Origin of the sequence: Paracidovorax oryzae ATCC 19882 (assembly GCF_000687165.1) — a bacterium.
GTDB classification, from domain to species: domain Bacteria; phylum Pseudomonadota; class Gammaproteobacteria; order Burkholderiales; family Burkholderiaceae_C; genus Paracidovorax; species Paracidovorax oryzae.
The window spans coordinates 55817-111011 of the sequence record NZ_JMKU01000005.1; the positions used below are offsets into that span (position 1 = coordinate 55817).

55 protein-coding genes (2 of these 55 cut by a window edge) are annotated in these 55195 nt (G+C 69.8%); 29 read left to right on the forward strand and 26 right to left on the reverse strand.

Annotation, left to right across the window (positions count from 1 at the left end; genetic code table 11):
• Together T336_RS0103765 and T336_RS0103770 are read right to left on the reverse strand one after the other, a co-directional pair.
• Positions 1-538, reverse strand: partial view of an adenosylhomocysteinase gene (locus tag T336_RS0103765; protein ID WP_026431551.1) — the 5' end (the start) only. 605 nt of this gene lie to the left of the window's left edge; 538 of the gene's 1143 nt are visible here — the first part of the coding sequence; the start codon lies at positions 536-538; the stop codon falls past the left edge of the window.
• 6 nt (positions 539-544) lie between these two features.
• Positions 545-1129, reverse strand: a complete 585-nt coding sequence (locus tag T336_RS0103770; RefSeq protein WP_026431552.1) for an NUDIX hydrolase — start codon at positions 1127-1129, stop codon at positions 545-547.
• Between the two features lie 305 nt (positions 1130-1434).
• On the opposite strand from T336_RS0103770, the gene T336_RS0103775 reads away from it, so the two are divergent.
• The gene (locus tag T336_RS0103775) at positions 1435-1776 is read left to right on the forward strand and encodes a hypothetical protein (protein ID WP_026431553.1); all 342 of its coding nucleotides are present in this window, start codon (positions 1435-1437) and stop codon (positions 1774-1776) included.
• Between the two features lie 64 nt (positions 1777-1840).
• Here T336_RS0103775 and T336_RS0103780 read toward each other — a convergent pair whose 3' ends face one another.
• The 4 genes from T336_RS0103780 to T336_RS0103790 all read right to left on the reverse strand — a co-directional run bounded on the left by T336_RS0103780 (position 1841) and on the right by T336_RS0103790 (position 7426).
• Positions 1841-2815, reverse strand: coding sequence for an alpha-E domain-containing protein (locus T336_RS0103780; RefSeq protein WP_019700779.1), 975 nt, complete (start codon positions 2813-2815; stop codon positions 1841-1843).
• Positions 2809-3036, reverse strand: coding sequence for an alpha-E domain-containing protein (locus tag T336_RS27580; protein WP_404821577.1), 228 nt, complete (start codon positions 3034-3036; stop codon positions 2809-2811). Before T336_RS27580 ends, T336_RS0103780 begins: the two co-directional genes overlap by 7 nt.
• The gene (locus T336_RS0103785) at positions 2957-4483 is read right to left on the reverse strand and encodes a circularly permuted type 2 ATP-grasp protein (protein WP_026431554.1); all 1527 of its coding nucleotides are present in this window, start codon (positions 4481-4483) and stop codon (positions 2957-2959) included. Before T336_RS0103785 ends, T336_RS27580 begins: the two co-directional genes overlap by 80 nt.
• 93 nt (positions 4484-4576) lie before the next feature.
• Positions 4577-7426: a DNA internalization-related competence protein ComEC/Rec2 gene (locus T336_RS0103790; RefSeq protein WP_026431555.1), complete on the reverse strand. Its 2850-nt coding sequence runs from the start codon at positions 7424-7426 to the stop codon at positions 4577-4579.
• A gap of 412 nt (positions 7427-7838) precedes the next feature.
• On the opposite strand from T336_RS0103790, the gene T336_RS0103800 reads away from it, so the two are divergent.
• From T336_RS0103800 to pdxY, 3 genes are all read left to right on the forward strand, one after another.
• Positions 7839-8246 carry a GFA family protein gene (locus T336_RS0103800; RefSeq protein ID WP_019700775.1) on the forward strand — a complete coding sequence of 136 codons (408 nt, stop codon included), beginning with the start codon at positions 7839-7841 and terminating at the stop codon, positions 8244-8246.
• 116 nt (positions 8247-8362) lie between these two features.
• A complete protein-coding gene (locus tag T336_RS0103805; RefSeq protein ID WP_019700774.1) occupies positions 8363-8821 on the forward strand; it encodes a RidA family protein in 459 nt (152 codons plus the stop codon).
• Positions 8822-8826: 5 nt separating this feature from the next.
• The gene (gene pdxY / locus T336_RS0103810) at positions 8827-9765 is read left to right on the forward strand and encodes a pyridoxal kinase PdxY (RefSeq protein ID WP_026431556.1); all 939 of its coding nucleotides are present in this window, start codon (positions 8827-8829) and stop codon (positions 9763-9765) included.
• A 24-nt stretch (positions 9766-9789) separates the two neighbouring features.
• Here pdxY and T336_RS0103815 read toward each other — a convergent pair whose 3' ends face one another.
• From T336_RS0103815 to T336_RS0103835, 5 genes are all read right to left on the reverse strand, one after another.
• Positions 9790-11400 carry a methyl-accepting chemotaxis protein gene (locus tag T336_RS0103815; RefSeq protein ID WP_026431557.1) on the reverse strand — a complete coding sequence of 537 codons (1611 nt, stop codon included), beginning with the start codon at positions 11398-11400 and terminating at the stop codon, positions 9790-9792.
• 124 nt (positions 11401-11524) lie between these two features.
• Positions 11525-13357 (reverse strand): methyl-accepting chemotaxis protein, encoded by a 1833-nt coding sequence (locus T336_RS0103820; protein ID WP_026431558.1) that lies wholly within the window; start codon positions 13355-13357, stop codon positions 11525-11527.
• 199 nt (positions 13358-13556) lie between these two features.
• Positions 13557-15914, reverse strand: coding sequence for a DNA topoisomerase IV subunit A (gene parC / locus T336_RS0103825; RefSeq protein ID WP_026431559.1), 2358 nt, complete (start codon positions 15912-15914; stop codon positions 13557-13559).
• A gap of 61 nt (positions 15915-15975) precedes the next feature.
• A complete protein-coding gene (locus T336_RS0103830) occupies positions 15976-16821 on the reverse strand; it encodes a lytic transglycosylase domain-containing protein (RefSeq protein WP_026431560.1) in 846 nt (281 codons plus the stop codon).
• Between the two features lie 3 nt (positions 16822-16824).
• Positions 16825-18807, reverse strand: a complete 1983-nt coding sequence (locus T336_RS0103835; protein WP_026431561.1) for a DNA topoisomerase IV subunit B — start codon at positions 18805-18807, stop codon at positions 16825-16827.
• 125 nt (positions 18808-18932) lie between these two features.
• On the opposite strand from T336_RS0103835, the gene T336_RS0103840 reads away from it, so the two are divergent.
• The 6 genes from T336_RS0103840 to T336_RS0103865 all read left to right on the forward strand — a co-directional run bounded on the left by T336_RS0103840 (position 18933) and on the right by T336_RS0103865 (position 23875).
• The gene (locus T336_RS0103840) at positions 18933-20171 is read left to right on the forward strand and encodes an MFS transporter (RefSeq protein WP_026431562.1); all 1239 of its coding nucleotides are present in this window, start codon (positions 18933-18935) and stop codon (positions 20169-20171) included.
• A 13-nt stretch (positions 20172-20184) separates the two neighbouring features.
• On the forward strand, positions 20185-20349 hold the full coding sequence (locus tag T336_RS27100; protein ID WP_019700766.1) for a hypothetical protein: 165 nt from the start codon (positions 20185-20187) through the stop codon (positions 20347-20349).
• 50 nt (positions 20350-20399) lie between these two features.
• Positions 20400-20987 (forward strand): class I SAM-dependent methyltransferase, encoded by a 588-nt coding sequence (locus T336_RS0103850; protein ID WP_026431563.1) that lies wholly within the window; start codon positions 20400-20402, stop codon positions 20985-20987.
• Between the two features lie 62 nt (positions 20988-21049).
• Positions 21050-21946, forward strand: coding sequence for a 4-hydroxy-tetrahydrodipicolinate synthase (dapA, locus tag T336_RS0103855; RefSeq protein ID WP_019700764.1), 897 nt, complete (start codon positions 21050-21052; stop codon positions 21944-21946).
• 22 nt (positions 21947-21968) lie between these two features.
• The gene (gene bamC, locus T336_RS0103860; protein WP_019700763.1) at positions 21969-23063 is read left to right on the forward strand and encodes an NlpB/DapX family lipoprotein; all 1095 of its coding nucleotides are present in this window, start codon (positions 21969-21971) and stop codon (positions 23061-23063) included.
• Between the two features lie 35 nt (positions 23064-23098).
• Complete coding sequence (locus T336_RS0103865; RefSeq protein ID WP_019700762.1) at positions 23099-23875, forward strand: MBL fold metallo-hydrolase; 777 nt, start codon at positions 23099-23101, stop codon at positions 23873-23875.
• Between the two features lie 147 nt (positions 23876-24022).
• On the opposite strand, the gene T336_RS25920 is transcribed toward T336_RS0103865, so the two are convergent.
• The 3 genes from T336_RS25920 to T336_RS0103875 form a co-directional block, all read right to left on the reverse strand.
• A complete protein-coding gene (locus tag T336_RS25920; RefSeq protein WP_035225266.1) occupies positions 24023-24301 on the reverse strand; it encodes a hypothetical protein in 279 nt (92 codons plus the stop codon).
• A 193-nt stretch (positions 24302-24494) separates the two neighbouring features.
• Positions 24495-25007 (reverse strand): hypothetical protein, encoded by a 513-nt coding sequence (locus tag T336_RS0103870; protein WP_026431564.1) that lies wholly within the window; start codon positions 25005-25007, stop codon positions 24495-24497.
• 74 nt (positions 25008-25081) lie between these two features.
• Complete coding sequence (locus T336_RS0103875) at positions 25082-26218, reverse strand: JmjC domain-containing protein (protein WP_026431565.1); 1137 nt, start codon at positions 26216-26218, stop codon at positions 25082-25084.
• Positions 26219-26283: 65 nt separating this feature from the next.
• Here T336_RS0103875 and T336_RS0103880 point away from each other — a divergent pair, with 65 nt between their 5' ends.
• Positions 26284-26811 carry an FKBP-type peptidyl-prolyl cis-trans isomerase gene (locus tag T336_RS0103880; protein ID WP_019700759.1) on the forward strand — a complete coding sequence of 176 codons (528 nt, stop codon included), beginning with the start codon at positions 26284-26286 and terminating at the stop codon, positions 26809-26811.
• Positions 26812-26880: 69 nt separating this feature from the next.
• On the opposite strand, the gene T336_RS0103885 is transcribed toward T336_RS0103880, so the two are convergent.
• The 3 genes from T336_RS0103885 to coaBC all read right to left on the reverse strand — a co-directional run bounded on the left by T336_RS0103885 (position 26881) and on the right by coaBC (position 29255).
• On the reverse strand, positions 26881-27375 hold the full coding sequence (locus tag T336_RS0103885; protein WP_019700758.1) for an outer membrane lipoprotein: 495 nt from the start codon (positions 27373-27375) through the stop codon (positions 26881-26883).
• A gap of 140 nt (positions 27376-27515) precedes the next feature.
• Positions 27516-27962, reverse strand: a complete 447-nt coding sequence (gene dut, locus T336_RS0103890; protein WP_026431566.1) for a dUTP diphosphatase — start codon at positions 27960-27962, stop codon at positions 27516-27518.
• Positions 27963-28037: 75 nt separating this feature from the next.
• Positions 28038-29255, reverse strand: coding sequence for a bifunctional phosphopantothenoylcysteine decarboxylase/phosphopantothenate--cysteine ligase CoaBC (coaBC, locus tag T336_RS0103895; RefSeq protein WP_019700756.1), 1218 nt, complete (start codon positions 29253-29255; stop codon positions 28038-28040).
• 111 nt (positions 29256-29366) lie between these two features.
• On the opposite strand from coaBC, the gene pyrG reads away from it, so the two are divergent.
• The 6 genes from pyrG (at position 29367) to T336_RS0103925 (ending at position 34530) form a co-directional block, all read left to right on the forward strand.
• Complete coding sequence (pyrG, locus tag T336_RS0103900) at positions 29367-31046, forward strand: CTP synthase (protein WP_026431567.1); 1680 nt, start codon at positions 29367-29369, stop codon at positions 31044-31046.
• Positions 31047-31078: 32 nt separating this feature from the next.
• Positions 31079-31936, forward strand: coding sequence for a 3-deoxy-8-phosphooctulonate synthase (kdsA, locus tag T336_RS0103905; RefSeq protein WP_026431568.1), 858 nt, complete (start codon positions 31079-31081; stop codon positions 31934-31936).
• Between the two features lie 8 nt (positions 31937-31944).
• Entirely contained in the window at positions 31945-32235 is a 291-nt protein-coding gene (locus T336_RS0103910; protein WP_026431569.1) for a DUF1330 domain-containing protein, read from the forward strand.
• Between the two features lie 129 nt (positions 32236-32364).
• Positions 32365-33651 (forward strand): phosphopyruvate hydratase, encoded by a 1287-nt coding sequence (gene eno / locus T336_RS0103915; RefSeq protein WP_026431570.1) that lies wholly within the window; start codon positions 32365-32367, stop codon positions 33649-33651.
• 70 nt (positions 33652-33721) lie between these two features.
• Positions 33722-34000: a septum formation initiator family protein gene (locus T336_RS0103920; protein WP_013593789.1), complete on the forward strand. Its 279-nt coding sequence runs from the start codon at positions 33722-33724 to the stop codon at positions 33998-34000.
• A 35-nt stretch (positions 34001-34035) separates the two neighbouring features.
• Positions 34036-34530, forward strand: a complete 495-nt coding sequence (locus tag T336_RS0103925; protein ID WP_026431571.1) for a hypothetical protein — start codon at positions 34036-34038, stop codon at positions 34528-34530.
• A gap of 18 nt (positions 34531-34548) precedes the next feature.
• Here T336_RS0103925 and hslO read toward each other — a convergent pair whose 3' ends face one another.
• Positions 34549-35559: an Hsp33 family molecular chaperone HslO gene (gene hslO / locus T336_RS0103930; RefSeq protein WP_011794462.1), complete on the reverse strand. Its 1011-nt coding sequence runs from the start codon at positions 35557-35559 to the stop codon at positions 34549-34551.
• A 31-nt stretch (positions 35560-35590) separates the two neighbouring features.
• Positions 35591-36115: a gamma carbonic anhydrase family protein gene (locus T336_RS0103935; RefSeq protein ID WP_020424784.1), complete on the reverse strand. Its 525-nt coding sequence runs from the start codon at positions 36113-36115 to the stop codon at positions 35591-35593.
• Between the two features lie 74 nt (positions 36116-36189).
• On the opposite strand from T336_RS0103935, the gene T336_RS0103940 reads away from it, so the two are divergent.
• The 3 genes from T336_RS0103940 (at position 36190) to T336_RS0103950 (ending at position 39777) form a co-directional block, all read left to right on the forward strand.
• Positions 36190-36990, forward strand: a complete 801-nt coding sequence (locus tag T336_RS0103940) for a ferritin-like domain-containing protein (protein WP_026431573.1) — start codon at positions 36190-36192, stop codon at positions 36988-36990.
• A gap of 109 nt (positions 36991-37099) precedes the next feature.
• Positions 37100-38338, forward strand: coding sequence for an EAL and HDOD domain-containing protein (locus T336_RS0103945; protein WP_026431574.1), 1239 nt, complete (start codon positions 37100-37102; stop codon positions 38336-38338).
• A gap of 149 nt (positions 38339-38487) precedes the next feature.
• Positions 38488-39777 carry an EAL and HDOD domain-containing protein gene (locus T336_RS0103950; protein WP_026431575.1) on the forward strand — a complete coding sequence of 430 codons (1290 nt, stop codon included), beginning with the start codon at positions 38488-38490 and terminating at the stop codon, positions 39775-39777.
• Positions 39778-39904: 127 nt separating this feature from the next.
• On the opposite strand, the gene T336_RS0103955 is transcribed toward T336_RS0103950, so the two are convergent.
• From T336_RS0103955 to pyrB, 5 genes are all read right to left on the reverse strand, one after another.
• Positions 39905-40915, reverse strand: coding sequence for a Bug family tripartite tricarboxylate transporter substrate binding protein (locus T336_RS0103955; protein ID WP_026431576.1), 1011 nt, complete (start codon positions 40913-40915; stop codon positions 39905-39907).
• A 90-nt stretch (positions 40916-41005) separates the two neighbouring features.
• Positions 41006-41917, reverse strand: a complete 912-nt coding sequence (gene xerD / locus T336_RS0103960; RefSeq protein WP_035225269.1) for a site-specific tyrosine recombinase XerD — start codon at positions 41915-41917, stop codon at positions 41006-41008.
• 63 nt (positions 41918-41980) lie between these two features.
• Entirely contained in the window at positions 41981-42943 is a 963-nt protein-coding gene (locus T336_RS0103965; RefSeq protein WP_019700743.1) for a tripartite tricarboxylate transporter substrate binding protein BugE, read from the reverse strand.
• 186 nt (positions 42944-43129) lie between these two features.
• The gene (locus tag T336_RS0103970) at positions 43130-43894 is read right to left on the reverse strand and encodes a sulfite exporter TauE/SafE family protein (RefSeq protein ID WP_019700742.1); all 765 of its coding nucleotides are present in this window, start codon (positions 43892-43894) and stop codon (positions 43130-43132) included.
• Positions 43888-44877 (reverse strand): aspartate carbamoyltransferase, encoded by a 990-nt coding sequence (gene pyrB, locus T336_RS24750; protein ID WP_244883866.1) that lies wholly within the window; start codon positions 44875-44877, stop codon positions 43888-43890. The genes T336_RS0103970 and pyrB overlap by 7 nt, the downstream gene beginning before the upstream one ends.
• Positions 44878-45058: 181 nt before the next feature.
• Between pyrB and T336_RS0103980 the strand changes: the two genes are divergently transcribed.
• On the forward strand, positions 45059-45970 hold the full coding sequence (locus tag T336_RS0103980; protein WP_019700740.1) for a LysR family transcriptional regulator: 912 nt from the start codon (positions 45059-45061) through the stop codon (positions 45968-45970).
• 46 nt (positions 45971-46016) lie between these two features.
• Positions 46017-46970 (forward strand): AEC family transporter, encoded by a 954-nt coding sequence (locus tag T336_RS0103985; protein ID WP_051647046.1) that lies wholly within the window; start codon positions 46017-46019, stop codon positions 46968-46970.
• A gap of 18 nt (positions 46971-46988) precedes the next feature.
• Here T336_RS0103985 and queG read toward each other — a convergent pair whose 3' ends face one another.
• A complete protein-coding gene (gene queG / locus T336_RS0103990; RefSeq protein WP_026431580.1) occupies positions 46989-48086 on the reverse strand; it encodes a tRNA epoxyqueuosine(34) reductase QueG in 1098 nt (365 codons plus the stop codon).
• A 12-nt stretch (positions 48087-48098) separates the two neighbouring features.
• On the opposite strand from queG, the gene tsaE reads away from it, so the two are divergent.
• The 5 genes from tsaE to T336_RS0104015 all read left to right on the forward strand — a co-directional run bounded on the left by tsaE (position 48099) and on the right by T336_RS0104015 (position 52224).
• Positions 48099-48644: a tRNA (adenosine(37)-N6)-threonylcarbamoyltransferase complex ATPase subunit type 1 TsaE gene (gene tsaE, locus T336_RS0103995; RefSeq protein WP_019700737.1), complete on the forward strand. Its 546-nt coding sequence runs from the start codon at positions 48099-48101 to the stop codon at positions 48642-48644.
• A complete protein-coding gene (locus T336_RS0104000; protein WP_026431581.1) occupies positions 48641-50191 on the forward strand; it encodes an N-acetylmuramoyl-L-alanine amidase in 1551 nt (516 codons plus the stop codon). The genes tsaE and T336_RS0104000 overlap by 4 nt, the downstream gene beginning before the upstream one ends.
• 132 nt (positions 50192-50323) lie before the next feature.
• Complete coding sequence (locus T336_RS0104005; RefSeq protein WP_026431582.1) at positions 50324-50665, forward strand: cupin domain-containing protein; 342 nt, start codon at positions 50324-50326, stop codon at positions 50663-50665.
• A 116-nt stretch (positions 50666-50781) separates the two neighbouring features.
• A complete protein-coding gene (locus tag T336_RS0104010; protein WP_013593771.1) occupies positions 50782-51009 on the forward strand; it encodes a YMGG-like glycine zipper-containing protein in 228 nt (75 codons plus the stop codon).
• A gap of 357 nt (positions 51010-51366) precedes the next feature.
• Positions 51367-52224, forward strand: coding sequence for an alpha/beta fold hydrolase (locus T336_RS0104015; protein ID WP_035225270.1), 858 nt, complete (start codon positions 51367-51369; stop codon positions 52222-52224).
• 39 nt (positions 52225-52263) lie between these two features.
• Here T336_RS0104015 and T336_RS0104020 read toward each other — a convergent pair whose 3' ends face one another.
• The gene (locus tag T336_RS0104020) at positions 52264-52908 is read right to left on the reverse strand and encodes a DedA family protein (protein ID WP_019700733.1); all 645 of its coding nucleotides are present in this window, start codon (positions 52906-52908) and stop codon (positions 52264-52266) included.
• A gap of 133 nt (positions 52909-53041) precedes the next feature.
• Here T336_RS0104020 and mutL point away from each other — a divergent pair, with 133 nt between their 5' ends.
• Together mutL and T336_RS0104030 are read left to right on the forward strand one after the other, a co-directional pair.
• Entirely contained in the window at positions 53042-55129 is a 2088-nt protein-coding gene (gene mutL, locus T336_RS0104025; RefSeq protein ID WP_026431584.1) for a DNA mismatch repair endonuclease MutL, read from the forward strand.
• A gap of 23 nt (positions 55130-55152) precedes the next feature.
• On the forward strand, positions 55153-55195 hold the 5' portion of the coding sequence (locus T336_RS0104030; RefSeq protein WP_026431585.1) for a PA4824 family protein. It continues 647 nt past the right edge of the window; only the first 43 of its 690 coding nucleotides appear in the window; it begins with the start codon at positions 55153-55155; the stop codon falls past the right edge of the window.

Here is a 55195-nt window from a genome sequence, read left to right on the forward strand (position 1 = left end):
CCTCGGCGGAGAACGTGATGGCCTGGCCCACCAGGAAATCCTCCGGCTCCTTGAGCTTGCTCCTGGCCACGGACATGACGGGACAGGGGAACATGGCGCCCCCTCCCGCCCGGATGCTGCGCAGTGCGGCGTCGTACTTCTGGTGTCCGTTCTCGGTGTCCTCCACGATGCCGACCAGCTGCGAAGGAAACGCCTTTTTCAGGGCGGCCAGGATGTTCGAGAAATAGCCCCCGGTATCGATGGCCGCGAAGGGCTCTTCCCCGATCAGGCTGCGCAGGTGCGCAATGAAGCCGGGCGCGTTCTGCTGGATCCTGTCCCGCGTGTAGTGGATCACCGGCACGTGCTCCTCGATCACGCGGCAAGTGGGCCCATGCAGCGAACTGGGCTTGGGAATGACCGCCGCCAGGGGCAGGCGCTCGTGGATGCCGAGGACGAAGTTCTCGCTCCCGGGAACAATGTGGGTCACGAGGACCAGCCTGCCCGCACTGCGGGGGATGCTGCTGTCCAGGACCGCCTGGAAGAATGCCTTGGAATCCATGGCGGCTCAGGCGGCCAGGCCGTGGCGGGAAATCTTCTGCCCGATACGGGACAGGCCCCCGACGGACACCGCGGAAATGTCCGTCCACTGGCATTGGTGATTTTCCGCGCTGCGGAGAATCGGTTTCGATTCATCCCTCACCAGCAGGTACCGAAAATCGAAATGCATGTGCGCCGGTTCTCCCTTGGCAGGATTTTCTGGAATGGCATGGATGTCGATATCCAGCGGAATTCCCGCCTTGAAATGCCATGGATGGGCCAGGGTGGCGATGCCCGTTTCTTCCCGGACTTCCCGGATGGCGGCGTCGAGGGGTACCTCGGAGGATTCGACATGGCCACCGGGCTGCAGCCACCGCTTCAGGTAGGGGTGGAACACGAGCAGCACGGCGCCGCGCGATAGGACGATGCCACTGGCGGTCACGTGGCCGGGCGATGCGCTGCGCCGGGTGATGTCCCCGCCCCTGCCCAATTGCTCCGTCAGCGGGATGAGCGCGCCGGATTCCGATGGATATTCGCAAAGATATTCATCGACGATATATCCCAGATCCGAACACGCGCCTTGGCGACCATCGTTTTGCAGCCTCTCGTTCATTGGCAGACCATTTCCACTTCAAGAATAACAATTTGAGCAGCCACGCAATCTAACAGGCTGCAGCGCCAATGCAGCCGGCCGCCATTCATATTGCCGGTAAACAAAATTTATGAAAATGGCCCTTCGCGGCGGCAGCGCCTGCAGTGAGGGCCGAAGACATGCAGCGCCATCACCTCCGGCTCCGCCATCCGGGCCCTTCACGCCGCGGCAACGGCGTTCCGTCGCGTTCTCCTGGCCCGGGCGAAGGGGGTCGCGCACAGTGAAGGCATGGAGAGCATGTCGCATTCTCCGCAGGAGCCCGAACCATGGCCTACACCCCTCATCTTCCCGCGCGCACGCTGCTGCGCACCACCACCTTCTGCGCCGGCGCACTGCTGGCCGCCACGTTCGCCATCGCACAGCCCGCAGCCCCCAGGCCAGAGGGTGCAGGTGCCGCCAGCCAGGCCGGCGCGGCTACACCGGCCGGGCAGCAGGGCCGCACGCGTGCCGAAGTGGTCGCGGAACTGGCCTGCGCCCGGGCCTCCGGCGAACTGGAGTCCATGGCGCTGCAGGGCTATGGCGTCGAGGCCCGCCCCATCGACCGCAGCGTTCCCGAATGCGTGCAGCAGCGCGTGCTCGCCTCGGGGGAAACGGCGCAGCCCCGCTGACCCGGCCCCGCCTGCCGCCCCGCATGACAGGAGCGTCGCGCGCAGGCCGGGCCGGCGGGCCGCTTCAGGCCGGCACCGGCACCAGGAAATCCCGGCTGATGCCCGCTCCCAGGTCGTTCACGCGGTCCAGGAACTGCGTGAGGTAGGCATGCAGTCCGGTGGCCAGGATCTCGTCGATGCGGCCGTAGCGCAGGTCGGCCAGCAGGCGCCCGGCCTTGCGCTGCGTTTCCGCCGACTGGTCGTTGGCGACCACGGCGAGGTTGTCCGCCACCTCGCGCAGGCTGGCGTGCAGCGAGCGCGGCATGTCGGCCCGCAGCATGAGCAGGTCGGCCACGCGCTCGGGCGTGATCACGTCGCGGTACACCTTGCGGTACACCTCGAACGCCGACACGCTGCGCAGGATCGCGCTCCAGTGGTAGAAGTCGAACTCCTGCGGCGACGCCCGGCCGCGCTCGCGCATCGCCGATCCGTGGAAGTCGCTCTGCACGGCATGGAACTTCACGTCCAGCAGCCGCGCCGTGTTGTCGGACCGTTCCAGGAAGGTGCCCAGGCGCAGGAAATGGAAGGCCTCGTCCTGCAGCATGGTGCCCAGCGTCACGCCCCGCGAGAGGTGCGAGCGGTACTTCACCCATTCGAAGAACGCCCCCGGGTCACGCTCGAAATCCCGGCCCTGGAGCTGCCGGTGCAGCTCCAGCCAGGTCTGGTTCTGCGTCTCCCAGATCTCGGTGGTCAGCGCGCCGCGCACGGCACGCGCATTCTCGCGGGCCGCGCGCAGGCACGAGAGGATGGACGATGGATTGTTCCCATCGCGCACCATGAACTCCAGCACCCCTTCGCGCGTGACCTCGCCATGGCGCGCGGTATAGGCCGGGATCAGCTCGCTGATCGACAGCAGGCCCAGCCAGCTTTCCTGCGCCACGTCGGCCGATTGCGGCAGCAGCGAGGTCTCGTAGCTGACGTTCAGCATGCGGGCGGTGTTTTCTGCCCGCTCGGTGTAGCGGGACATCCAGAACAGATGATCGGCAGTGCGGCTCAGCATGCGTCCTCCCCGGGCAGAAAACCCCGCACGCGCTGCGCGCGCAGGCAGTATTTTTGCGAATGCGCGCCTGCGGCACGCGTTTCTGCCCGCTCGGTGTAGCGGGACATCCAGAACAGATGATCGGCAGTACGGCTCAGCATCTCATTTCCCTCCCATCGACTGCGACATGGCCATGGCGCCCATGGACTGCGACAGGCCCGTGGCGGGTGTGCCGTTGGCATCGCCGTCGCCCAGCACCCAGGTGTCCTTGGTGCCGCCGCCCTGCGATGAATTGACGACCAGCGAGCCCTCCTTCAGCGCCACGCGCGTGAGGCCGCCGGCCACCATCTGCACCTTCTGGCCCGAGAGCACGAAAGGCCGCAGGTCGATGTGGCGCGGGGCGATGCCCGATTCCACGTAGGTGGGGCAACTCGAGAGCGACAGCGTGGGCTGGGCGATGTAGCCCGCCGGGTTGGCCAGCAGCGCGCCGCGGAACTCCTCGATTTCCGCCTTGGTCGCGGCGGGGCCGATCAGCATGCCGTAGCCGCCTGCGCCGTGCACTTCCTTCACGACCAGCTCGTGCAGGTGGTCCAACACGTACCGCAGGTCGTCCTGCTTGCGGCACATCCAGGTGGGCACGTTCGCGAGGATGGGCTCTTCGCCCAGGTAGAAGCGGATCATCTCCGGCACGTACGGATAGACGGACTTGTCGTCCGCGATGCCCGTGCCCACGGCGTTGCAGATCGCCACGTTGCCCGCGCGGTACGCGGCCATGAGGCCGGCGCAGCCCAGCGTGGACGTGGGGCGGAACACCTGCGGATCGAGGAAGTCGTCGTCCACGCGGCGGTAGATCACATCCACGCGCTGCAGCCCGCGGGTGGTGCGCATGTAGACGAAGTTGTCCTTGACCACCAGGTCCTGGCCCTCGACCAGCTCCACGCCCATCTGCTGCGCGAGGAAGGCGTGCTCGAAGTACGCACTGTTGTACATGCCGGGCGTGAGCACCACCACCGTGGGCTCGGCCGCGCCGGCCGGGGCGCTGGCACGCAGCGTGTCCAGCAGCAGGTCGGGGTAGTGGGCCACGGGCGCCACGCGGTGGTTGCGGAACAGCTCGGGGAAGAGCCGCATCATCATCTTGCGGTTCTCCAGCATGTACGACACGCCCGAGGGCACGCGCAGGTTGTCCTCCAGCACGTAGTAGATGCCGTTGCCCTGCCCGTCCGGCGCGCGCACGATGTCGATGCCGGCGATGTGGGCGTACACGTCGCGCGGCACGTCCACACCGGTCATCTCGGGGCGGAACTGCGCATTGCCCACGATCAGGTCCGACGGCACGATGCCCGCGCGCAGGATGTCCTGGCCATGGTAGATGTCGTGGATGAAGCGGTTGAGCGCCGTCACCCGCTGCACGAGCCCCTGCTGCATGCGCGCCCACTCGTGGGCGGGAATGATGCGGGGGATCAGGTCGAAGGGAATGAGCCGCTCGGTGCCGGCCCCGTCCTCGTCCTTGGCGCCATAGACCGCGAAGGTGATGCCCACGCGGCGGAAGATCATCTCGGCCTCGGCGCGGCGCGCCTGCATCGCCTCGGCCGGCTGGCGCGACAGCCACTGGCCGTAGCGCTGGTAGTGGGGGCGCACATCGCTGCCGTCGAAGGGCAGCATCTCGTACATCTCGTCGAACTTCTGCATCAGTGGTGCCTCCTGCAGCCAGCATAGCAAGTTGCAAGCCTGCTCGGCCGCTGGAGGCGCCCGCAGGGGGCGGGGCGTGGCCGGATTCCGCGGTCAGAAGGGATCCGCCACCTCCACGGCGGCTGCGGCCGAGGCCGCGGAAGGCGGCGCATGGTGCCAGTAGCGCCGCGTGGCATCGCGCTCGCAGCGCCAGCGCAGCGGCCGCGCGGATTGCCAGGACCACGCGCCGCAGGAGGGCGAATCCACCAGCCGCGCCCCGCGCTCCGCATAGCGCCCCAGCACGTCGGGCGCCGGGTGCCCGTAGCGGTTGCGGTGGCCCGCCTGCACCACGGCGGTGCGCGGCCGCACGGCGTCCAGCAGCGCCGGGCTGGAGGAGGTGCGGCTGCCGTGGTGGGGCACCAGCAGCACGTCGGCCGGCAGCAGTGCGCCCCGCGCGGCCAGGGCGGCCTCTTGCGCCCGGCCGATGTCGCCGGCCAGCAGTGCCGACGCGCCGGGCGCCGAGATGCGCAGCACGCAACTCACCGCATTGCTCCGGTCCTCGGGGCCGGCCGATGTGCCCGATGCGCCCGCCCCCGCTCCGCTGCCCTCCAGTGCGCCCGGCGATGGATGCAGCACCTCGAAGCGCACCCCGTCCCATGTCCACTGCCGGCCCGCCTCGCAGCGGGTGATGGTGCGCGCGCCCTGCGCCTCCAGCGGATGGCCGGGCTCCAGCGCCCCCCACAGGTCCGCGCCCGGGTGCGCGGCCAGCACCGCCGCGGCACCGCCCGTGTGGTCGGTATCGCGGTGGCTGAGCATCACCCGGTCCAGCCGCTCGCCGCCCGCGCTCAGCAGTGGCACCAGGACCCGGTCGCCGGCATCGCTCTGTGGGCCGTAGCGCGGCCCCGCGTCGTACAGCAGCGCATGGCCGGCCGTGCGCACCAGCACCGCGCTGCCCTGGCCCACGTCGGGAGCCAGCAGTTCGAACTGCCCGGCCACGGGCCGCGCCGGATGCCACCACAGCACCGGCAGCAGCAGCGGCAGGCCCATCAGGCGCAGCGCCCAGGGCAGGCGCATCACCAGCAGCACGCCGCCCGCCATGCCGGCCACGCCTGCCCACAACGGCGCCGCCGGCAGCGACAGCGTGGCCCAGGGCCAGGCCGCCAGCCACTGCAGCCCTTCCGCGAAGGGCCGCAGGCAGGCCGCCGCAGCAGACCACAGCGGCGCCCACAGCACGCCCAGCAGCGCCAGCGGCGTGACGACCAGCGTCATCCACGGGATGGCCGCCAGGTTCGCCACGAAGCCCACCACCGAGACCTGCCCGAACAGCAGCACCGTGAGCGGCGTCAGCGCCATCGTCACCACCCACTGTTCTCGCAACAGGGCCAGCACGCGTGCGCGCAGGCGCCCGGATGCGCGGGAGGCCGGCATCACCTCGGGCGGCGTGGCCGCGTCGGAGGCGAACAGCACGCCCACCGCCACGAAGCTGAGCCAGAAGCCCGCCTGCAGCAGCGCCCACGGATCGGCAGCCACCACCGCCGCGCAGGCCAGCAGCCAGACCTGCGGCCAGGGCCAGCGCCGCCCCGAGAGCCGCAGCGCGCCCACCACCGCCAGCATGCACACCGTGCGCTGCGCCGGCACCGCCCAGCCGCTGAACAGCGCATACGCAGCCGCCAGCAGCACCCCGCCCGCCAGCCCTGCCCAGGGCGCCGGCACGGCCAGGCACAGCAGCGCCGAGCGCCGCCACAGCCAGCCCACCACCGCCGCGGCGACCCAGGCGAACAGGGTGATGTGCAACCCGGAAATGCTCACCAGATGCGCCACGCCCGTCGCGCGGAACACGTCCCAGTCCGCCCGGTCGATCGCGCGCTGGTCACCCGTCACCAGGGCCGCCACCACGCCCGCGGCACGCCGCCGGGCCAGGTCCTGCGGATCGGCGTCCGCCCCGGCCACCTGCGGCGGCGCCAGCCGGGCGAGGATGGCATCGCGCACCCGCTGCCGCGCCTGCTCCACCGGGTGCCGCCACCAGGGCGCGGCCTCCAGCCGCACCGGCCGCTCGGCGCGGGCGCCCGCCTGCACGGAGCCCGTGGCCTGCACGCCCTGCTCCCACAGCCAGAGCTCGGCATCGAAGCCGCCCGGATTGCGCAGGCCGTGCGGGGCATTCAAGCGCACCGTCATCTCCCACCGCTCGCCCACGTGGACGGCAGGCACGGGCGCAGGGGCAGGCGACGGCGAGGAAGAAGACGATGCCGGTGCCGCGTCCGGCATGCCCGCGGATGCGGATGCGGCCCGGGCCTTCGTCCGGGGGCCGTCCGCCTGGCGCGCGAACCAGGGCGCCCCGGAAGACCACGACACATCGACCAGCGGAGGCAGCCGCACGGGCCGGCCGGGCGCATGGCGTGCGCCGGCACCGCCCCCCGCCTCCGGGCGGTCCTTCCGTCCGCTGCGCTGCGGGCGGCCTCCCCCGGAACGCGGCCGGCCGCCACCCTGCTCCGTGTACCAGGCCGACTCCACCTCCAGCCGCAGGCGCACGCCCGCGTCGGTGGGTTGCGGCATCGCCGCCACCACGGCGACGATGCGCAGGTCGCGCCCCTCCAGGGCCGGGTCCAGCGCATCCGACAGGTAGGCGCCCGCGCGCAAGCCGCAGACCGCGAAGGCCGCCAGCGCCGTGGCACAGAAGGCCAGCCATCGTGGAGCGGAAACCGGCAATGCACGGGCCACCGGGCCGCACCGCCGCCGGCCCAGGCGCCGGGCCAGCACCCACACGGCCACGCCCGCCAGCAGCAGTGCCGCATACACGCGCACCGGCCAGAGCGCAGGCTGCATGAGCTGCAGCAACGCACCGGCAATGCTGCCCAGCAGCAGCGCGGGCCAGAGCCAGCCGCCAGCCTCGATGAGGGCGCTCGATGGCGGGGCGGGGAGAGACGGAGGGACGGGCGGCGTGGCGGAGGAAGCGGGCCGGCTCATGGGGCCTGATGCTAGGGCTGGCGACAGGCCGCGGACCGCGAGAAAAAGGCATGCAAGGCATGCCGATCCGTGAGGCAAGGGCGCCGGTCGACCTCGACGCTCCACAGGCAGCCGTCATCGAAGAAGGTGAAGCCGAAGAAGGTGAAGCGCACCGTCCGGGGAGGCGCGAAGCGCCTTCCCGATCTTGTCGGCGTCCACGAAGGCGCCGATCCACCGGGGCTTTAACTCGGACTGCAGGGTGCTCTTGCCGAATCCGTTCGGCCCCGCGTGGACGCGCAGGCGCGGCTGGGTGGGCTGGGCCAGGGCAGGCCTGGCCGCCCGCCCGGCAGGTCTTTGACCAGGGCCCGTTCCACCCGGCGCAGAATGGCCCACGGGGAGGCATCCCGCCGCCCGCCATCCCAGGAGAATCTCCGTGAAGATCGAAGGCCAATGCCACTGCGGCGCGGTGGCCTACGAAGCCGAGGTGCAGCCGGGCAGCATGACGGTCTGCCACTGCAACGACTGCCAGACCCACTCGGGCTCCGCGTTCCGCGCCAACATTCCCGCGCCGGCCTCCGGCTTCCGGCTGACGCGGGGCATGCCGCGCACCTACGTGAAAACCGCCGACAGCGGGGCCAGGCGCCTGCTCGCGTTCTGCGAACACTGCGGCACGCCGCTGTACGCCTGCGCGGAAGAAAACCCGGCGGCCTATTCGCTGCGGATCGGCGCCATCCTGCAGCGGCACGCACTGGGCGCCCCGAAAAGACAGATCTGGACCCGGCGGCGCCTGGCCTGGGTGCCGTCTCCCGACGGGGTGGAGAGCTTCGACGGGCAGCCCTGAAGGAGCCGCCGGAGCGCTGTACCATTCCTTCCGCCGCAGGCCCTGGCTGCGCTCCACCGACCGGCACGCGCACGGCCGGCGCCGCTTTTTCCTTCTCAACCCGCTTCCCCATCACCATGAGCATCTACGACAAACTCTCCGCACTGAACATCACGCTCCCGCCCGTCGCCACGCCGGCCGCGGCCTATGTGCCCTACGTGCAGACGGGCAACCTCGTCTTCCTGAGCGGCCATATCGCGCGCAAGGACGGCAAGCCATGGGTCGGCCAGCTCGGCCGCGACGTCGCGACGGAAGACGGCAAGGCCGCGGCACGGGCCGTGGCGATCGACCTGCTGGGCACGCTGCATGCGGCCACGGGCGGCGACCTGAACCGCGTGCAGCGCATCGTGAAGGTGATGAGCCTGGTGAACTCCACGGGCGACTTCACCGAGCAGCACCTGGTGACCAACGGCGCCAGCGAACTGCTGGGCGAAGTGTTCGGCGACAAGGGCAAGCACGCTCGCAGTGCCTTCGGCGTGGCGCAGATCCCCATGGGCGCCTGCGTGGAAATCGAGCTGATCGCCGAGCTGGCCTGAGCGCCGTGGATGCCGTGAGCGCCACCGCAACCCCTTGCGCCGGCCCGCCGCCCGGGGAGCCGCCGCTGGTGCTCTCCATCCAGTCGCACGTCGCCTTCGGGCACGTGGGCAACGATGCGGCCATGCTGCCGCTGCAACTGCTGGGCATCCAGCCGGTGGCGGTGCATACGGTGCAATTCTCCAACCACACGGGCTACGGCGAGTTCAAGGGGCAGGTCTTCCCGCCCGCGCACATCGCCGACGTGCTCGACGGCCTGCGCGCGCGCGGCGTGCTGGCGCGCTGCACGGCAGTGCTCTCGGGCTACCTGGGCGATGCCGGCGTGGGCGAGGCCATCCTGGCCGCGGTGCAGGAGATCCGGGCCGTGCGCCCGGGCCTGCGCTACCTGTGCGACCCGGTGATGGGCGACGTGGGCCGGGGCGTGTTCGTGCGCCCGGGCATCCCGGAATTCCTGCGCCGCCGCGCGCTGGCGCAGGCCAGCATCATCACGCCCAACCAGTACGAGTTCGAACTGCTGCACGGTGCGCCGCTGGGCTCGGTGGACGAAGCGGTGGCCGCCGCGCGTGCACTGCTGGGCGATGCCGCCGGCACGGGCCCCTCGCTCATCGTGGTGACCAGCCTGCGCACGCCGGACGTGCCGGACGACCGGCTGGCCACGCTGGCCGTGACGGCAGAGGCCGCCTGGCTGGTGCGCACGCCGTTCATCGACCTGCAGCCCCTGCCCAACGGCATGGGCGACGTGTTCTCGGCCGTGCTGCTGGGCCACCTGCTGCGCGGCGCGGCCACGCCGGACGCGGTATCGAGCGCGGTCAGCAGCCTGTATGCGCTGGTGTCGCGCACCGCGCCGGGCCAGCGCGACCTGCCCCTGGTGGCCTGCCGCGAGCAGATCGCGCAGCCGTCGGAGCGTTTCGCCGCCGAGGCGGTGGGCCCTCCGGCGCAGTCCTGAAGCGAAATCCGGGCCGCGACCGGATCAGGCTGCCAGCCTGCGCGGCTCGCCCCGCGCGGGCTGCGGCAGTGCAGCGCCGGCAGCGCCCGGCAGGGCGCGCAGCTTGAACACCGACACCGTGCGCGCCAGTTGCTCCGCCTGCTCGCGCAGGCTCTGGGCCGCGGCCGCGCTTTCCTCCACCAGCGCGGCGTTCTGCTGCGTCATCTGGTCCAGCCGCCCCACGGACTCGTTCACCTGCCCGATGCCGGCGCTCTGCTCGGAGGCCGCGGCAGTAATCTCTCCGATCATGTCGTTCACGTGCTGCACAGAGCGCACGATGTCCTGCATGGTGGCGCCGGCATCCTGCACCAGCCGGCTGCCCGCCTCCACCCGCTCCACCGAGGTCCCGATCAGTTGCTTGATCTCCCGTGCGGCAGTGGCGCTGCGCTGCGCCAGGGCGCGCACCTCGCCCGCCACCACCGCGAAGCCCCGGCCCTGCTCACCCGCGCGGGCGGCTTCCACGGCCGCGTTCAGGGCCAGGATGTTGGTCTGGAAGGCGATGCCGTCGATCACGCCGATGATGTCGGCGATGCGGCGGCTGCTCTGGTGGATGTCATCCATGGTGGAGACCACCTGGGTGACCACGTCGCCGCCGCGCTGCGCCACGCTGCGGGCACTGGCCGCCAGCCCGCTGGCCTGCTGCGCGCTGCCCGCGCTCTGCTGCAGGGTGCTGGTGAACTGCTCCATGGCCGCGGCCGTCTCCTGCAGGCTGCTGGAAGCCTGCTCGGTGCGCACGGACAGGTCCTGGTTGCCCGTGGCGATCTCGGCGCTGGCGATGGCGATGCTGTCGGTGCTCTGGCGCACCTGCCGCACCACGCCCGAAAGCGATTCGCCCATGGCACCGAGCGATCGCAGCAGCTCGCCGAATTCGTCGCCGCGGCCCAGCGGCACGGGCGAGGCCAGGTCCCCCTCCGCGATGCGGGCCGCCACGGCATTGGCCTCGGCCAGCGGCTTCTGGATGCCGCGGATCAGCACCACGCTGCCCGCCACGATGCCGGCGAACAGCAGCGCCATGCCCGCGGCCGCCCCCAGCAGGATGCGCCGCAGCGACGCGGCCGTCCGGTCGCGCAACGCGTCGGCGGCCTCGGCCTGCGACTGCGCGAAGTCCCGCAGGAGCTGGAGGTAGGTCGCCACGGCAGGCTGGTAGCGCTGCAGCACCAGCGCGCGGGCCTCGTCACGCTGGCCGGCGGCAGACAGCCTGCCGGCCTCGCCGCGCAGGTCCAGCGTGGCCTGGCGCGCCGCGGCGATCTTCGCCATCTGCGCCTTGTCCTGCGCGGCAAGGTCCATGCCGGCGAGCACCTTCTGGGTTTCTGAAATGCGCGCGGACGTGGCAGCGACCGGCTCCTTGAACTGCGCCTCCAGCAGGGGATCGGCAGTGAGCGCCACCGCCAGGGTGCGCGCCGCGTTGGTTTCCGTCAGCCCGGCCCAGCGCAGGGCTGCCTGGGTGCGCTGCTCCATCTCGTCGCGCGCGGCCTCGGCCTGGGCCTGCTCGCGCTGGTAGCGCGCACCGGCCACGCCGAGTACCGCGGACAGCATGGCCACCAGCAGGGCGACGGCGATCCAGAGCTTGTGGACGACCCGCAGTGATCGTTGCATGGCGGACTCCTTTGTCATGCCGGGGGGGCCGCGCCCACCCTCGTCGGCTGAAGCCATCGTGCATGAAGCTGCGTCCGGGGCGCTCGGTGTTTACACCAGAGCCGGGCGGAACCACCCGCCAGATTCAGAAGGTTTCCCAGTCGTCGTCGCTCTGGCTGGCCTTGCGCGGCGGCGCAGGGGGCTGCGGCGCGGGTGCCTGCGCCGCGGATGCCGCTGGTGCCGGGCGGCCGCCGGGCAGTGCGGGCGCCTTGCCGGCAGCCGGCCTGGCGACGGCCGGCGTGCGCGGCCGGGCGGGTGCCGCGACCGCAGGGCGCGAGGATGCCGGAGCTGCTGCCGGAGGGAAAGCGGGCGCCGGCGCCGCCCTGGCGGCAGGTGGCGGAACGGGCACGGAGGCGGCGGGAATCCCGGTCACGCTGCCGTCCCGCATGCGGAATGCCGCCACCACTTCGGCCAGCATGGCCGCCTGCGTCTTGAGCGAGCCGGTGGCGGCCGCGGCCTCCTCGACCAGTGCGGCGTTCTGCTGCGTCACCTGGTCCATCTGCCCGATGGCCTGGCTCACCTGCTCGATACCCGTGCTCTGCTCCGCGCTCGCGGCGCTGATCTCGCCCATGATGTCGGCCACGCGCCGGATGCTGTCCACCACGGACTCCATGGTGCGCCCCGCCTGCGCGACCTGCTGGGAGCCCTCGTCCACCTTGGCCACGGAATCACCGATCAGCGCCTTGATGTCCTTGGCGGCTTCGGCGCTGCGCCCCGCGAGTGCGCGCACTTCGCCGGCCACGACCGCGAAGCCGCGGCCCTGCTCGCCGGCCCGCGCGGCCTCCACGGCCGCGTTCAGCGCGAGGATGTTCGTCTGGAAGGCAATGCCGTCGATCACGCCGATGATGTCGGCGATGCGGCGCGAGGACGCATCGATGGCACCCATGGTCTGCACCACGCCGGCCACCACCTGCCCGCCCTCGCCCGCCACCTGCGAGGCATGGGCCGCGAGCTGGTTGGCCTGCCGGGCGCTGTCGGCGTTCTGCCGCACTGCGCTGGTGAGCTGTTCGATGGAGGCGGCCGTCTGCTGCAGGGCGCTCGCCTGCCGCTCGGTGCGCGCGGACAGGTCCTGGTTGCCCGCATCGATTTCCCGCGCGGCGATGGCGATGCTATCGGCCCCCTGGCGCACGCGGCCCGTGACCTGGGCGAGGTTGTCGTTCATCTGGCGCAGGGCATCCAGCATCTGCCCGGTCTCGTCGCGCCCGCCCATGGTGATATGGCTCGTGAGATCGTTGTCCGCCACGGCACGCGCGACACGCACCGCCTCGCCGAGCGGGCGCGTGATGCCGCGCGTGATCCACCAGCCCAGGCCCGCCCCCAGGATCAGGGCCAGCACGGTGGAGACCGCCACGGCGATGCGGGTCTCCGCGTAGCCGGATTCCACCCCCCCGAGGGCGGCGTCGATGTTCTCCCGCTGCATGTTCAGCAGCTTCTGGACCGTGTCGAGGAACTGGGTGGTGATGGGCTGGAATTCCTGGGTGAAAAGGCGCTGCGCGTCTTCCACCCGGCCCTCGCGCTTGGCCTTGTATATCGCATCGCGGCTTGCCAGGTAATTCGTGCGTGCCTTCTGGATGTCGGCCATCGAGGCCTTCTCCTGCTCCGTCTGCAAAAGCGCCTCGATGCGCTTGAGCATGTCCGCAGACTGCCGCGAAGACGCCGCTGCCTCCTCCGCGAAAGCGTCGTTCAGAGAAGTATCGCTGCTGCGGGCCACGGCCTTGGTCCGCTGCACGCTCGTATGGATGTTGCGGGCCCAGTCGCTGATCAGCCGTTCCTTGACCAGCGATTCCGAAGCGACGCCCTTCACGGAACGGACCATCGCCCCCATATTGGTCAGTCCCAGCATGTTCATGAGGAACATGACGAGCAGGATGAGCGCGAATCCCAGCGCGAGGCGGGTGGATATTTTCAGATCTTTCACGGTAGGTGCTCCTGGCGCGCATCAAGACAATGCACGGCCCGGCAGCCGACGCCTCCTGTGGCCGTGCGGGCAGATAGTGCATTGATACAAGCCGAAACACCACTCCGCATAAACACCATATTCCTGTCGCGATGCGGCGGCGCAACAAAAAAGGGCCGCCATGCCCTGGCGGCCCTCCGGCAAGCGGTTCAGCGGAGCTTTACTCGACGCGCTGCACGGCGTTGGGCTTGAAGCCCAGGTCCGCCGCACGGCCCTTGCGCCCGCGCGGGAAGCGCGCATTGTTGAGGCTGCGGATCTCCAGCGTCTCGTCGCGCTCCTTGCCGCCCCGGCCCACGCCTGCGATGCGCACGCTGCGCGTGTAAGCCGCCGCACCCGCCAGCGTGTCCTTGGGCTCGAGGTCGATGAGCATCAGGCCGCGGCCGCCATTGGCCATCTGCTTGAGCTCGGTGATCTCGAACGTCAGGATGCGCCCGCCCGCCGAGGCGCAGCACACATGGGTCGCCGGAGCGAGCGCCTGGCTGCCGCTGGTGAACGCCGCGTGCGACGGCCGGCAGAGCTGCTCGCCCTCGCCCAGCGAGACGAAGGCCTTGCCGCCGCGGTTGCGCGCCGTCATGTGCTCCACGGCGGCGATGAAGCCGTAGCCGCCCGAACCCGCGAGCAGCAGCGCCGCGTTCGCGGGGCCTGCGAAATAGTGCACCGGCTGCGTGCCGGCCTCCAGGTCGATCAGCGTGGTGATGGGCTGGCCATCGCCGCGCGCGCCGGGCAGTTGCGAGACAGCCACGGAATACACGCGGCCATTGCTGCCGAAGGCGATGAGCGTATCGACGGTGCGGCACTCGAAGGTGCCGTAGAGCGCGTCGCCGGACTTGAAGGCGAAGGTGCCTGCATCGTGGCCATGGCCCTGGCGCGCGCGCACCCAGCCCTTCTGCGAGACGACCACCGTCACGGGCTCGTCGACCACCTTCACCTCGGCCGTGGCGCGCTTGTCGGCCTGGATGAGCGTGCGGCGCGCGTCGGCGAACTGCTTCGCGTCCGCCTCGATCTCCTTGACCATGAGGCGGCGCAGCGATGCGGGGTTCGCGAGAATGTCCTCGAGCTTGCCCTGCTCCTCGCGCAGTTCCTTGAGTTCCTGCTCGATCTTGATGGCTTCGAGCCGCGCGAGCTGGCGCAGGCGGATTTCCAGGATGTCCTCGGCCTGCCGCTCCGACAGGTCGAAGCGCGCCATCAGCGCGGCCTTGGGCTCGTCGCTCGCGCGGATGATGGCGATCACCTCGTCGATGTTGAGCAGCACGGTCTGCCGCCCCTCGAGGATGTGGATGCGGTCCAGCACCTTGGCGAGGCGGTGCTGGCTGCGCCGCGTGATGGTCTGCTGGCGGAAGGCGATCCATTCCTCCAGCATGCGCCGCAGCGACTTCTGCACGGGCTTGCCGTCCAGGCCCACCATGGTCAGGTTGATGGGCGCGGAGGTTTCCAGGCTGGTGTGCGCCAGCAGCGTGGTGATGAGCTCCTGCTGCGGCACCTTGCCCGTCTTGGGCTCGAACACGATGCGCACGGGCGCGTCCTTGCTCGACTCGTCGCGCACCACGTCCAGCACGCCCAGTACCGTGGCCTTGAGCTGCGTCTGCTCCTGCGAGAGCGCCTTCTTGCCGGCCTTCACCTTGGGGTTGGTGAGCTCCTCGATTTCTTCGAGCACCTTCTGCGCGGACACGCCGGGCGGCAGTTCGGTCACCACCATCTGCCATTGCCCGCGCGCCAGGTCCTCGATCTTCCAGCGCGCGCGCACCTTCAGGCTGCCGCGCCCCGTGCGATAGGCGTCCTGGATGTCGCCCGGGCTGCTGATGATCTGGCCGCCGCCCGGATAGTCCGGGCCCGGCACCATCGCGGCGAGTTCCTCGTCGGCGAGCTTCGGGTTTTTCACCAGCGCCACGCAGGCGTCGGCGATCTCACGCAGGTTGTGGCTGGGGATCTCGGTGGCCAGGCCCACGGCGATGCCGCTCGCGCCGTTGAGCAGCGCGAACGGCAGGCGCGCGGGCAGCTGGCGCGGCTCCTCGGTGGAGCCGTCGTAGTTGGGCACGAAGTCCACCGTGCCCTGGTCGATCTCGTCGAGCAGCAGGCTGGCGATGCGCGTGAGCCGCGCCTCGGTGTAGCGCATGGCCGCGGCGCCGTCGCCGTCGCGGCTGCCGAAATTGCCCTGGCCGTCGATGAGCGGATAGCGCTGGCTGAAATCCTGCGCCAGCCGCACCAGAGCGTCGTAGGCCGACTGGTCGCCGTGCGGATGGAAGCGGCCCAGCACGTCGCCCACCACGCGGGCGCTCTTCACCGGCTTGGCCGGCACGTTGCGGGTGGGCCCGCCATAGGCCAGGCCCATGCGCTCCATCGCGAAGAGGATGCGGCGCTGCACCGGCTTCATGCCGTCGCACACATCCGGCAGCGCGCGGCCCTTCACCACGGAGAGCGCGTACTCCAGGTAGGCGCGCTGCGCGTAGCCGGCCAGGCCCAGGTGGTCGCCGGACTCGGGCTGGGAGAAGTCGAGGGTGGGTTGGTCGTTGTCGCTCATGCGTCGGGAAGGATGGAAAGAGGAACGCGGCGGACGGTGCGCCGCGGTGTCGTTCGAAAGATCAGGGCGTGCCCTGGGCCGCGGGTGCTGCCAGCTCCATGCGCACCCGGCCGGCCGCGGCGCCGCGCCCGGCCGCCACGGGCACCGGGGCGGCCGCCGCGGGTTTGAGCAGGGCGTAGAGCCCCAGCACGCTCTTCACGTAGTTCTGTGTCTCGCGGTAGGCCGGAATCCGGTGGCCGGCGCGCTGCACGGCACCCTCGCCCGCGTTGTAGGCGGCCAGCGCCAGGTCGAGCCGGCCCTCGAAAAGATCGATCAGGTGCCGCAGGTAGCGCGCACCGGCCGCGATGTTCGTGCCCGGGTCGGTGAGCTTCTGCTCGACCGAACGCTTCGCCTCGCGCGCCACGCCGAAGCGTTCGGCCGTGGCCGGCATCACCTGCATGAGCCCCACCGCGCCGCGCGGCGACACCGCCTGCGGATCGAACCCCGATTCGGTCGCGATCACGGCCTGCAGCAGTTCGTAGTCGAGCCCGTGCTGGTTCGCCGAGGCGCGCAGGAAGTGCTTCACGCGCTTGACCTCGGGCGCGATGTCGAAATAGGCCAGGCGCCGCGCACTTTCCGGCGTGGCCCCCGGCGCCACGCCGGGCGGCACGAGGCCCGTGCCCGTCGAGCGCCCGTCCCTGGTGGAGTCGAACACGTCGCCGCGGAAGAACAGGCTGTAGCGCTCGTCGATGCGATCGGCCGCGAAATGCGTCACGCCGCGCTCATCCACGTAGGCCCAGAGGTCCGCATGGGCGGATTGCACCGGCAGCCAGAGCGCCAGGGCCAGCGCGGCCGCTCGCGCGCCGGCAGCCGCCTGCCGCCGCAGCCATGCCGGCACGGCATCACCACTGGAGCGTCGCGCCGCCATGGCTCAGATGTCCACTTCCACGGCGTCGCCGTGCAGTTCCATCAGCTCGCGCCGCGCGGCCGCCTCGCCCTTGCCCATGAGCTTGGTGATGAGGCCCTCGGTCTCGGCGAAGCCCAGGTCGCCCAGCTGCACGGGCAGCAGGCGGCGGGTGTCGGGGTTGAGCGTGGTCTCCCAGAGCTGCTCGGCGTTCATCTCGCCCAGCCCCTTGAAGCGGCTGATCTGGCACTTCTCGCGCGCCACGCCGTCCTTGGCGCACTTGTCGAGGATGGCCTCCAGCTCGCCGTCGTCCAGCGCATACACCTTCGAGGCCGGCTTCTTGCCGCGCGCCGGCACGTCCACCCGGTAGAGCGGCGGGCGCGCCACGTAGATGTGGCCGGTCTCGATCAGCTTGGGGAAGTGGCGGAAGAACAGCGTGAGCAGCAGCACCTGGATGTGGGATCCATCGACATCGGCATCCGACAGGATGCAGACCTTGCCGTAGCGCAGGCCGGAAAGGTCCGGCGTGTCGTTGGGTCCGTGCGGATCCACCCCCAGCGCCACGGAAATGTCGTGGATCTCGGTGTTGGCGAACAGCCGGTCGCGGTCCACCTCCCAGGTGTTGAGCACCTTGCCGCGCAGCGGCAGCACGGCCTGGCATTCCTTGTCCCGGCCCATCTTGGCGCTGCCCCCGGCGGAATCGCCCTCCACCAGGAACACCTCGTTGTGCGACAGGTCGCGGCTCTCGCAGTCGGTGAGCTTACCGGGCAGCACGGCCACGCCGGAGCCCTTCTTCTTCTCCACCTTCTGGCCGGCCTTCTGGCGCGTCTGCGCGGCCTTGATCGCCAGCTCGGCGAGCTTCTTGCCATAGTCCACGTGCTGGTGCAGCCACAGCTCGAGCGCGGGCCGCACGTAGCTCGACACCAGCCGGACGGCATCGCGCGAATTGAGTTTTTCCTTCACCTGGCCCTGGAACTGCGGGTCCAGCACCTTGGCCGAGAGAACATAGGAGGCGCGCGCGAACACGTCCTCGGGCAGCAGTTTCACGCCCTTCGGTAAAAGCGAGTGCAGTTCGATGAAGCTCTTCACCGCCTGGAACAGGCCGTCGCGCAGGCCCGCGTCGTGCGTGCCGCCCGCGCTGGTGGGAATCAGGTTGACGTAGCTCTCGCGCACGGGCGCACCCTCGTCGGTGAAGCCCACGCACCATGCGGCGCCCTCGCCTTCGGCGAAGCTCTCGTTGTGCCGGTCGGCATAGCCGTCGCCCTCGAAGAGCGGGATCACCGGGTCGGCCGACAGGCTCTGGCCCAGGTAGTCGCGCAGGCCGCCCTTGTATTGCCAGGTCTGGGTCTCCTTCGTCTTCTCGTTGACCAGCGACACCGTCACGCCCGGCATCAGCACGGCCTTGCTGCGCAGCAGGTGGACCAGTTCGTTCATCGGCAGCGCGGTCGATTCGAAATACTTGCCGTCCGGCCAGACGCGCACCGTGGTGCCCTGGCGGCGTTCGCCCGCGGCCAGGGGCCGGGCCGTGAGCGGCTCGGTAACGTCGCCGCCCTCGAACACGAGGCGTGCGATCTGCCCGTCGCGGTGCGTGGTGGCCTCCAGCCGCAGCGCCAGGGCGTTGGTGACCGAGACGCCCACGCCGTGCAGGCCGCCCGAGAAGCTGTAGGCCCCGCCCTTGCCCTTGTCGAACTTGCCGCCGGCATGCAGGCGTGTGAAGACCAGCTCGATCACCGGGGCCTTCTCCTCGGGGTGCAGGCCGAACGGGATGCCGCGCCCGTCATCCTCGATGCCGACGGAGCCGTCGGCGAACAGGGTGACCTTGATGCGCTTGCCGTGCCCGGCCAGGGCCTCGTCGGCCGCGTTGTCGAGCACTTCCTGGATGATGTGCAGCGGGTTGTCCGTGCGCGTGTACATGCCCGGCCGCTGCTTCACGGGCTCCAGGCCCTTGAGCACGCGGATCGAACCTTCGGAATAGTCGCTGGGCGAAACGGAAGAGGGTTTGGCTGCCATGGGCGCGGATTGTAGTGCGGCGTGCCCGGCGGCACTGGATGGAAAGACAGCCACCCGCCTGCCGCACGGGTTAACCCGCATTCCGCGGCAAGCGCCAGCGGACGCTTTTGGCTACATTCGGGCGGATGTCCTCCGAAACCCCGAAGCTCTCCATGGTGCAGGTCCTGGCCTGCGGCGCGGCCGTCGTCACGCTCTCCATGGGCATCCGCCACGGCTTCGGCCTGTGGCTGCAACCCATCACGCAGGACATGGGCTGGACCCGCCAGACGTTCGCGCTCGCGCTCGCCGTGCAGAACCTCGCCTGGGGCCTGTTCGGCATCTTCGCGGGCATGGCGGCCGACCGCTTCGGGGCCTTCCGCGTGCTGATCGCGGGGGCGGTGCTCTACGCCTTCGGGCTGGCCGGCATGGCGCTGTCGCCCACGCCGCTGCTGTTCGCGCTCACGGCCGGCGTGCTGATCGGCGCGGCGCAGGCGGGCACCACCTACGCCGTGATCTACGGCGTGCTGGGCCGCCAGATCGCGCCCGAGAAGCGCTCCTGGGCCATGGGCGTGGCCGCGGCCGCCGGCTCGTTCGGGCAGTTCCTGATGGTGCCCGTGGAAGGCCAGCTGATCGCCCGCCTGGGCTGGCAGGAATCGCTGCTCGCCCTCTCGGCCATGGTGATGCTCATCGTGCCGCTGGCCTTCGGCCTGCGCGAGCCGGGCTTCGGCCGCCGCGCCGCAGGCGCTCCCGCCGCGCCGCGCAGCCAGACCGTGGGCGAGGCCCTGTCCGAAGCGCTGCGCTACCCCAGCTTCCTGCTGCTCACGGCCGGGTACTTCGTCTGCGGCTTCCAGGTGGTGTTCATCGGCGTGCACATGCCCAGCTACCTCAAGGACCACGGCCTCTCGCCCCAGGTGGCGAGCTACGCGCTGGCCCTGATCGGCCTCTTCAACGTCTTCGGCACCTACATCGCCGGCACCCTGGGCCAGCGCATGGAGCGCCGGCACATCCTGGCCTTCATCTATTTCGCCCGCGCGGTGGCCATCACCGTGTTCCTGCTCGCACCGCTCACGCCCGTCTCGGTGTACGTGTTCTCCGCGGTGATCGGGTTCCTGTGGCTGTCCACCGTGCCGCCCACCAACGCCACGGTGGCGCAGATCTTCGGCGTGCAGCACCTCTCGATGCTGGGCGGGTTCGTGTTCTTCAGCCACCAGATCGGCAGCTTCCTGGGCGTCTGGCTGGGGGGCTACCTCTACGACCGCACGGGCAGCTACGACGTGGTCTGGTACCTCGCCATCGCCCTTGGCATCGCGGCCGGCCTCATCAACCTGCCGGTGCGCGAATCGCCGATCGCGCGCACGCCGGCCCGGGCAGGCGCCACCGCCTGAGGCGGGCATGCACATGGCGTCCACCCCCTTGTCCACCCCATCCTCCCGGCGCCCCGGCTGGAAGCGGTGGCTGCCCTGGAGCATCGCGGCCGCCGTGGCGCTGTCCGCCGCCTTCGCGCTCTATGCGGAGCCCGGCTTCGTGGTGATGATGGCGGACCAGGTCTGGTCCTGTTTCTGAACTCCCGCCGCGGCGCGTCCGCCCGCGGCCCCTCCCATGCCACTCCCGTGATGCACAGTCCTGGTCCGCCACCCCATGCCGCGCTGCTCTGCCAGGACGTGCCGTCCGAATGGATCAAGCGCTGGGCCCACCTGGTGCCGCCGCGCGGCCACGTGCTGGACGTGGCCTGCGGCAGCGGCCGGCACCTGCGCTGGTTCCATGCCCGCGGCCATGCGGTGACCGGCGTGGACCGCTCCGCCGACGCGATCGCCCCGCTGGCGCCGCTGGGCGAACTCGTCCATGCGGACATCGAACAGGCCCCCTGGCCCTTCGCCGGGCGCTGCTTCGACGCCGTGGTGGTGACCCACTACCTCTGGCGCCCCCTGCTGCCCACCCTCGCAGCCAGCGTCGCGCCCGGCGGCGTGCTGCTGTACGAAACCTTCGCACGCGGCAACGCGACCGTGGGCCGGCCCTCGAGGCCGGAATTTCTGCTGGAGCCCGGGGAACTGCTGGCGGCCTTCCCCGGTCTGAGGGTGATCGCCTACGAGGACGGCTTCCTGCCGTCTCCGGAGCGGTTCGTGCAGCGCCTCGCGGCCGTCCGGGAGGCACCCTGCGACGGACCACCCCGCCACCCCCTCGTGGCTCCCGCCTCCGGTTAACCCCCCGGCCGGGCCGGTTACACACTCGTTAGAATGCTCTTTTACCGTTTTCCTTCGTGGACATGACCTCTTCCAGCGCCACCCTCACCGGCAGCATCGTCGCCCTCGTCACCCCCATGCACGAGGACGGCAGCGTGGACTACCCCACCCTGCGCAAGCTGATCGACTGGCATGTCGCAGAAGGCACCGACTGCATCGGCGTGGTGGGCACCACCGGCGAATCGCCCACCGTGAACGTCGAGGAGCACTGCGAGATCATCCGCGTGGCCGTCGAGCAGGCCGCAAAGCGCGTGCCCATCATGGCCGGCTGCGGTGCCAACTCCACGGCCGAGGCCATCGAACTCGCCCGCTTCGCCAAGAAGGTGGGCGCCGACACGCAGCTGCAGGTCGTGCCCTACTACAACAAGCCCACGCAGGAGGGCCAGTACCGGCACTTCAAGGCCATCGCCGAAGCCGTGGGCGACCTGCCCACCGTCCTCTACAACGTGCCCGGCCGCTCCGTCGCCGATATGCAGCACGACACGGTGCTGCGCCTGGCCCAGGTGCCGGGCATCATCGGCATCAAGGAAGCCACCGGCAACATCGAGCGCGCGCAGTGGCTGATCCGCGAGGTGCCCGAAGGCTTCGCCGTCTATTCGGGCGACGATCCCACTGCCGTGGCCCTCATGCTCTGCGGCGGCCAGGGCAACATCAGCGTCACCGCCAACGTGGCGCCCCGCCTGATGCACGAACTCTGCGTGGCCGCCCTGGCCGGCGACGTGCGCCGGGCCATGGAGATCCAGTTCCGGCTGCTGCCGGTCCACAAGCAGCTCTTCGTCGAGGCCAACCCCATCCCCGTGAAGTGGGCCATGCAGCGCATGGGCCTGTGCGGCGGCGCGATGCGCCTGCCCATGACACCCCTTTCCCAAGGCAGCGAATCCGTGGTGGAAGCCGCGCTGCGCTCCGCCGGCCTGCTCTGAGACTCCCCCAAAGGATTTTTGCGTGAACGCTATCAACCGCCTGGGCCTCCTGGGCCTTGCCATGGCCTTGTCCGCCTGCTCCACGTCCATCCTGGACAACGACAAGATCGACTACAAGAGCGCCACCAAGGGCTCGACGCTCGAAGTGCCGCCCGACCTGACGCAGCTGTCGCGCGATTCGCGCTACACAGTGGCGGGCGGCGTGGTGTCGGCCGCGGCCTTCGAGGCCGGCCAGGCGCAGAGGCAGCCCGGCACGGTCAATGCCGCCGCCAAGTCGCTCGGCGACGTGCGCATCGAGCGCGACGGCAACCAGCGCTGGCTGGTGGTGAAGCGCCCCGCCGATGCACTCTGGGAGCCCGTGCGCGACTTCTGGAACGAAAACGGCTTCGTGCTCACGATCGACCAGCCCAACCTCGGCATCATGGAAACCGACTGGGCCGAGAACCGCGCCAAGCTGCCGCAGGACATCATCCGCTCCACCATCGGCAAGATCTTCGACTCCGTCTACTCCACCGGCGAGCGCGACAAGTTCCGCACCCGCCTGGAGCGCGGCGCCGACGGCTCCACCGAGATCTACATCAGCCACCGCGGCATGGTCGAGGTCTACACCACCTCCCAGAAGGACAGCACCATCTGGCAGCCCCGCCCGGTCGATCCGGAACTGGAAACCGAATTCCTGCGCCGCCTGATGGTCAAGCTCGGCGTGAGCCAGGAAGAGTCCCGCGCCGTGGCGGCCGCCCCGGTCCAGCCTCCGCCGACGGCACGCATCGGCCGCGTGGGCAACGCCCCCGTGGTGGAACTCGACGAGAGCTTCGACCGCGCATGGCGCCGCGTCGGGCTGGCGCTCGACCGCACGGGCTTCACCGTCGAGGAGCGCGACCGCGCCCAGGGCGTGTATTCCGTGCGCTACGTCGAGCCCACCGAGAAGAAGGACCCCGGATTCTTCGCCAAGCTGCTGGGCCGCTCGGCCGATGCCGCGCCGCCCGTCAAGTACCGCATCCAGGTGCGCACCGAGGGCGGCAAGAGCACGGTCGCGGTGCTCAATGCCGCAGGCGCGCCCGAGAGTTCGGCCAACGCGGACCGCATCGTCCGCGTGCTCGCCGACGACCTGAAGTGAACGGCGCTGCCGCCCGCTGAGGAGCCACGGACCGCGTGCTGCGCTTCAAGAACCTGGGCAGCGGCAGCTCGGGCAACGCCACCATCGTCGAAGGGCGCTGCGGCACGCTGGTGCGGCGCCTGCTCGTCGATTGCGGGCTGGGGCCGCGCCAGCTGGCCGGCCGCCTCGGCGAGGCCGGCCTGGCGATCGACGACATCGACGCGATCTTCATCACCCACGAACATTCCGACCACGTGGGCGGCCTGCAGAAAATCGCCCTGCGCCACCGCATTCCGGTCTGGATGAGCCACGGCACCCATGAGGCCATCGGCGCGCCGGACCTGGACGGACTGCTGCACCTCACCGCGGACGGCGAATCCATCGACCTGGGCGCTTTCGAGGCCCGCCCCTTCACCGTCCCGCACGATGCGCGCGAGCCGCTGCACCTGCGCTGCAGCGACGGAGCCACCCACATCGGGCTGCTCACGGACCTGGGACATGCCACCGAACACGTGCTCGCCCACCTGCGCGGCTGCCATGCACTGCTGCTGGAGAGCAACCACGACCGCGAGATGCTGTCCGTCTCCAGCTATCCCGCCTTCCTGAAGCGGCGCATCGGCGGCGCCTACGGGCACCTGGGCAACCACGTGGCTGCGGAGATCCTGCGCGCGGTGCGGCACGATGGCCTGCGCAGCGTGGCCGCGGCCCACCTCAGCGCCCAGAACAACCGCCCGGACCTCGCCCGTGCCGCACTCGCCGGAGCCATCGGCTGGGAGCCGGCCCAGATCGAGGTGGCGGACCAGCGCAGCGGCACCGGCTGGATCGGCGGCTGAGCGCAACACCTGCCCGAGTGGCTGCTGGCCTGCTCTGCAGGCTGCGCGACATGCACGCAAAAAAGCCCCGACCTTGCGGTACGGGGCTTTCGTGCCTGGCCTTTCGCCGCAGGCTGGTGGTCCGGCGGCGAAAGGCGGTGCGGCAGCTTACTTGGCAGCGGAAGCGCCACCTGCAGCGGCTGCGGCAGCAGCGTCTGCAGCGGCCTTGGCGGCGTCGCTGGCGGGGGCGGAGGCTTCGGCAGCAGCGGCTGCGGCAGGAGCCGAAGCGTCGGAAGCAGGGGCTTCGGCCGGTGCGGGCATGGGAGCGGGAGCCGGTGCCGGAGCTTCGACGGGAGCCGGGGCCGGAGCCGGGGCTTCTTCCTTCTTGCCGCAGGCGGCGAGAGCGACGGACGCGACCAGGGCAGCCAGAACGAGAGAGTTCTTCATTTCGTTTTTTCCTATGGGACAGACGGATCTTGGAATTTGCCGCCACGCCGCCCTCTTTCAGCGATGCGCTTTGGCCGGGCGCGATGCACCCCGTGGCGCTGGGGAATGCGCCATGCACTCCCAGACATCAACCGCAAATTATAGGGAGATTGCGTCAATCCCCATCAACACCTACAGCGCGGACTGAGCGATGTCACAGTCCGAGCGTCGTCGCAGGAAAAGCAGGCGTGCTGCGCCGAAGCCATTCGTCCAGCACCTGCCGCACCTGCACGCGGCGCTCGGGCTCGCCGCCGGCCACGCCGGTGCAGCGCTCGGGATCCAGCCGCTGCAGCACCCAGCGGCCGGACCACAGCACGCCGGGCAGTTCCTGGCGCTCCCTCGCGGGCGCCTTGCGGCATTCCACGATGTGGTCCCAGGTGGCACGCCAGCGGACGAAGCGCGCATGGCGCCGGACCACCTCGTCGTAGTGGGCGGCCAGCAGCGTCATCCTGCGCCCCCGCGCCGCCCAGGCCTGCAGCGACGCCTCCACGTCGCGGTCCCCCAGTGGCCAGTCATGGAAGTCGAAATCGCACAGCACCAGCTCTTGCCAGCCCTCGCGGGCCGCGCACGCCAGGGCGGCGCGCACCCCGCCACCGAAGTCGCTTCGCCCCTCGAAGCGGCCGGACGGCAGCGGTGCCTCGCCGGCCAGGGCCTGGGAGAAATCCATGGACGACCTCCTTGTTCGAATCCACGCAACAGTCTGCGCGCCAGGCACCACGGGCGGCGAGCCGCCTGCCCGGCCTATCCCGCGGGCCTGGCGTGCACCCAGCCGGCGTCGCACCACGATGCCAGCAGTTCCAGCGCATCCTCGCTGGCCCGCGCCAGGTCGCGCGCGGCGAGTTCGCGCTGGTCGGCCAGGCGCCGCATGAGCGTGGCGTCCCGGCCGCCGGCCAGATAGCTCTCGCCGTTGATGAAGACATGGCGCGCGTCGTACATCATGCGCGTGCGGCGGTCCAGGCGCACGCCCTGCGCCACGTCCGCATCCGGATCTCCCGGCTCGAACCAGACATTGGGCTTGGGTTCGGTCAGGCTCTCGCCCAGCGCGCGCTCCAAGGCCAGCGGCGCGGCCAGGGCCCGCGCCAGGGCGTCGCGCGCGAAGTCCAGCAGCGCGGCAGGAATCTCCCCGGGGCGGTCCGCCGCGTCCTGCGCGGGATCGCGGTACAGGTGCGGGGACAGGGCGCCCTCCTCGTCCGGGCCGTCCGACAGGCGGTTGAGCAGGTCCTGCGCGAGGCCCGTGCGCGACGGCGAACGGAAGCCGATGGAATAGGTCATGCACTCGCCCTCGGCGATGCCGTCGTGCGCCCACCGCGGCGGCAGGTAGAGCATGTCGCCGGGCTCCAGCACGAACTCCTGCTCGGGCTCGAAGTTCTCCAGGATCTTGAGCGGGATGCCGTCCTTGAGCGCCAGGTCCTTCTGCCGACCGATGCGCCAGCGCCGCCGTCCATGGGCCTGCAGCAGGAACACGTCGTAGCTGTCGAAGTGCGGCCCCACGCCGCCGCCGTCGGTGGCGTAGCTGATCATCAGGTCGTCCAGACGGGCCTGCGGCACGAATCGGAACTGCTGCAGCAGCGCATGCACGGCGTCGTCGTGCAGGTCCACGCCCTGCACCAGCAATGTCCAGTCCGGCGTGGCCAGGGGCGGCAGCGCGCGGCGCGCGAAGGGGCCGTGGCGCAGGCTCCATGCGCCCTTTTTCTGCTGCACGAGGCGCGATTCGACGGTCTCCTGCGCCGCCAGCGCAAACAATTCCTGGCGCCCCACGGGCGGCACGAACGAGGCGATGGCCTGGCGCACCAGCAGCGGCTTCTTCTGCCAATGCCGGCGCATGAATTGCGCGGGGGTGATTCCGCCCAGCAGGGCGAGGGGGGTATGGGTATCCATGGGGGGAAAGCGAGAGGCGCACGCGCCGATGGCGCGGCCGGTGGACGAACTGCGACAATTCTCCTATGGAAATCAACCAACAATGCGTGGTCGCCTTGACCTGGATCCTGAAAGACACATTGGGCGAGGAGCTGGACGTGCTCGACGACCCTGTGGAATTCCTCGTCGGCGGCGACGACCTGCTAGCCCGCATCGAGGAAGCGCTGCAGGGCCACTCCGCGGGCGACACCCTGGCGCTGCACCTGGAACCCGAGGAGGCCTTCGGCGATTACCAGGACAAGCTGCTGTTCCTCGAGCCCCGCACCCTGTTCCCCGAGGACATCGAGGAAGGCATGACCATCGAGGGCAGCGCCCTGCCCGAAGGCACCAACCCGGCCGCCCCGCGCGACGCCCTCTACACCGTGGCCCAGCTCTACCCGGAACACGTGGTGCTGGACGGCAACCATCCGCTCGCCGGCATCGCGCTGCGCCTGCACCTCACGGTGCAGGGGGTGCGGGAGGCGACGGAGGAGGAAATCGGGCGCGGCACCGCCGGCACCGGCTTCTTCCGCATCCAGCCGCCCGACACGGGCGAGCCTCCCCTGCTGCACTGAACCCGGGGCACGCGCCCATGAAAAAAGGACCCGAGGGTCCTTTTTTGCATTGAAGCCGGCTCCAGCAGATCACATGCGGGAGATCTGGCCGCCGTTCAGGCGCACACGGTCGCCGGGGCGCAGGTCGCCGGGGGAGCCCACGTCGTAGGCGCGCTGGCCGCCCTGGTCGAGCTGCACCGTGATGCGGTAGCCCTCGGCGCGCCCGTCGTTGTTGCCATTGCGGTTCTCGATCTGGTTGCCCACCACGCCGCCGCCGACGGCGCCCAGCACGGTGGCGGCCGCACGGCCGGTGCCCTTGCCCACCTGGTTGCCCAGCACGCCGCCGATCACGGCGCCGGCCACGGTCCCGACACCCACGCCGCTGTTGCCGCTGCGGCCCTGCAGCATCTCGATGTTGGTCACCGTGCCGTACTCCATGCCGGCCGGCGCGGAAGACGGGTAGCTCGAATACGTGGGCTGGCCGGGATACTGCGAACCGTAGCGCGGCTGCTCGGCGCAGGCGCCCAGGGCGCCGGCGAGGGCCACGGTGGCGATCGCAGCGGTGGTGCGGGAAAACTTCAGCATGTTCGACTCCTTCTTGCGGAAATGGACAAGGCTCTGGCCCCGCCGGTCAACCCATTGGAGCATGGGGCCGGCCGCGGCACGCGACGGGCGATGGCCGCGGCCGCCGTAGGCACCATCGCCCCGGACGGATAGGACGATACCTACACCTTGCCCGTGGAGCCGTAACCGTTCTCGCCGCGTTCCGTGGCCGGAAACTCCTGCACGACATTGAACTGCGCCTGCACCACCGGAACGATCACGAGCTGGGCCAGCCGCTCCATCGGCTGCAGGGTGAAGGCGGTGTCGCTGCGGTTCCAGGCGCTGACCATCAGCTGCCCCTGGTAGTCGCTGTCGATGAGGCCGACCAGGTTGCCCAGCACGATGCCGTGCTTGTGGCCCAGGCCCGAGCGCGGCAGGATCAGCGCCGCGTAGCCGGGGTCCTTGAGGTAGATGGCGATGCCCGTGGGCACGAGCTGCCAAGCGTTGGGTTCCAGGGTCAGGGGCGTGTCCAGGCAGGCCCGCAGGTCGAGGCCGGCACTGCCGGGCGTGGCGTAGGCGGGCAACTGCTCCGCCATGCGCGCGTCGAGGATCTTGACGTCGATTTTCACAAATGCTTTCAATGAATGATGCGGAGGCGCAACACTCCGGGAGCGCCAGCCCCGGCGTGTTCCGGGGATGGCGCTTCAGGCTGCGGCCAGCCGGCGGGCAATGTCCGCCACGAGCTGCTGCGCCAGTTCGCGCTTGGTGGCGCGAGGCAGCGTGCGGTGGCCTTCGGCATCCACCAGCAGCAGGGCATTGTCGTCCTGACCGAAGGTCTCGGGACCGATGTTGCCGACCAGCAGGGGCACGCCCTTGCGCGCGCGCTTGGCCGTGGCATGCTCCAGCAGGTGGTCGCTCTCGGCAGCGAAGCCCACGCAGTACAGCGCCCCTTCACGCGCACGGCCGGAGGCCGCGATGGTCGCCAGGATGTCGGGGTTCTCCACGAAGGCGAGCGCCGGGACGGCGCCCGAGCCATCCTTCTTGATCTTGCGCGTGGCCGCTTCCGCCGGGCGCCAGTCCGCGACGGCCGCCGTCGCCACGAAGATGGATGCCTGCGGGGCGAGCGCGGTGCAGGCCTGCAGCATGTCCCGCGCGGAGCGCACATCCACGCGGCGCACGCCGCGCGGGGTGGGCAGGTGCACGGGGCCGGCCACGAGATGGACCTCCGCACCGGCCTCGCGGGCCGCACGCGCGATGGCGAACCCCATCTTGCCGCTCGAGAGGTTGGTGATGCCGCGCACCGGGTCGATCGCCTCGAAGGTCGGGCCGGCCGTGACCAGCACGCGGTGCCCCGCGAGCAGCCTGGGTGCGAAGAAGGCCGTCAACTCCTCCAGCAGCTCCGCGGGCTCCAGCATGCGGCCGTCGCCCGTTTCGCCGCAGGCCTGGTCGCCCGTGCCCACGCCCAGCACCACGGCGCCGTCGGCAGCCACCTGCGCCAGGTTGCGCTGCGTGGCGGGGTGGGCCCACATCTCGCGGTTCATCGCGGGCGCGAGCAGCAGTGGCACGCGCTGCGCGGGGCGGGCCAGGCACAGCAGGCTGAGCAGCTCGTCGGAGCGGCCCTGCGCCAGCCGGGCGATGAAATCGGCGCTGCAGGGCGCGATCAGGATCGCATCCGCCTCGCGGCCCAGGTTGATGTGCGGCATGTTGTTGGGCTCGCGCGCGTCCCACTGCGAGGTATAGACCGCGCGTCCCGTGAGCGCCTGCATGGTGACGGGCGTGATGAACCGCTCGGCCGCCTCGGTCATCACCACCTGCACGGTGGCGCCCGCCTTGGCGAGCAGCCGCGCCAGTTCGGCCGACTTGTAGCAGGCGACGCCGCCCGAAAGGCCCAGGAGAATGTGTTTGCCCGCCAGTTCGTTCATGGGCGCGCAATTTAGCAGACGCCCCGCCACCGTGCAGGGGAACGCGCCTGAGCGGCCGGGCGCGGATGGGCCGGCCTCTATAATCCCGATTTCCCACCACCATAAAAAGACATGACCAAATTTGTCTTCGTCACCGGCGGTGTGGTGTCTTCCCTGGGCAAGGGAATCGCCTCAGCCTCCCTTGCTGCGATCCTCGAATCGCGCGGCCTCAAAGTCACCCTCATCAAGCTCGACCCGTACATCAACGTGGACCCGGGCACCATGTCCCCGTTCCAGCACGGCGAAGTGTTCGTCACCGACGACGGCGCCGAGACCGACCTCGACCTCGGCCACTATGAGCGTTTCATCGAAACGCGCATGAAGAAAACCAACAACTTCACCACGGGCCGCATCTACCAATCCGTGCTCGAGAAGGAACGCCGCGGCGACTACCTGGGCAAGACGGTGCAGGTGATCCCGCACGTCACCAACGAGATCCAGGAATACGTCAAGCGCGGCGCGGGCATCGGCACCGACGACGCGGTGGACGTGGCCATCGTCGAGATCGGCGGCACCGTGGGCGACATCGAATCCCTGCCCTTCCTCGAAGCCGTGCGCCAGATGAGCCTGCGCATGGGGCCGAACAATTCCGCGTTCGTGCACCTCACCTACCTGCCCTACATCGCGGCAGCTGGTGAACTCAAGACCAAGCCCACCCAGCACACGGTGCAGAAGCTGCGCGAGATCGGCATCCAGCCCGACGCCCTGCTCTGCCGGGCCGACCGCCGCATCCCCGACGAGGAGCGCGGCAAGATCTCCCTGTTCACCAACGTGGCCGAATGGGGCGTGATCAGCATGTGGGACGTGGACACCATCTACAAGGTGCCCCGCATGCTGCACGAGCAGGGCCTGGACGGCCTGATCTGCGACAAGCTGCGCCTGAACACGCCGCCCACCAGTCTGAAGCGCTGGGACCAGCTGGTCTATGAGACCGAGCATCCGCAGGGCGAGGTCACCATCGCCATGGTGGGCAAGTACGTCGACCTGTCCGACAGCTACAAGTCGGTGAACGAGGCGTTGCGCCACGCGGGCATGAAGAACCACGTGCGCGTGAAGATCGAGCACGTCGATTCCGAGACCATCGGCGCGGCCGATGCGGCCGAGAAGCTGGCCAGGTACGACGCCATCCTGGTGCCCGGCGGCTTCGGCGCGCGCGGCGTGGAAGGCAAGATCTGCACGGCGCGCTACGCCCGCGAGCAGAAGGTGCCCTACCTGGGCATCTGCCTGGGCATGCAGGTGGCCACCATCGAATATGCGCGCCACGTGGCGGGCCTCGCGAACGCCAACAGCACCGAGTTCGACGCCGCCACGCCGCATCCCGTGATCGCGCTGATCACCGAGTGGAAGGACGCCGACGGCACCATCCAGACGCGCAGCGAGACCTCCGACCTGGGCGGCACCATGCGCCTGGGCGCGCAAAGCTCCGACGTCGCCTCCGGCACGCTGGCGCACGAGATCTACGGCAACATCGTCACAGAGCGCCACCGCCACCGGTACGAGGCGAACGTGAACTACCTCGACCAGCTCCGCAAGGCGGGCCTCGTGATCTCCGCGCTCACGCAGCGCGAACAGCTCACCGAGATCGTCGAGCTGCCGCGCGAGGTGCATCCGTGGTTCATCGGCGTGCAGTTCCACCCCGAGTTCAAGTCCACCCCGTGGGACGGCCACCCGCTCTTCAACGCCTTCATCAAGGCGGCGGTCGAGCACCAGAAGAGCCGCCAGCCCGCACTGCCCGCCGCCGCGGCCTCCTGAGGCGCCGGCAACTCTCCCACAAGGCATCTTCCATGAAACTCTGCGGCTTCGACGCCGGCCTCGACCGGCCCTTCTTCCTCATCGCAGGCCCCTGTGTCATCGAGTCCGAGCAGCTGCAGATGGACGTGGCCGGCCGCCTGAAGGAAACCACGGCGACGCTGGGCATCCCGTTCATCTTCAAGAGCAGCTTCGACAAGGCCAACCGGTCCTCGGGCACGAGCTTCCGCGGCCCGGGCCGCGAGAAGGGCCTGGAGATCCTGGCCAGGATCCGCCGCGAACTGGACGTGCCCGTGCTGACCGACGTGCACACCGAGGACGACATCACCGAGGCCGCCAAGGTGGTGGACGTGCTGCAGACGCCCGCGTTCCTCTGCCGCCAGACCGACTTCATCCGCGCCGTGGCGCAGTCGGGCAAGCCGGTGAACATCAAGAAGGGGCAGTTCCTCGCGCCCCACGACATGAAGAACGTCATCGACAAGGCCCGCGCCGCCGCGCGCGAGAAGGGCCTGCCGGAAGACAGCTTCATGGCCTGCGAGCGCGGCGCGAGCTTCGGCTACAACAACCTCGTCTCCGACATGCGCGGCCTGGCCATCATGCGCGAGACGGGCGCACCCGTGGTGTTCGACGCCACGCACAGCGTGCAGTTGCCCGGAGGCCAGGGCACCAGCAGCGGCGGCCAGCGCGAGATGGTGCCGGTGCTGGCGCGCGCGGCCGTGGCCGTGGGCGTGGCCGGCCTCTTCATGGAGACGCACCCCGATCCCTGCAACGCCCTCTCGGACGGGCCCAACGCAGTGCCGCTCAAGCACATGAAGGCGCTGCTGGAAACCCTTGTCGCCCTGGATTCCGTCACCAAGCGGAACGGCTTTCTCGAAAACGACTTCGGAGCTTGAGACATCCCATGAGCAGCGCCTACATCATCGCGTCCGTCACCGTCACCAACCCCGAGCAGTACGAAGACTACCGCCGCCTCAGCACGCAGGCCATGCAGGTGCACGGCGCCGAAGTCTGCGTGCGCGGGGGCCGCGTGGAAGTGCTGGAGGGTGACTGGAACCCCGGCCGCACCGTGGTCCTGAAGTTCCCCACCATGGAGGCCGCCCGCGCCTTCTACGAATCCGCCGAGTACCAGCAGGCGAAGTCCGCGCGACAGGGCGCGGCCGTCATGCGCATGGTGTGCGTCGAAGGGGTGTGAGGCCTTCCGGCCCGGCCCCGCGCCATTGCCCGCCCGCCCTCCCGATGTTGCAGCCGCACGCGCGGCGCGCCGGCCTTCGGCGCCCTGCCCGTGCCTGCCCCCCGTCATCAAACTCCTCAAAGGAAACCCATGAGTGCCATCGTTGATATCGTCGGCCGCGAAGTGCTGGACAGCCGCGGCAACCCCACCGTCGAGTGCGACGTGCTGCTGGAGTCGGGCGTGATGGGCCGCGCGGCCGTGCCCTCCGGCGCCTCCACCGGCAGCCGCGAAGCCATCGAACTGCGCGACGGCGACAAGAGCCGCTACCTGGGCAAGGGCGTGCTCAAGGCCGTCGAACACATCAACACCGAGATCTCCGAGGCCGTGCTGGGCCTGGACGCCTCCGAGCAGGCCTTCCTGGACAAGACCCTGATCGACCTGGACGGCACCGACAACAAGAGCCGCCTGGGCGCGAACGCCATGCTGGCCGTCTCCATGGCCGTGGCCCGCGCCGCCGCCGAGGAGTCCGGCCTGCCGCTGTACCGCTACCTGGGCGGCATGGGCGGCATGCAGCTGCCCGTGCCGATGATGAACGTCATCAACGGCGGCGCGCATGCCAACAACAGCCTGGACCTGCAGGAATTCATGATCATCCCCGTGGGCGCTCCGAGCTTCCGCGAGGCCGTGCGCTGGGGCGCCGAGGTGTTCCACGCGCTGAAGAAGATCATCAACGACAAGGGTATGAGCACCGCGGTGGGCGACGAGGGCGGCTTCGCCCCCAGCGTCGAGAACCACGAAGCCGCCATCCAGCTGATCCTGCAGGCCATCGACGCCGCCGGCTACACGGCTGGCGAGCAGATCGCCCTGGGCCTGGACTGCGCCGCCAGCGAGTTCTACAAGGACGGCCACTACGTGCTGGAAGGCGAAGGCGGCATCCGCCTGACGGCCCAGCAATGGACCGACATGCTGGCCACCTGGGTGGACAAGTACCCCATCATCTCCATCGAGGACGGCATGGCGGAAGGCGACTGGGACGGCTGGAAGCACCTGACCGAGCGCCTGGGCAAGAACGTCCAGCTGGTGGGCGACGACCTGTTCGTCACCAACACCAGGATCCTGAAGGAAGGCATCGACAAGGGCATCGGCAACTCGATCCTCATCAAGATCAACCAGATTGGCACGCTGACCGAGACCTTCGCCGCCATCGAGATGGCCAAGCGCGCGGGCTACACGGCCGTGATCTCGCACCGCTCGGGCGAGACCGAAGACTCCACCATCGCCGACATCGCCGTGGGGACCAACGCCGGCCAGATCAAGACCGGCTCGCTGAGCCGTTCCGACCGCATCGCCAAGTACAACCAGCTGCTGCGCATCGAGGAAGACCTGGGCGACATCGCCCACTACCCTGGCCGCGCTGCGTTCTACAACCTGCGCTGACCCGGGCTGAACCCGGTTCCGTACCGGCCCCGCTCCCTTCCGATCCACGTTCCCGCAGCGCCAGCGCACCATGAATCCCCGTATCGTTCCCCTGGTGCTGCTGCTCCTGCTCGTGGCCGTCCAGACGCAGCTCTGGACGGGCCGAGGCAGCATCGGCCACGTGCAGGAGATGAAGGAACGGATCGCGGCGCAGAAGCAGGCCAACGACCGGGCCCGACAGGAGAACGAGCGGCTGGCGTCGGAAGTGAGCGACCTGCGCGACGGCCTCGACATGGTCGAGGAAAAGGCGCGCAGCGAACTGGGCATGGTCAAGCCCAACGAGGTCTATGTGCACGTGGCGCCCCGCTGAGCGCCCTCCGCCGACACTCGCTTCTCGCCACCGACATGCCAGTCCCTGTCCCCCCGCCTGCCACGCACATTGCCGTGCTGGGCGCGCCGGGCACGGGCGCCGCAGCGCTGGTGGCCGCGGTGCGGAAGCATGTGGCCTGGCCGGCAGCGCGCATGCGCCTCGTGCTGGTGGAGCCGGATCCCGGCGACGAACCCGCAGCCCTGCAGGTACTGCGCGAGAGCGGCTGCACTCAGGCCTGGCTGATGGGGATGGACGTGCTTCCTGCCGGCGAAGCCCGTCGCCAGGAAGCCCATGACGCGGCCCTGCGGGGCTTGCTGCAGGCCCTGGGCTGGGGCCACCAGGTGTTCTACGGGAATGCCGATGCGCGGCTGCGGCACGCGCTCCTGCTGGGAGGCGCCGCCATGCCGGAGCGCTTCCCGCCTCCGGGCAACGCACGGCCCGCCCTTGCCTGGTCGTGCGAGAAATGCAGCGACCCGGAATGCGAGCACCGGCTGTTCCAGCGCCTGCTCACTCCGGCGGCTGCGAGCTGAGCCGCCGCCGTTCCCTCCCTACTGCACCGCCTTCGTGCCCGGGGCCAGTTCCGCGGCGCTGGTGAAGATCTGTGCGGCATCCACCGCGTCGAAGCGGTACTGCTGACCGCAGTATTCGCAGGCCACCTCGATCTCCCCGCGCTCGGCCAGGATGCTCTCGGCCTCTTCCGGGCCCAGGCTGCGCAGCATGGAGCTGACGCGGTCACGGCTGCAGGTGCAGGCGAAGCGCGGGCCGTCCACTCCCTCCTTCGGCACGAAGCGCAGCAGCTTTTCCTCCCAGAAGAGGCGGCGCAGCACGGTGTCCACGTCCAGCGACAGCAGTTCCTCGCGCGTGAGGCTCGCCGCCAGCGTGGCGATGCGGTTGTAGTCCTCGTTGCGGCCGATCTGGTCCTCGTTCTCGCTGTGGCTGAGCTCGGTGCCGGCAAGGTTCCCCTCGCCCTTGATGGGCATGCGCTGGATCAGCAGGCCGGCCGCCACCTTGTCGTCCGCCGCGAGCACCAGCGTGGTGTCGAGCTGCTCGGACTGCAGCATGTAGTGCTGCAGTACGTCGCTGAGTTTTTCCAGCTTCTCGTGCCGGTCGCCATGCAGGGGCACCACGCCCTGGTAGGGCTGCTGGCCCGGCAGCCGGTCCTTCGGGTCAAGCGTGATCGCGCAGCGCCCGCCGCCCCCGGCATTCACCATGTCGGACAGCCGCGCTCCCACGGGCACCTCGCCCTGGATGGACGCGGTGGCGCGCAGCCCGAGATCGGACTGCACCTCGGCCACGGCCAGCTTGACCGGGCCGTCGCCGAAGACCTGCAGGACCAGCGCACCGTTGAACTTGATGTTGGACTGCATCAGCACGCCGGCCGCCGCCATCTCGCCCAGCAGTTCGCGCACCTCGGGCGGGTAGGCGCCCGTGGCACTGTTGCCGGAGCGGCGGGCGAGGATCTCGGTCCAGGCATCCGTGAGCCGGACAATCATGCCGCGCACCGGCAGGCCATCGAAGAGGAACTTGTGGAGTTCTGACACCCTGGAGTCTTTCTGCATCTGCTGTCAAATGGGCTGCGGGCGCCGGAGTTCAACCCGTGCGGTGCAGCCCTGCCCGGAAACGCCGGGCATTGGCGATATAGACCTGCGCGCTCCTGCGCAGGCCCTCGATCTGTTCCTCCGTGAGCTGCCTCACGGCCTTGGCCGGACTGCCCAGTATCATCGAGCCGTCCGGAAATTCCTTGCCTTCCGTGACCAGCGCTCCCGCGCCGACGAGGCAGTGGCGGCCGATCTTCGCACCGTTGAGCACCACGGCGCCGATGCCGATGAGCGACTCGTCGCCCACGGTGCAGCCGTGCAGCACGACCTTGTGGCCCACCGTCACGCGCTCGCCCAGCGTCAGCGGCTGGCCCAGGTCGGAGTGCAGCACGCTGCCGTCCTGCACGTTGCTGCCCGCGCCGATGGTGAGGGTCTCGTTGTCGCCGCGCAGCACCGCGCCGAACCAGATGCTGGCGTCCTCGCCGAGCACCACGTTGCCCATCACCTCCGCGCTGCCCGCGACCCAGGCCGATTCGGCCACGCGAGGGGTCATGCCGTCGAGTTCATAAAGTGCCATCGTCTTGTCTCCTGTGCATAGCTTCTGCACCGCCCAGGTCTTCCACATGGGGGCGGAAACCTAGAATTGTAGGTATGGAGCTTCGACACCGTGCCCTGCAGGTCCTGTGCCTGACCGATCCCGAGGACAAGGCGGCCCGGGCGCTGGAGCTGCACGCCTCGGCCGCGGACCTCTCTCTGGACCCGCATGCCCCCGCGCGCCCCGCACCGGAGGGACTGCCCGGCCGCCCCGCCCGCCCGGAATTGCGGCACCACACGGAGGTCGCCCGGCGATCGCCCGCCACGCCGGCCGGCCGCGCAGTGCTGCTGCACGCCATCGCCCACATCGAATTCAACGCGATCAACCTGGCGCTCGACGCCGTCTGGCGCTTTTCCGGCATGCCGCCAGACTACTACCGGGACTGGCTGCGCGTGGCCGCGGAGGAAGCGTCCCACTTCCGGATGCTGCGCGCCCACCTGCGGGACATGGGCCACGACTACGGCGACTTTCCCGCCCACCAGGGGCTGTGGACCATGTGCGAGAAGACCGCGCACGACATCGTGGCGCGGATGGCGCTGGTTCCCCGCACGCTGGAAGCCCGCGGGCTGGACGCCACGCCGCTGATCCAGCGCAAGCTCACGCAGGTGGGCACGCCCGACGCGCTGGCGGCCGTCGCCATCCTCGACGTCATCCTGCGGGAGGAAGTCGGCCACGTGGCCATCGGCAACCACTGGTACCGATGGCTGTGCGCGCGCGACGGGCTCGACCCGGAAAGCCACTACGGCGAACTCGTGCGGCGCTACGAAGCGCCGCGCCTGAAGCCTCCGTTCAACGAGGCGGCGCGCCGCCAGGCGGGCTTCAGCGAAGCGGAATTGCTCTGGCTGCAGTCCGAATGACGAGGAACAACCGGGGACACGGGGAATTTTCTACAATGATCCAGCCCGCACCGCATGCCGCGGGGCGGCTTTCGTCCACGCATCCGGCATGCATCCCAACCCACCCACCATGACCCCCCAGGGACCGGCCGGCACCGCGCCGGGCGCCATGATCGCCCGGCAGGCGATCGTCAACGGCCAGCACTCCGTGATCGGCTACGAGCTGTTCAACCGTTCGCGCGCAGGCGTGGCGCACACCGCGGCCACCGACGTCTTCCTCGTCTTCACGGCCCTGTCGCACGCAGGCACCGAAGAGCTGGTGGGCAAGAAGCTCATCTTCGTCAACTGCACGCATGAAAGCCTGGCGGGCGGCCACCTCGAACTGGTGGACCCGGACAAGGTGGTGCTGGAGATCCCGCCGCTCGGCCATGCGGCCGCCACCGAGGTCGGAACCCGCCTGCCGATCCTGCAGGCGCTGCGCGAGCGCGGCTTCCACCTGGCCTTCAACCACACGGTGCTCGAGTCCGCCTACGCCCCCTGGCTGCCGCTGGCCGACTACATCAAGCTCGATCTCTCGCTGCTGGCGCCCGACCAGCTGGCCGTGCTCGTCAAGTACGCGGGGCGCCATTCGCGCGCCGAGCTCATCGCCGAGAAGGTGGAGACCGCCCAGCAGTACGACATGGCGTCCAGCATGGGCGTGCAGCTCTTCCAGGGCTTCTGGTTCTCGCGCCCCTCGGTGGTCGAGGCCAAGCTCCTGACGCCGTCGCAGACCAACATCCTCCACCTCATCAACCTCGTGCGGCAGCAGGCCAGCACCGACGAGATCGAGGAAGTCCTCAAGAAGGACGCGGGCCTGGCCTTCAACCTGATGCGGCTCATCAATTCGTCCGGCTTCGGCCTGGCCCGCGAAATCACCTCGTTCCGCCAGGCGGTCATGCTGATGGGCCTCAAGAAGCTCTTCCGCTGGGCCGCGCTGCTGCTGACCGCATCGCGGATCGGGGGCATTCCCGCGGCCGTGGGCCACACCGCCGTGGTCCGCGGGCGGCTGATGGAACTGGTCGCCCAGGAAACGCTGTCCCAGGAAGATGCCGACCAGGCCTTCGTGGTGGGCATCTTCTCGATGCTGGACGTGATGCTCAGCATGCCCATGGAATCCGCGGTCGGGCTGCTGCACGTGCCCGACTCCGTGGCCGCCGCCCTGCTGCGCCGCGAAGGCGTGCTCGGGGAACTGCTGCGCCTTGCCGAGGCCTGCGAGTCGAGCGACGATGCCCTCTTCGACCAGGCCGCCACCACGCTGCACCTCACCAGCCAGCAGATCAACTGGGCCCACCTGCAGGCCCTGGCCTGGGCCGACCAGATGACGGACTGAGCCGATGTCCCTGCCAGCCGCCGTGCCGCTCCGCTCATGCTCCAGCGCATGCCGGCCGGCGGTGCGCAGGCTCTCAGGGGCCTTCCTTGGTGGTAAGGTGGCAGCCTGCCAAGGGCCCACCGGCCCGGTCATCCATTCTCCTCACGCCCATGTCGAGCAATAACGAAAACGCACCCGCCTTCGAGCCCACCCAGCCCCAGGAAGGCGCGCCGACGGACGATGGCAACCTGGCCATCATCGCGCGCCAGGCCATCGTGGACGAGCACCGCGCCGTCTTCGGCTACGAGCTCTTCGACCGCTCCACCGCCTCCGACGCGCACACCGCCGCCAGCGACGCGGCCCTGCTCTTCAATGCGCTCTCCTACGCGGGCACCGAGGCCCTGGTGGGCAAGAAGACGGTCTTCATCAACTGCACGCACGAGAGCCTCGCGGGCGGGCACCTGGAGCTCATCCATCCCGAGAAGGTGGTGCTGGAAGTACCCACCCTGGCGGACACGGCCAGCGTGGAGGAGATCGAGGGCCGCCTGTCCACCCTCGAAGGCCTGCGGACGCGGGGTTTCCGCCTCGCCTTCAGCCAGAACGTGCTGCGCCGCAACTACGGCAGCTGGCTGCGGATGGCGGCCTTCGTGAAGCTCGACATGCAGGCCTTCCGGCCCGAGCTGGCCGAGCCACTCGTGAAATTCGCCCGCGCCAACAGCCAGGCGACGCTGGTGGCCGAGAAGGTGGAGACCGCCGAGCAGCACGAACGCATGGCGGCGCTCGGCGTGAAGCTGTTCCAGGGTTTCTGGTTCGCCAAGCCCGCACTGGTGAAGGCCCAGACCATCCGGCCTTCGCAGGCCACGATCATCCAGCTCATCAACCTGGTGCGCAAGCAGGCCAGCACGGCGGAGATCGAGGACCTGCTCAAGAAGGATCCCACGCTGTCCTTCAACCTGCTGCGCTTCATCAACTCCTCGGGTTTCGGACTGTCGTGCGAGATCACCTCGTTCCGGCACGCGGTCATGATCCTCGGCCTCAAGAAGCTCTTCCGCTGGGCGGCACTGCTGATGACCACCTCGCGCGCCGGAGGCTCCCCGCCGGCCGTGGGCCAGACGGCCGTCGTGCGCGGCCGCCTGATGGAACTGCTCGCCGCCGAACTGCTGCCGCCCGAGGAATGCGACAACGCTTTCGTGGTGGGCGTGTTCTCCCTGCTGGACGCCATGCTCGGGGTGCCGCTGGAAAAGGCCCTCGAATCGGTGGCCCTGCCGCAGCCGGTGGTCGATGCGCTGCTGCACAACACCGGCGTGTTCGCGCCGTTCCTCGAGCTCACCAAGGCCTGCGAAAGCGGTGACGAAGTGGCCTTCGCCAAGGCGGCCGAGGCGCTGCACCTCTCGAACCGCCAGGTCAACTGGGCCCACCTGCAGGCCCTGACCTGGGCCGAAAGCCTGGGCGAAGGCTGACCCGGCGCGGCCCTGGAGCGGCTGACACGACCCAGCGAAGCGGTTCTGGCGAGGCGCCGCATCGCAGGCAGTACACACAGTACGACAAGATGTGGCAACGACGCCAGAAGGGTCGTGTTGGCCGCTCTCAATCCAGTTGGATGCGGGCCGCACGGATGATCGCGGCATTGCCCTGGGACTCCCGGGCGATCTCCCGCGCGAAGTCCGCGGACGCGCCGCCCAGGGGCACATTGCCCGTCGCCACCAGCCTGGCGCGCAGTTCCGGCCATGCCAGGGCCTTGTTGATCTCGGCATTGAGCCGCTCCAGGATCGCGGGCGGCGTCCTGCCCGGCGCGAAGATGCCGAACTGCGAACTCAGGTTGGCCGCCGGCATCCCCAGCTCGGCCAGGGTGGGCGTGCCGGGCAGGCCATCCACCCGCTGCGGCGCCCCCACGGCGAGGGCGCGCAGCTTGCCGCCCTGGATGTGCTGGGCGACTGCCGGCCCCGCGTTGGTGGAAAGGATCTCGAACTGTCCGCTCAGCGCATCGTTGAGCTGCTGGCCGCCGCCCTTGTAGGGCACGTGCGTGATCTTCGCCCCCGACGCCTGCATGATCTGCTCGAGCATGATGTGCCCGAGGGAGGCCTGCCCCGAGGTCGCCCATCGCACCTCGCCGGGCCGCGCCTTGGCCTGGGCGACCAGTGCGGGGAAATCCCGGGCGGTGCAGGCAGGCGTGGCCAGCAGGAGCACCGGCGACACCATCACGCTGGCCACGGGGGCGATGTCACGGACGGGATCGAACGGCAACCGGCCCAGGTGCGGACTCAGCACCAGCGGGCTGATCGACGAAAAGCCCAGCGTATGGCCGTCCGACGGGGCCTTGGCCACCGCATCCATGGCGATGGTGCCGCCCGCGCCCGCCTTGTTGTCCACGATGACGGGCGTGCCCAGTTGCGCCGAGAGCCGGTCTCCGAGCGCCCGCGCCATGACGTCGCTCACCCCGCCAGCCGGATAGGCCACGATGATGCGGATGGGCCGGGAGCCCGGCCAGTCGGCCGTGGAGCCCTGCGCCAGCACATGGGCCGGGGCCATGGCCGCCGCGGCCAGCGGGGCCGAGGCACACAAAAGGAGCGCGCGCCTGCGCGACAACGAATCGATCATCGGAACCACCGTTCAGGAAACACGAAAAAGACAGATAAGGGATGCGGAACACAGCGGCGATTGTGCGCACCGCAAAGCACGGGCCGGCCTTCAGCCCCGGGGATGGTGCTGGGCATGCAGCGCCTTGAGCCGCTCCCGCGCCACGTGGGTGTAGATCGTGGTGGTGGAAATGTCCGCATGCCCCAGCAGCAACTGGACCACCCGCAGGTCCGCGCCGTGGTTGAGCAGGTGCGTCGCGAAGGCATGGCGCAGCGTGTGCGGCGACAGCGGCACGGTGATCCCGGCCGCCTGGGCATGTTTCTTCACGACCACCCAGAACATGGCGCGCGTCATGCCCGCACCGCGCCGGGTCACGAACAGGTCGTCGGTCTGCTGCCCTGCCAGGATGTCCGCGCGGGCCTCGTCCAGGTACCGCTGCATCCATTGCGCCGCGACCTCCCCGAAGGGCACGAGGCGCTCCTTGCCGCCCTTGCCCATCACCCGCAGCACCCCCTCGGACAGGCCGGCGTGGTAGGTCTTCAACGTGACCAGTTCGGTCACGCGCAGGCCGCTGGCATACATGAGCTCCAGCATCGCGCGGTCGCGCAGGCCCAGCGACGTGGACGTGTCGGGTGCCTGCAGGAGGGCCTCGACCTGCGCGGCCGACAGGGTCTTGGGCACCCGCAGCGGCTGCCGCGCCGCCTGCAGGCGCACGGTGGGATCGGCGGCGATGCGGCGCTCGCGCAGCGCCCACTGGAAGTACCGCCGCAGCACGGTCAGCCGGCGGTTGGCCGACGTGGCGCGCGTTTCCGCGTGGCGCGCCGCGAAATACGCCTTCAGGTGCTGCTCGGCCGTGGCGTCCAGCGCGCCCGCGGTATCGGAAGCGTGCTGCCCGAGCCACTGCGCATACAGCACGAGGTCGCGGCGGTAGGCCGCCAGCGTATTGCGCGAGAGGCCGTCTTCGAGCCAGAGGGCGTCGATGAATGCGTCGATGGCAGGCTGGCTGGCGGGCGACAGGGTCATAGGGCGCGAAGTTACCACGCGCCCCGGGGCAGGCACCGCCCGTCCGGGCGGCCAGCCCGCGGGTCACTCGAGCGAGAGCTTCTGCTTCTGCACCACCGTCTTGTACACATCGAACTCCGCCTTGATCTGCTCGGCGAACTGCTCGGGCGTGTTGCCGACGATCAGCGAACCCGTGTCCTCGATGCGCTTGCGCACCGCCGGGTCCTCCAGCGCCTTGCGCACGCCCGCGTTGACCTTGTCCACCACGTCGCGCGGCAGGCCCTTCGGGCCCAGGATGCCGTAGTAGGCCATCCGGTTCACCGGCTCCAGGCCGATTTCCTTGAAGGTCGGGACGTTGGGCAGCGCGGCCACGCGCTGCGGCGCGGCCACGACGATAGGCACCAGGCGGTTCTCCTTGATGAAGGGCAGCGTGGAAGGCAGGTTGTCGAAGATGATCGGCACCTGGCCGGCCACGGTGTCGTTGAGCGCCGGCCCGGCACCGCGGTAGGGAATGTGCGTGACGAAGACCTGCGTCAGGCTCTTGTAGAGCTCCATCTGCAGATGGCCGATGCCGCCGGTGCCGGAGGAGGAATACGAGTACTTGCCCGGAACCTTCTTGACCTCCGCGAGGAAGCCCTTGTAGTCCTTGGCAGGGAAATTGGGATTCACCGCGATGATGTTCGGCGTGGCGGCGATGTTGATGATCGGCGTGAAATCCGTCAGCGGGTTGTACGGCGTGCGCGGGTTGATCGCGGGGTTGGCGGCCGTGGTGGACACGGTGGCGATGCCCAGCGAATAGCCGTCCGGCGTCGCCTTGGCCGTATCGGACGCGCCGACGATGCCGCCACCGCCGGCCTTGTTTTCCACCACCACCGGCTGCCCCAGCGCGCGCGCCAGGGGGTCGGCTATCACGCGCGCGATGATGTCGGTGGTGCCTCCCGGCGCAAAGGGCACGACCAGGCGGATGGGCTTGGAGGGATAGGCCTGGGCCCAGGCACCGCCCGCGGCAGCAAGAAGCACGAATCCGAACCAGTTTCGACGATGCATGGCAATCCCTTTTGTAACTGCATGAAAACGATGTGCATCCCCGCGCGGGGAAGGCAAGAGCATCGTTGCACGCAGCGTCACCCCTGGTGAGGAATTACCCTCACCATCGTGATCTTTGCCGCATCGGTGGTGGATGGCGCGCCCTGCAGGGGAGCGGAGCGCGACAGTCTCGGGCGTTGCCCGGTTTCAGGCAGGAACCATGGCGTCCCAGAGCAGCTTGGAGCCCAGCAGCATGGAGAAGACCAGGAACATCGCCTTCATTCGGTGCGGCGACAGGGTCTTGGCGGTCCAGGCGCCCATCATTCCGCCCACGGCGCATCCCAGCAGCAGCGGAATGCCCAGCTGGAAGTCGATCACGCCCCTGCTGGCGAAGGTGCTCACCGAGGCGCCCACGACCAGCAGGTTGATGCGCGTCATGACCGAGGCGCTCTGCGCGAAGCTGAGCCCGAAGAAATGCATGAGCGCGAAGATGAGGAAGGTGCCGAAGCCCGCGCCGAAGAAGCCGGAATACACGCACAGCGCGAACACGGTGGCCACGCCGCCAGCCGACATGCGCGCCGCCCCCGCCGCCGGAGCGACGCCCTTGGCCGACAGGTCGGTGCGGTAGGTGATCCAGAGGACGCCCGCCATGAGCACGACGACGAGGAACTTGAGCAGGCGCTCGTCCATGCCGGTGGCGAGCAGGGAGCCCGTCACGGAGCCTGCCACGCACAGTGGCCAGAGCAACCAGGGCACGGCCACTTCGGAGCGCGGGTCCTGGCGATGCACCAGCGCGCCCGTTGCGAAGGAGCCGATCAGTGCGAACTTGACGGTGGCGATCGCGGTGGCGGCCGGATGGCCCAGCAGCAGCAGCAGGGGCACGCCGAGCGTGACGCCCCCGCCCACCGTGACGGCGACGATGCCGACGATGCCACCCACGCCCGCGAGGGCGGCGCTCCAGAGCATCACCATGCTATGGACCTGTTGGCGGAAGACGGGGGAGCGATGTCCAGGTGCAGCCGGTCGCCCATCAGGGCGGCCGTCGTCAGGCGGAACCGGCCCAGGTAGCGCTGGAGCACCGCCATGCGCACGGCCACGCCGTTGGCCGCCTGCCGGAAGTAGTGGTTGAAGGGCGTGTCGTCCACGTCCTCCGCCAGCTCTCCTCCGCGGGGCAGGCAGTGCATCACCATCAAGTCTCCCCGCAGGCCCTGCAGCAGGCGGCGGTCGACGCGGCAGCGCTCCAGCTGCATCGCGTGGGAGGCCTCGTCGCGGTACTGCTCGCGCTGCACGCGCACGACATAGAGCACATCCACCTGGCCCAGCATGTCGGTGACGCAGGCGTGCTCCTGGGCGCCCGCCCCGGCGACCTGCGCCAGCGGAACATGCTGCGCCTGGGCCGCCTCGGTATCGCCCACCGCATCCACCACGTGCACGCGCACGTCGCGGAAGGCGCGCAGCCCGGCCAGCAGCGACTTGGCCGCCCGGGAGTACCGCAGCCCTCCGCAGATGCCCACGCGCAGGCCGTCCAGGGTGCCGAAGTGCTTGCGCATGGTGAAGAGGTCGATCAGGGTCTGCGTCGGATGGCGGTGCAGGCCTTCGCCCGCGTTCACCACGGGCACGTCGAGCGCCTGTGCCAGGCGCTCGACCATGCCGTCCTGCGCATGCCGCGTCACGACCAGGTCCGCGTAGTAGCCCGCCATGCGCAGGGTGTCGGAGGCGCTCTCGCCCAGGCCCATGCGGGTGGCCTGCATGTCGCCCATGCTCAGCACCTTCGCGCCCAGCCGGTGGGCGGCTGCCTCGAAGCTCAGGCGGGTGCGGGTGCTGGGCTCGAAGAACGCGGTGCAGACCAGCGAGCCCGCGAGGCTGTAGGCGAATTCGCGCGGATGGCGGCGGATGTCCTCCGTCACGTCCAGCAGGTTCTCGATATCCCCGCGCGACCAGTCGTCGATCGACACGAGATGCTGGCGCGCAACCCTGTGGGGAAGGGTGCGTGGATGCCCGTCGGGCAGGGAGCGGTGGCACTGCGACACTGGAAACAATCTTGTTGTGCGGATGGGCTGACTTTCTGCTTCAATCTTCTTTCCGAGGCTTCCATAAGAGAAGTTTTTCTTTCTTATACGAAACATAAAAATCATTTTGGAAACAACCATCGATCTAGAGCAGCTCCGCACCTTCGCACTGGTGCTCGAGCTGGGGAGTTTTTCTGCGGCGGCCGAACGCCTGGGTCTCACCCAGCCCGCCGTCAGTGTCCAGGTCAAGAAGCTGGAGCGCGCACTGTCCGTGCGGCTGGTGGAACGCGTGGGAAGGCGCGTGAGCGCCACGCCCGCCGGCAGCGACCTGCTCGCCCAGGTACCGCATGTCGCGACCGCGGTGGCCAACGCGGTGAGCGCGGCGACCTTCCATGCCGCCGGGGTATCGGGCACGGTGCGCCTGGGCACGGGCCTCACGCCCTGCCTCTACTTCCTTCCCGCGGTGCTGCGCGACCTGCGCAAGCGCTATCCGTCGCTGCAGATCGTCGTGAGCACCGGCAATACGGAGGACTACGTGCGCCAGATCGAAGGCAACATCATCGATGTCGCCCTCGTCACCCTGCCCGTCAACTCCCGCGCGATCGCCGCGACGCCGGTGCTGGAGGACGATTTCGTGGCCATCTGCCGCCGCGGCACCTGCCAGTGGCCCGACGCCGTGACCGCGGAGATGCTCAGCGAGCAGCCGATGGTGAAGCTCGGCACCGGTACCACGACCCGCACGCTGGTGGACGAATGGCTGCGCCAGGGCACCGGCCCGCTGCGCCCGCCGGCGATGGAGTTCGACAGCGTGGAAGCCATCAAGGCCATGGTCGCGGCGGGCCTGGGCTGCGCCGTGCTGCCGCGCATGGCCGTGACCGGCCCGGGCAAGCACAAGGACCTGGAGATGCGCCCGCTCGAACCGAAGCTGCGGCGCACGCTGGCCTTCATCCTGCGCCAGGACAAGCCGGTGAACCGGGGCCTGAAGAAGGTGCTGGAAGCCATCGCGGACGGTGCCCGCGTGTTCAAGTCCAAGGACTGACGCTTACTCGCAGGCGGGGCCACGCCCCGGGCGTGCCGGCATTTCCATGCCACGGCACCCGCCGGCGCGGGCGCCGGGTATCCTGCGGGCGGTGAACTACGCGCAGCTTCTCTTCCCGGATTTTTCCCTCATCCTCTTCGGATACCTGATCTGCCGTTACACGGCCCTCAACCGGTCGGTCTGGCAGCCCGTCGAAAGCCTGGTGTATTACCTGCTCTTTCCGGTGCTGCTTTTCCAGTCGATCGTGAAGAACCCGATCCACGTGGTCGAAACCTCGGGCCTGATCGGCGCGGGCGTGCTCACGGGGCTGTGCGGCATCGGCCTCGCCTACGCGCTGCCGAAGCTTCCGGGCCTGTCGGGCCGCATCGATGCGCGCGACCATGCCGCCAGCGCGCAGGTGGCGTTCCGCTTCAATTCTTTCATCGGGCTGGCGCTGGCCGAGCGGCTGGCAGGCGCGCAGGGCCTGCAGCTCATTGCCGTGCTGATCGGGGTCTGCGTGCCGATCTTCAACGTGGCGGCCGTGTGGCCCATGGCGCGCGCGGGCAGCCAGGGCTTCCTGAAGGAGCTGGCGCGCAATCCGCTGATCCTGGCGACGGCTTCCGGGCTGGCCGCGAACCTGCTGGGCCTGCGCATTCCCGGATGGATGGAGCCCTCGGTGAACCGCGTCGGTGCCGCGTCGATCGCCCTGGGGCTGATGTCGGCAGGCGCGGGCATGCAGCTCGGCCTGCTCACGCGCAGCACGCTGCTGTCGGCCTCTGTGCTCGCCATACGGCACCTCGTGCAACCGCTGGCGGCCTGCCTGCTGGCACGCTGGTTCCGGCTCGATGCCGTGCAGACGACGGTGCTGATGGCCTTCTCGGCCCTGCCCACCGCGTCCACCTGCTACGTGCTGGCCGCGCGCATGGGCTACAACGGGCCCTATGTGGCGGGCCTGGTGACGCTGTCCACCGTGCTGGGAGTGCTCAGCCTGCCGCTGGCGCTGGGCTGGCTCGCTCCCTGAGCGCTGCGCGCTGCCTGCTCATGCGGGCGGCTCCTCCGGCATTCCGGCGGCGGCCTGCGCCAGGGCCCACGCCACGTGCTCGCGCACCAGGGGGCTCGGGTCATCCACGCGCGATGCCAGGGCGGCCCGCAGTGCCGGATCGCCCGTGGCGCGCAACGCATTGCCCAGCGCCACGGCCACGTTGCGCAGCCAGCGCTCATGCCCGATGCGGCGGATCGGCCCGCCCTCGGTCATGCGCAGGAAAGTGCCCTCGTCCCAGGCGAACCACTCGGCCAGCGGGCGCCCCGAGAGCCCGGGGCGTTCGTCGAAATCGGGCACCTGCGCGGGCTGGGCGAACTTGTTCCACGGGCAGGCGAGCTGGCAATCGTCGCAGCCATAGATGCGATTGCCCATGAGGGGCCGGAGCGCTTCCGGAATGGGCCCTGGATGCTCGATGGTGAGGTACGAGATGCAGCGCCGCGCATCCACGCGCTGCGGCGCGACGATGGCGCGCGTCGGGCAGACATCGATGCAGGCCTGGCAGGAGCCGCAATGCGCGCTCACGGGCTCGCTGGGCGCCAGGGGCAGATCGACGTAGATCTCGCCCAGGAAGAACATGGAGCCGGCTTCGCGGTGCAGCACCAGCGTGTGCTTGCCGCGCCAGCCCTGCCCGCTGCGGCGGGCAAGCTCGGCCTCCAGCACCGGCGCGGAATCGGTGAACACGCGGTGCCCGAAAGGCCCCACCACGCCGGCGATGCGGTCCGCGAGCTTCTGCAGACGGGCGCGCAGCACCTTGTGGTAGTCCCGCCCCCGCGCATAGACCGACACGATGCCTTCGCGGGGCCTGTCCAGCCGCGAAAGTTCGGCCGCCTGCCACCCCGCTGGCGAACCCTCGCGCTCCGCGGCGCGCTCCAGGGTCTGCCGCGGCAGGTAGTCCATGCGCACGGTGATCACGCTCACGGTACCGGGCACCAGTTCCGCCGGCCTGGCGCGCTTGAGCCCATGGGACTGCATGTAGTGCATGTCTCCATGGAACCCTTGGGCCAGCCATTGCATCAACCCCGGCTCCGCCGACGACAAATCCACGCCGGCGACGCCAATTTGGGAAAATCCCAGTTCGCGGGCCCAGCCTTGCATTTGAGGAACGAGTTGACTGCTGCACGACATCACCCGGGGATTGTAGAAAGCCCCTCCGGAACCGACACCCTGCAAAGGGTCTGGCGGAGCGAGGACGACACCGCGGCATTCGCGCGCGCGCTCGCCGCGCAGCCCGCCCTGGCGAACGCCTTCGTCACCCTGCACGGCGACCTGGGCGCGGGCAAGACCACCTTCGTGCGGCACCTGCTGCGGGCCCTGGGCGTGCAGGGCCGGATCAAGAGCCCGACCTATGCCGTGGTGGAACCGCACGACACCGAGGCCGGGCCGGCATGGCATTTCGACTTCTACCGCTTCGGCGATCCCCGGGAGTGGGAGGACGCAGGCTTTCGCGACATCTTCGCGGGCCCCGGCCTGAAGCTCGCCGAGTGGCCCGAGAAAGCCGCGGGATTGCTGCCCGCCGCCGACCTTGTCCTACAGATCGAAGCATCCCCTCCCGCCAATGGCGCGTACGATGGCGACGGCCTGTCCCGGCAGGTCCTGCTGCGCGCCGGCACCCCCCTCGGCCGCACCCTGGTGCAAGCACTTCCCGCAGAATGAGCGAAGACGCCCTCCCCCCTTCCCCCCCGCCCGCCGCTCCTTCGCCCCTGGCGCATGGCCCATCGCGGCGCCGGCTGCTGCGCGCCGGATCCCTGGTGCTCCTGCTCGGGGCCGCGCAGATCGCCCGCGGCGCGGGCATCGTCGCGGTGCGCGTATGGCCGGCGCAGGACTATTCCCGCGTGACCATCGAATCGGACCAGCAGCTCACCGCCAAGCAGTTCTTCGTGGCCACGCCGCCGCGGCTGGCGGTGGACATCGAGGGCATCGACCTGAATCCCGAACTGCGCGAACTGGTCGCGAAGGTGAAGCCGGACGACCCCAACATCGCCGGCATCCGCGTCGGCCAGAACGCCCCGGGCGTCGTGCGGCTGGTGGTGGACCTCAAGCGCGCCGCGCTGCCCCAGGTCTTCACCCTGCCCCCGATCGCCGCCTACCGGCACCGGCTGGTCTTCGACCTCTACCCCGCCGAACCCGAGGATCCCCTGGAGACCCTGATCGCCGAGCGCCTGCGGGACGCAGCGCCAGGCACGGCTTCCGCGGGCACCACCGCCGCGCCGGCCCCGTTGCCCAACATCGCCGCGGCGAAGCCGGGCACGGCTGGCGACCCGATCGGCGACCTGATCGCGCAGCACAACACGCCGCCGGGCAAAGCCGCCCATGCGGCGCCGGGCGGCCTGCCTACGGCATCGCCCGGCCCCACGGCGCCGGTGGCCACGCCGTCCGGCGCACCGGCGGCCGCGCCCCCGGCAGTGGCTGCCGCGCCAGCGCCGCCGCATGCCGGCAGCGGCACGTCGCCAGCCGCCCCGGCCATTGCCCGGGCTACCGACCGGCTCATCATCATCGCCCTCGATCCGGGCCATGGCGGTGAAGATCCCGGCGCCACCGGTCCGGGCGGAACACGCGAGAAGGACGTGGTCCTGAAGGTCGCGTTCCTGCTGCGCGACCGGATCAATGCCACCACCGTCGGGGGCAACCCGATGCGCGCCTTCATGACCCGCGACGCGGATTTCTTCGTGCCGCTCGGCGTGCGGGTGGAAAAGGCGCGGCGCGTGCAGGCGGACCTGTTCGTCAGCATCCATGCCGACGCCTTCACCACGCCGGCCGCCCGCGGTGCGAGCGTCTTCGCGCTCAGCCAGAGCGGTGCGTCCAGCACGGCCGCGCGGTGGCTGGCCAACAAGGAAAACCAGTCCGACCTCGTCGGGGGGCTGAACGTGCGCAGCCAGGACAGGCACGTGCAGAGCGCCCTGCTCGACATGAGCACCACGGCGCAGATCAATGACAGCCTCAAGCTCGGCAGCGTGCTGCTGGGCGAGATCGGCAACATGGCCAGGCTTCACAAGCCACGCGTGGAACAGGCCGGGTTCGCCGTGCTGAAGGCACCGGACATTCCCAGCGTGCTGGTGGAGACAGCCTTCATCAGCAACCCCGAAGAAGAGGCCAAGCTCCGCACGGCCGCCTACCAGCAGCAGCTGGCGGATGCGCTGATGCGCGGCATCACCCGCTACTTCGCGAAGAATCCGCCGCTCGCACGCAGCCGGTCCGTCTGACCCCATGGCCCCGGGCCGGCCGGCACCCGCAGACCGCCCGGGCATGCAGGCATTGCCTTGCGGCGCTGGCTGGGCCACAGTTCCATGCACCCCACGACGAAACGCCCCGCACCGGGGCCAGAGGAGTTTTCCATGGCTTTGCAGCATGCACGTTCCGCCGAAGTCGTCAGCGTCCGCCCGCTCGGTGCCGCGCTGGCGGGAACCGCCACCTCGGCCATCATCAAGGCCGCGCAGCTCGAAGTGATCCGGGCTGTTCTGCCCGCCGGCAAGGAGCTTCGCCAGCACGAGGTGCCCGGGGAGTTCACGATCCAGTGCATCGAAGGGGAAGTGGAACTGCACACCGCTTCGGGTGCCAGCCTGCTGCGCCCGGGCGACCTCGTCCATCTGCAGGCCCGTGCCGTCCATTCGCTGCGCGGACTGACCGATGCCTCGCTGCTGCTCACGCTGTGCCTGGTTCCCCAAACCGGACAGTAACGTCCTACAACCGGCGGTTGGAGCTGCTTACACACGCCTGGAGCGAGCGGAGCGATAGTGCGTACATGGGTAGAAGGACATTCCCTGAGCCTGCAATTCCACACAAGGAGCACACCATGAACTACCGCCATCTCCTCTCCGCCGCCGCCTGCGTCGCCGCACTGGGCCTGGCAGGATGCTCTTCCAATCCGTCCAATGCACAGATCGGCACCGGCGTGGGCGCCGTCGCTGGCGGCGTGCTGGGCAGCGCGGTCGGCGGCACCGCGGCCACCGTGGGTGGCGCAGCAGCCGGTGCGCTCATCGGCCACGAACTGGGCGAAGACCGCGACCAGCGCCGCCGCTGAACGCAGGTACGACGTTAAGAACCTTTCGCGGAAGCAGCCTGCGCTGCTCCGCACCACGAGCCGCTCGCATGGCAGTCGCCGCGCGGGCGGCTTTGTTCATGGGCATGGCACGCGCGACCGCCTGCCGACCTTGATGAATAAAATATATTTATCGTTACTCACAAATACTCTAATAAACAATAAAGCTAGCAGCGGCTAGCATTCAGCGGTCCCTTTTTTTGCAGAGGAAGGTCGCTGTTCATGGCCCGATTTCCCCACCCACCGCGCATCGGAATGCCCCACTGCGCCGAGGGCGGGCAACCGCGGCGGACGGCGCTGCGGTTCCGCGGGACGGGCCCGGCGACGGCGGCCTTGCCGATGGCCGGTGACGATTTCAGCGCATTCGCCGAAGAACAGGTCCTGCGGCTGCCCACCGCGGAAGGTGGCCAGCTTCGCTACCAGGACCGCGGCAGGGGGCCCACCGTCCTGCTGGGCCACAGCTATCTGTGGAACTCCACGATGTGGGAGCCCCAGATCCGGGCCCTGTCGCGCTGCTATCGCGTGATCGCGCCCGATCTCTGGGGCCACGGGGCGTCCGGTCCGCTGCCGGGCGGTACGCACGACCTGCAGGCCCTGGCCGGTCACATGCTGTCCATGCTCGATGCCTTGCAGATCGACGAGTTCGCCGTGGTCGGCCTGTCGGCGGGCGGCCTGTGGGGCGCGGAACTGGCACTGCTGGCGCCCGGACGGGTGCGCAGCCTGGTGCTGATGGGATCCCGCCTGGGCGCCGAGCCCGAAGCGACGCACCGCCATTACGCGGGCCTGCTCGACGCGATCGAGGCCGCAGGGCGTGTCACCCCGCCACTGGCACAGGCCATCGTTCCGCTCTTCTTCCGCGCCGGCACGGACATGGACGCCGTCCATCCGGCGGCGTTCGCCCGCTGCCTGGCGTCGATGCCCACCGACCGGCTGCGTGATTCGATCGTCCCCCTGGGCCGGCTCCTGCTGGCGCGCAGCGATGCGCCGGGCCGGCTGGCGGCGCTGGACCCGGCCACCACGCTGATGATGTGCGGTGACGGCGATACCGCCTGCCCGCCCCGCGGGATGCAGGACATGGCGCACTCGCTGGGCTGCGATGCCGTGATCGTGCCGGCCGCGGGCCACTTCTCGAACCTGGACAACCCCGAGGCCGTCAACCACCACCTGCTGCGGTGGCTGGAGCGAACGCTGCGCTAGTCACTGCGAACCGCTCCGGGCGCAGCCGCGCCTTTCGTATCAGGCGGCCTGCCGGCGGCCCGCACGCCAGGCGCCGAAGATGGCGATGAGGCCCGGCACCAGGATCAGCGCCCAGATGATCTTGTCGAGGTTGGCCTGCACCCAGGGGAAGTTGCCGAAGAAGTAGCCCGCCGTGCAGATGCCCAGCACCCACAGCAGGGCGCCGCCCACGTTGTAGGCGGTGAACTTGCCGCGGTGCATCTCGGCCACGCCCGCCACGAACGGGGCGAAGGTGCGGATGAACGGCATGAAGCGTGCCAGCACGATGGTGATGCCGCCATAGCGCTCATAGAACGCATGGGCCTGCTCGAAGGCCCGGCGGTTGAACCACCGCGAGTCCGGCCACTGGAACACCTTGGGCCCGAAATACCGTCCGATGGTGTAGTTGCACTGGTCTCCGAGCACGGCCGCCGCCAGCAGCACGGCGCAGGCGATTGGGAAGCTCATCAGCCCGGCGCCGCACAGCGCGCCCACGATGAAGAGCAGGGAATCGCCGGGCAGGAAGGGCATGACGACGACGCCCGTCTCCACGAACACGATGGCGAAGAGCAGTGCATAGACCCAGGGGCCGTACGCGGCCACGAAGGCCGCGATGTGCTTGTCCACGTGCAGGATGAAATCGATGAGGAACTGGATGGCTTCCAAGGCGGGTCCTTCAGGAGCGGCAGGGCGAAAAAAGGAGTCGTTGCGGCCAGGCAGGTGCTTTCGCCCCGCGGGGGAAGCGGGCACCCGCCGGCGCGGCGCGTAACTCTAACCGCACTGCCTACAATGCCGCCCGATGACCCCAGAGCCAGCCCCCCCGCGCCGCCCGATCCGCGATCTTCCGGACGAACTGATCAGCCAGATCGCCGCGGGCGAGGTGGTGGAGCGGCCCGCGTCGGCCGTGCGCGAGCTCGTGGACAACGCGCTGGATGCCGGCGCCCGGCAGGTCACCGTGCGGCTGCTGGCGGGCGGCGTTCGCCTGATCGCGGTGGAGGACGACGGCTGCGGCATCCCGCCCGAGGAATTGCCGGTGGCCCTGCGCCGCCATGCGACCAGCAAGATCACCAACCTGCACGACCTGGAGTCGGTGGCGACCATGGGCTTTCGCGGCGAGGCGCTGGCCGCCATCGCGTCGGTCTCGGAGATGGCCCTGCTGTCGCGGACCGAGGAGCAGCCCACGGCCTTCCTGCTCGACGCGCGCAGCGGCGAGCTGCGCCCCGCGGCGCGCAGCCGCGGCACCACCGTGGAAGTGAAGGAGCTGTTCTTTTCCACCCCCGCGCGGCGCAAGTTCCTCAAGACCGATGCGACGGAGCTGGCGCACTGCATCGAGGCCGTGCGCCGCCATGCGCTGGCCCGGCCGGATGTCGGGTTCGCGATCTGGCACGAAGGCAAGCTCGTCGAGCAATGGCGCGCGACGCTGGCCGCCCCCGCGGCCCCGGCGGATGGCGCCGTGGACGATGCGGCGCTGGAGGATGCGCTGGCGCGCCGGCTGTCCGACGTGCTGGGCGAGGACTTCCTGGCCGAGTCGATCGCCGTGCGGCACCGCTCCGGGCCGGTGACCGTCACCGGGAGGGCCGGGCTGCCGGACGCCGCGCGCTCGCGCGCCGACCAGCAGTTCTGCTACGTCAACGGCCGGTTCGTGCGCGACAAGGTGCTCACGCATGCGGCCCGCAGTGCCTACGAGGACGTGCTGCACGGGCAGAAGCAGCCGGTGTATGCGCTCTATGTGGCGATCGATCCGATGCGGGTGGACGTGAACGTGCATCCCACCAAGATCGAGGTGCGCTTCCGCGACAGCCGCGAAGTCCACCAGGCCGTGCGGCATGCGGTGGAGAACGCCCTGGCGGCTCCGCGCGCGCAGGCGCTGGCGGCGGCCGCGCAAGGCACGGCCGATGCAGGTGCGCCCGCCGCGGATTCGCCCGCGGCCCGCATGCCGCCGCCCGCCCTGCCCCGGCAGGCCGCGATGCATTTCGATACCCGCCCCGGGCACCGGGTCACCGACCTGGAAGCGCTCTGGGGCCGCAAGGACACCACGCCCTCCGCGCAGCCCGGCGGCGCCGCGGCGGCCTTCGCACAGCCCCCCGGGCCGCATGCGCCGCCGCCGTTCGCCCCGGTGCCGGGGGTGGCTGCCACAGTGCAGGAGGCTCCTGCCGCCTATGCCATGGCTCCCGGAGCCCTGCCGGCCACGGACGCGCCCGCAGCCTCGCAGGAAGGCGCCCCGGACGGTGCAGGCACCTTCGCGGCAGCGCCCGGCGCTTCTGCACAGGCCGAGGCGCCCACCGGTGCCGAGCCGGAAGTCTGGCCGCTGGGGCGCGCGGTGGCCCAGATCCACGGCGTGTACATCCTGGCCGAGAACGCCCAGGGCATGGTGATCGTGGACATGCACGCGGCGCACGAGCGCATCGTGTACGAGCGCCTCAAGGCCCAGGTGGATGCCAGCGAGCGCATCGCGAGCCAGCCGTTGCTGATTCCCGCGACGTTCGCCGCCACGCCCGAGGAAGTGGCCACGGCGGAAGCCCATGGCGACACGCTCGACATGCTCGGCCTCGAAGTCTCGCCGTTCTCTCCCCGCACGCTGGCAGTGCGCGCCGTCCCCACGTCGCTCGCCCAGGGCGACGCGGTGGAATTGGCGCGCAGCGTGCTCGCGGAGCTGGCGGCGCACGATGCCACCACCGTGGTGCAGCGGGCCCGCAACGAGATCCTGGGTACCATGGCCTGCCATGGCGCGGTGCGCGCGCACCGGCGGCTCACGCTCGACGAAATGAATGCGCTGCTGCGACAGATGGAAGTGACGGAACGCTCCGACCAGTGCAACCATGGCCGGCCCACATGGCGGCAGCTGTCGATGCGCGAGCTGGACGCGCTGTTCCTGCGCGGGCGCTGACCCACGGAAAAAAGGACATCCCCATGCCAATCCGCCGCGCTTCTTTCGGTCACCGCCTCTACCGGG

What these genes read in the sequence shown, in the direction of transcription:
- T336_RS0103770 (WP_026431552.1), bottom strand. Translation starts at nt 1,129, where the DNA reads ATGAACGAGAGGCTGCAAAACGATGGTCGCCAAGGCGCGTGTTCGGAT.
- T336_RS0103775 (WP_026431553.1), top strand. Translation starts at nt 1,435, where the DNA reads ATGGCCTACACCCCTCATCTTCCCGCGCGCACGCTGCTGCGCACCACC.
- T336_RS0103780 (WP_019700779.1), bottom strand. Translation starts at nt 2,815, where the DNA reads ATGCTGAGCCGCACTGCCGATCATCTGTTCTGGATGTCCCGCTACACC.
- T336_RS27580 (WP_404821577.1), bottom strand. Translation starts at nt 3,036, where the DNA reads ATGCCAACGGCACACCCGCCACGGGCCTGTCGCAGTCCATGGGCGCCA.
- T336_RS0103785 (WP_026431554.1), bottom strand. Translation starts at nt 4,483, where the DNA reads ATGCAGAAGTTCGACGAGATGTACGAGATGCTGCCCTTCGACGGCAGC.
- T336_RS0103790 (WP_026431555.1), bottom strand. Translation starts at nt 7,426, where the DNA reads ATGAGCCGGCCCGCTTCCTCCGCCACGCCGCCCGTCCCTCCGTCTCTC.
- T336_RS0103805 (WP_019700774.1), top strand. Translation starts at nt 8,363, where the DNA reads ATGAGCATCTACGACAAACTCTCCGCACTGAACATCACGCTCCCGCCC.
- T336_RS0103815 (WP_026431557.1), bottom strand. Translation starts at nt 11,400, where the DNA reads ATGCAACGATCACTGCGGGTCGTCCACAAGCTCTGGATCGCCGTCGCC.
- parC (WP_026431559.1), bottom strand. Translation starts at nt 15,914, where the DNA reads ATGAGCGACAACGACCAACCCACCCTCGACTTCTCCCAGCCCGAGTCC.
- T336_RS0103830 (WP_026431560.1), bottom strand. Translation starts at nt 16,821, where the DNA reads ATGGCGGCGCGACGCTCCAGTGGTGATGCCGTGCCGGCATGGCTGCGG.
- T336_RS0103835 (WP_026431561.1), bottom strand. Translation starts at nt 18,807, where the DNA reads ATGGCAGCCAAACCCTCTTCCGTTTCGCCCAGCGACTATTCCGAAGGT.
- T336_RS0103840 (WP_026431562.1), top strand. Translation starts at nt 18,933, where the DNA reads ATGTCCTCCGAAACCCCGAAGCTCTCCATGGTGCAGGTCCTGGCCTGC.
- T336_RS27100 (WP_019700766.1), top strand. Translation starts at nt 20,185, where the DNA reads ATGGCGTCCACCCCCTTGTCCACCCCATCCTCCCGGCGCCCCGGCTGG.
- T336_RS0103850 (WP_026431563.1), top strand. Translation starts at nt 20,400, where the DNA reads ATGCACAGTCCTGGTCCGCCACCCCATGCCGCGCTGCTCTGCCAGGAC.
- dapA (WP_019700764.1), top strand. Translation starts at nt 21,050, where the DNA reads ATGACCTCTTCCAGCGCCACCCTCACCGGCAGCATCGTCGCCCTCGTC.
- T336_RS25920 (WP_035225266.1), bottom strand. Translation starts at nt 24,301, where the DNA reads ATGAAGAACTCTCTCGTTCTGGCTGCCCTGGTCGCGTCCGTCGCTCTC.
- T336_RS0103870 (WP_026431564.1), bottom strand. Translation starts at nt 25,007, where the DNA reads ATGGATTTCTCCCAGGCCCTGGCCGGCGAGGCACCGCTGCCGTCCGGC.
- T336_RS0103875 (WP_026431565.1), bottom strand. Translation starts at nt 26,218, where the DNA reads ATGGATACCCATACCCCCCTCGCCCTGCTGGGCGGAATCACCCCCGCG.
- T336_RS0103880 (WP_019700759.1), top strand. Translation starts at nt 26,284, where the DNA reads ATGGAAATCAACCAACAATGCGTGGTCGCCTTGACCTGGATCCTGAAA.
- T336_RS0103885 (WP_019700758.1), bottom strand. Translation starts at nt 27,375, where the DNA reads ATGCTGAAGTTTTCCCGCACCACCGCTGCGATCGCCACCGTGGCCCTC.
- coaBC (WP_019700756.1), bottom strand. Translation starts at nt 29,255, where the DNA reads ATGAACGAACTGGCGGGCAAACACATTCTCCTGGGCCTTTCGGGCGGC.
- pyrG (WP_026431567.1), top strand. Translation starts at nt 29,367, where the DNA reads ATGACCAAATTTGTCTTCGTCACCGGCGGTGTGGTGTCTTCCCTGGGC.
- kdsA (WP_026431568.1), top strand. Translation starts at nt 31,079, where the DNA reads ATGAAACTCTGCGGCTTCGACGCCGGCCTCGACCGGCCCTTCTTCCTC.
- T336_RS0103910 (WP_026431569.1), top strand. Translation starts at nt 31,945, where the DNA reads ATGAGCAGCGCCTACATCATCGCGTCCGTCACCGTCACCAACCCCGAG.
- eno (WP_026431570.1), top strand. Translation starts at nt 32,365, where the DNA reads ATGAGTGCCATCGTTGATATCGTCGGCCGCGAAGTGCTGGACAGCCGC.
- T336_RS0103920 (WP_013593789.1), top strand. Translation starts at nt 33,722, where the DNA reads ATGAATCCCCGTATCGTTCCCCTGGTGCTGCTGCTCCTGCTCGTGGCC.
- T336_RS0103925 (WP_026431571.1), top strand. Translation starts at nt 34,036, where the DNA reads ATGCCAGTCCCTGTCCCCCCGCCTGCCACGCACATTGCCGTGCTGGGC.
- hslO (WP_011794462.1), bottom strand. Translation starts at nt 35,559, where the DNA reads ATGCAGAAAGACTCCAGGGTGTCAGAACTCCACAAGTTCCTCTTCGAT.
- T336_RS0103935 (WP_020424784.1), bottom strand. Translation starts at nt 36,115, where the DNA reads ATGGCACTTTATGAACTCGACGGCATGACCCCTCGCGTGGCCGAATCG.
- T336_RS0103940 (WP_026431573.1), top strand. Translation starts at nt 36,190, where the DNA reads ATGGAGCTTCGACACCGTGCCCTGCAGGTCCTGTGCCTGACCGATCCC.
- T336_RS0103945 (WP_026431574.1), top strand. Translation starts at nt 37,100, where the DNA reads ATGACCCCCCAGGGACCGGCCGGCACCGCGCCGGGCGCCATGATCGCC.
- T336_RS0103950 (WP_026431575.1), top strand. Translation starts at nt 38,488, where the DNA reads ATGTCGAGCAATAACGAAAACGCACCCGCCTTCGAGCCCACCCAGCCC.
- T336_RS0103955 (WP_026431576.1), bottom strand. Translation starts at nt 40,915, where the DNA reads ATGATCGATTCGTTGTCGCGCAGGCGCGCGCTCCTTTTGTGTGCCTCG.
- xerD (WP_035225269.1), bottom strand. Translation starts at nt 41,917, where the DNA reads ATGACCCTGTCGCCCGCCAGCCAGCCTGCCATCGACGCATTCATCGAC.
- T336_RS0103965 (WP_019700743.1), bottom strand. Translation starts at nt 42,943, where the DNA reads ATGCATCGTCGAAACTGGTTCGGATTCGTGCTTCTTGCTGCCGCGGGC.
- T336_RS0103970 (WP_019700742.1), bottom strand. Translation starts at nt 43,894, where the DNA reads ATGGTGATGCTCTGGAGCGCCGCCCTCGCGGGCGTGGGTGGCATCGTC.
- T336_RS0103985 (WP_051647046.1), top strand. Translation starts at nt 46,017, where the DNA reads ATGCCACGGCACCCGCCGGCGCGGGCGCCGGGTATCCTGCGGGCGGTG.
- queG (WP_026431580.1), bottom strand. Translation starts at nt 48,086, where the DNA reads ATGCAAGGCTGGGCCCGCGAACTGGGATTTTCCCAAATTGGCGTCGCC.
- T336_RS0104000 (WP_026431581.1), top strand. Translation starts at nt 48,641, where the DNA reads ATGAGCGAAGACGCCCTCCCCCCTTCCCCCCCGCCCGCCGCTCCTTCG.
- T336_RS0104005 (WP_026431582.1), top strand. Translation starts at nt 50,324, where the DNA reads ATGGCTTTGCAGCATGCACGTTCCGCCGAAGTCGTCAGCGTCCGCCCG.
- T336_RS0104010 (WP_013593771.1), top strand. Translation starts at nt 50,782, where the DNA reads ATGAACTACCGCCATCTCCTCTCCGCCGCCGCCTGCGTCGCCGCACTG.
- T336_RS0104015 (WP_035225270.1), top strand. Translation starts at nt 51,367, where the DNA reads ATGGCCGGTGACGATTTCAGCGCATTCGCCGAAGAACAGGTCCTGCGG.
- mutL (WP_026431584.1), top strand. Translation starts at nt 53,042, where the DNA reads ATGACCCCAGAGCCAGCCCCCCCGCGCCGCCCGATCCGCGATCTTCCG.